Raw genomic sequence first — 56,216 nt, 5'->3', positions numbered from 1 at the left:
GCAGAGCCGACGACGAGGACCTTCCCGTTCCTGTTGAGCAACCGCATCGTCTCCAGGCTCTCACTCCCGAACATGTCGACGTCGTCGAGCAGAACCGCGTCGACTGACAGGTCAATCGCTTCCTCGACGAGCATCTTGCGACCTTCCCCGAAGGATCGGTCCACCCATCCGACGGTTAACCCGGAGCGCACGAGGTCAGCACCGAACTGCATCAGCGTCGTCGTTTTCCCCGATCCCGACCTGCCGAGCAAGAGGACCACTTGACGCTGGCCGGGTTCCACGCTGGCGCGCGCCGCCAGCTGGGCGAGCCTAGATAGCCGGGGCGGCCGCTCAGTCGCGATGTCCTGCCACGACGGATCATGACCGCGGAGGAAATCGCCCGAGGCGACGGTGCGGTCGGTGCCCGCAGCGACCTCGCCCAGCAGTGCAGTGAGCAAGCGCATCCCCTTGGCGCGCTCACCACGAGTCCCAGCTCGCGCTAGCGCGACCCCGCCGATGGCGATCTCCTGACGATTGGGCGCGAGACGCACGGCAACGAACGTTTCGCTGGTCTCCTCGATGAGCGACACACCCATGACGTCCAGCCGCCACCGCGCCTCGGCTCCGACTTGAGGACACACCAGGTACGTTGCCGGCGCCGGTCGCGACGCGTCAGCACCCGCATCACCACGCAGATCTAGGTAGGCCCAGAGGTCGGGATCGTCCGTCGTCGCCGCCAGGACGACGACTGGCCGGGTGACGAAGTCGGCGGACAGACGTCTGTGCCAGGTGTCCCTTGGAGTCTTGCCATGGCCGGCGGACATGCTGAACGTTACGGCCTCAGGCGCGCATTGCCCCTCGCCGTTAAGGGCGATGACTTGCCGGACTCCGGGTCGTGCACTCGTGGACTCGACATGCGCGTCCGTCACGGTCACGGACTTGGCCAGCGCCGAATCCTCGTCGAGAACCCGCCGGTAGGCACTCGAACCCGTCGTGTCGTAAACGCGGGTCCACGGGGCGCTGACGAGCCGCCGCACGAGGGGACTTGACTCCTCGATGTCACTGACCTCTCGGACAGCTGCCCGCGCCCCCTGGGGGTCACGTTGACAAGAAAACCTGAGCAGGTCGCCGAGGCCTGCTCGACGATCGTCGTCGCCCACTCCTAGAAGGCGAAGCAACCTTCCTCGAAGTTCGGCGCGGTCGGACATCGCCGCTCCGCTGGGCTTGCAGAGCTGTGCCAATCCGTCGAAAACGAGCAGCGCGGCCCGGCCCGTGGCTATGTCTCTAGTGAAGCTCCGTGTGGCGTCGTCCCGAGACAGACCCCGCTCGCCGGGCGCCTCATTAGGGTTATCGGCTGCACCGTCCGCTCTTGGCTCACGTTCGAATCCACGCGATGACCGTTGCTCCTCCGATGTTCCACGGGCCGTCACCGCGCGAGCAACGTCCACCAGGCACACGACCGATGAGCCCACGGTGGCCCGCCATGTGAAGGGGTCCTGAGCCGGGACCGCCCCGTCGTCCGCGAAGAGACCGACATGATCGCCGATGGGGACTGTCCCGCTTTCGCCCGCGCCACGGGAGGCCGCCACCAGGACCACCGCGTCACGATCCCGGGCCCAAGTCCCGATGTCGTCGGTGCCTACTGCATCAGCCACCTGAGCGGGTCCGCACGTGGCGATGTCCGGCGAGGCTGGGGAGCTCAGCATCCGGAGCGCAGAGTTGACCGAAATGATCCCGACTCGCGAACCGGCGATATCCAGCGTGCAGCTCCCGTCGCCCGGCACCATGCCGCCGTGCCACCCCGGCAGTGCCGCGTGCTGGTCGGCTGACCACAGCTCGTAGAGGCCGAAGGCCGACTCGATGGCAGCCAACTCCTCCGGCGCGTCCCCTTGGAAAAGTGCACCTTCCGTGGCCGCCCACGAACCCTGCAGTGATCGCAATGCTGCACGCTTGGGGGACAGGGCCTCCCGGTCATCGGGACCAGGAATTGCCAGTGCAGGGCACTCCGGTTCGTCGGCCACGGCCAGGCGCGCCGCCTCATCGCGGATCACCGAGAGCAGGCGGTCTACCGCCTCAAACTCGACCGCTTCGGCATTGCTGGTCAGGGAGCCAACAAGCAGGACCGCTGCCAAGCCTCCTTGGGCCGTGGCAATCGTCTCTAATGCCGTCGAGCAGGCCTTTATCAGCTCGGGTCCGGCGCCCGACTCCGTCAAACCTGGGCGCATGATCACAAGCACGTGAGTGGGTTGGTGTGTCATTCGTCACCTCCGTCGACGAGGAGTGCCGTGACGAGCGTGCGGGTCACGACCAGCTCCTGGGGTTCCGGGCCGCACGTCCCGGGCGCGGTGAGGACGTTGACCGTGCGCAGATCCTCCGGCTCAACTTGGAGTCGCCCCTCCAGCCGGACCAGTGGCCGGCCACAAAGCTCGCTCACTGCCCGCTGCCCTTCAGCGGTGAGGGTGAGCGTCGCCGACTCCCGCTCCAAGGACTGGCCGATGAAGACCGCGACGCTGACTGTCAGCGCCGTTGCGGCGAGCGCCACGATGGCCAGGACACCCGCCCACCGCTGCCGGACGTCGACGAACTTCTTCTCCATAAGGGCGCGCTGCAGCACGATCGAGACGAGCTCGGACCTCGTCCGGGCGCGCGTTGTCTCATGATCGAAGGGCACCGGACTTCCGACGGCTCGGGTGTAGCCGACCGCTGACGCCAGCCACGCGGCGATCGCCAAACACGCCAGGCCCTTCACCGGCCAAGGCTCGTCTTGCAAGGATGTGACGGTCAGAGTGGCCAGTGCCCCCGCCGCGAACAGCGAGACCGCCGACTGCGCCATCTGGGCCCGGGTCCGCGCCACGGATCCGGAGCGGACTGCCTCGGGGTAATAGGCGTCGATGACCGCCGCGGCGACCGATTCGTGCAACTGTTCCATCTCAGCCGAGCGATTCATCTCCTCGCTCGAGGAACCGGTCACCCTGGCCCAGCCAGCCGCGAGTTACCCCGGCACGATCCGCGCATCGACTGCCCCCGTCTGATTCATCACCAGAGTGCACCTTGTCCATGACGAAACCATGGAGACGTCCCTTGAGAGCTTATGTGTCGTCAAAGCGGCGTCCGGGTCACGGGGCATACACGGCGTGGCCGGGCCGGCGCTCGGGGACGCCGACCGGGCGGACGACGGCAGGCCCCATACGTGGATGCACGTTGAGACGGGCACGCTGGTCGTCGTGAACATATCCGTCCCCGGTCCCAACCCAGTGTCCCGCGCGGTTCGATTGGTCACGTTCAACACCCATCACGGCGTCGGCGGCGACGGCCGGCACGACCTGGCCCGCCTCGCCCAGGTGTTGCAGGCCGCGGACGCCGACGTGATCTGCCTGCAGGAGGTCGACCGGCACTTCGGCGACCGCAGCGAGCACGCCGACCAGGCGCTGCTGCTCTCCCGCGCACTGGGGATGGAGCTGGCGTGGGGGCCCTCGATCGACGAGCCGGGCCGGGGCAGCGAGCGCCGGCAGTACGGCAACGCCGTGCTGTCCCGGCTCCCGCTGCTGGGCTCCGACCTGCACCGGCTGCCCGGGCGGGGGGAGCCGCGCACTGCGCTGCGCACCGGGGTCGAGCTGGCCGGCGGGGTGCTCTGGGTGACGACAACGCACCTGTCCAGCCGGTCGGCCGACGACCGGGCCGGGCAGGCCGCGGCGGTCGCCGAGCTGCACGCTGACCCGCGGGCGGCGGCGGTGCTGGTCGGCGACCTCAACGCCGACGCCACCGCCCCGGAGCTGGCCCCGTTGCGCGCCCACCTCCGCGACGCCTGGGAGACGGCGGCCGACCGCAGCGACCAGGCCTGGCGCTTCTCCCTGCACGCCCGCCAGGGGCTCACCCACCCGGCCCGCCGCCCGCGTATGCGGATCGACCAGGTGTGGGTGTCGGCCGGCGTGACGGTCACCGGTGCCCGGGTGCTGGACGGCGCCGGCGCCTCCGACCACCACCCCCTGCTGGTCGACCTGGAGGTGTCCACCGCGCCGGCCGCGTGACCGGGCGCGGCCCGAACCGGGTCAGGCGGGCTCGAGCTCGCGCAGCCGCTGGCTGATCACGCCGGTGATGCCGTCGCCGCGCATGCTCACGCCGTAGAGGGCGTCGGCGATCTCCATCGTCCGCTTCTGGTGGGTGATCACGATCAGCTGCGAGGTGTCGCGGAGCTGCTCGATCAGGGTGAGCAGCCGGCCCAGGTTGACGTCGTCCAGCGCCGCCTCAACCTCGTCCAGGACGTAGAACGGCGAGGGCCGGGCGCGGAAGATGGCGACCAGCAGCGCCACGGCGGTCAGTGACCGCTCGCCACCGGACAGCAGGGACAGCCGCTTGACCTTCTTGCCGGGCGGCCGGGCCTCCACCTCCACACCGGTGGTCAGCAGGTTCTCCGGGTCGGTGAGGAAGATCCGCCCCTCCCCGCCGGGGAAGAGGGTGGCGAAGACCTGCTCGAACTCCCGCTGCGTGTCGGCGAAGGCCTCGGCGAAGACCTGGTGGATGCGCGCGTCCACCTCGCGGACCACGGTGAGCAGGTCGCGGCGGGTGGCCTTGAGGTCCTCCAGCTGGGTGGCCAGGAAGGTGTGCCGCTCCTCCAGGGCCGCGAACTCCTCCAGGGCCAGCGGGTTGACCTTGCCCAGCGCGGCGAGGTCCCGCTCGGCCCGGGCGGCCCGGCGCTCCTGGGTGCTGCGGTCGTAGGGCACCGGCTGGGGCTCCGGCTCCCCCGCCGCCTCCGCCGCGGCCAGCTGCGCCTGGGTGGGGGCGACCGGCGCGGCCGGCCCGTACTCGGCGAGCAGGGTCGGCAGGTCGACGCCGTACTCCTCGGCCGCCCGGGACTCCAGCGCCTCGATCCGCAGCCGCTGCTCGGCGCGGGCCACCTCGTCGCGGTGCACCTCGTCGGTGAGCCGGTCGAGCTCCGCGGTGTGCTCCCGCACGCGGGCCCGGACCACCAGCAGCTCGGCCTCCCGACCGGTGCGCGCCTCGGCCAGGGCGTCCCGCTCGGCGGCCGCGCGGGCCAGGGAGGTCGCCAGGTGGGTCAGCGCCTCCTCCGCACCGGCCCGCACCTCCGCAGCCACCCGCGCGCCCCGCTCCCGGGCGACCCGGGCAGCGGCGGCCCGCTCGCGGGCCGCCCGCTCCTGCCGGGCCTGCCGGCGCAGCGACTCGGCGCGACCGGCCAGCGACCGGGCCCGCTCCTCGGCGGTGCGCACCGCCAGCCGGGCCTCGGTCTCGGCCTGCCGGGCAGTGCTCGCCTCGGCGCGCAGCCGGTCGCGCTCGTCGGTCGCGGGCTCCTCCTCCATCGGCGCGGCCTCGGCTGCCGCCAGCCGCTCCTCCAGCTCGACCAGCCCGGCCTCGGCCTGCTCCCGCGCCTGCTCGGCCCGCACCCGCGCGGCGTCCAGCCGCTCGGCCTCGGCCACGGCAGAGCGTGCCGCGGCACCGAGCTCGGCCAGTTCGGCGGCGGCGGCCGAACGCGCCCGGTCGCCGGCCTGCCGGGCGGTGAGCGCAGCGTCGACGTCGGCCGAGCGTGCCGCGGCGTCCTCGCGGGCCCGGGCCAGCTCCTCGGCCAGGCCGGCGGCGTGCGCGGTCGCCCGGTCCAGCTCGGCGGCGGCCTCGTCGACCCGTGCCCGCACCTCCAGCCCCGACGGCGCGTTCGCCTGGCCCCCCACCGACCAGTCGGCGCCGAGCAGGTCGCCGGTGTCGGTGACCGCCCGGACGCGGGGGTGCGTGCGCACGAGGGAGACGGCGGCCGGCAGGTCGGGGACGACCGCGACCCGCTCCAGCGCCCGGGCCAGCGCAGGGGCGAGCTCGGCGGGGGCCGCCACCAGGTCGAGGGCCCAGCGGGCGCCGTCGGGCAGCTCGGGCCAGCCGTCCCGCGAGACGGCCGGGAGCCCGCCGGTCACCAGCAGGCCCGCCCGGCCACCGTCGGTGCTCGCCAGGTGGGTGAGCACCGCGGCCGCCTGCTCGACCCCGTCGACCACGACGGCGTCGGCCAGCCCACCGAGGGCAGCGGCCAGCGCGACCTCGGCCCCGGGCTGGACGGCCAGCCGGTCGGGCACCGGACCGAGCACCCCGGGCAGCCCCGCGGCGAGCACCGCGGCGGCACCGTCGGCCGGGGCCAGACCCAGGGCCAGGGCGTCGCGGCGGGCCCGCCAGCCGGCCCGGTCCCGTTCCGCGGCCCGTTCGGCCGCGGTGAGCTCGGTGACGGCCCGGGCGGCCGCGGCGTGCGCGGTGACGGCGGCGGCGTGCTCGGCGGCCAGCCCCTCGTCGCCGCCGGCGTCCGCGCTCAGCTCGTCGCGCCGGGCGGCCAGCCGGTCGGCGGCCACCTGGGCACGGTCGGCGGCCTCGGTCGCGGCGGCGGCCAGCCGCTCGATCTCGGCCTCGCCGGCCGCGGCCCGGGACCGGCCCGCGGCCGCCTGCCCGGAGAGCCGGGCCAGCTGCTCACGCCGGTCGGCCAGCGCCCGGGCGGCGGCGACCAGCGCACGCTCGGCCCCGGCCAGCGCCGTCTCGACCTCCCCGCGCACCGCGACGGCGGTCTCCAGCCGGGCTCGTTCGGCCTCCAGGGAGGAGGCCAGCTCGCGCTCGGTGGCGTCGACCCGGTCGGCCTCGGCGTCCAGCTGGTCGGGGTCCCGGCCACCGGGCGCGGCGGCGGGGACGGCAGCTAGGTGGCGGTGCCGCTCGGCGGCGAGCTGGGCGACGCTGCGGAACCGCTCGGCGAGGGTGGACAGCCGGAACCAGCTGTCCTGGGCCGCCGCGAGCACCGGGGCGTCGGCGGCGAGCTGCCGCTCCAGCACCGACTCGCTGCCGGCGGCCTCGCCCAGCGCCGCCTCCACGGTCGCGCGCCGGGCGCGGGCGGCGGTCTCGTCGGCGATGTCGGCGTCCAGTGCGTCGCGCAGGTCGACCAGGTCGTCGGCGAGCAGCCGGAGCCGGGCGTCACGCAGGTCGGCCTGGACCCCGGCAGCGCGGCGGGCGACCTCGGCCTGGCGGCCCAGCGGCTTCAGCTGGCGGCGCAGCTCGGCGGTCAGGTCGCCGAGCCGGTCGAGGTTGGCCTGCATCGCGTCGAGCTTGCGGAGCGCCTTCTCCTTGCGCTTGCGGTGCTTCAGGACGCCCGCTGCCTCCTCGACGAAGGCCCGCCGGTCCTCCGGGCGACCGGACAGCACGGCGTCCAACTGCCCCTGGCCGACGATCACGTGCATCTCCCGGCCGATGCCGGAGTCGCTGAGCAGCTCCTGGACGTCGAGCAGTCGCACCTTGTCGCCGTTGATCTCGTACTCGCTCTCCCCGGAGCGGTACATGCGGCGGGTGATCGAGACCTCGGTGTAGTCGATCGGCAGGGCGCCGTCGGCGTTGTCGATCGTGAGCGTGACCTCGGCCCGGCCCAGCGCCGGGCGGCCGGCGGTGCCGGCGAAGATGACGTCCTCCATCTTGCCGCCGCGCAGGCTCTTGGCGCCCTGCTCGCCGAGCACCCAGGCGATGGCGTCGACGACGTTGGACTTGCCCGAGCCGTTGGGGCCGACGACGGCGGTGATCCCCGGTTCCAGGCGCAGCGTCGTCGGCGACGCGAAGGACTTGAAGCCCTTGAGCGTCAGGCTGGACAGGTGCACGGTGGAGAGACTCCCGGGGAGGTACGACAGTCCTGCTCAGCGCAGGGCAGCCCCATCCTCACCCACGACACGCCGATCGCCCCTCCCGCTGTGCACGGGAGAGGTGGGTGGGACGGAGGTGGTCTAAGCGAGGACGGGGTCGGCCGACTCGTGGGCCATGGTGAGCAGCTCGCGGGCGATCGCCGCGTCGCGCTCCTCGCGGAGGGCGGCGAGCTGCGCCTCGAGCCGGCGCACCTTCGCCCGCAGGGCGGCGTTCTCCTCGGCTGCTCGCAGCTCGTGGGGAGCGACGACGGAACCGAACAGGGCCTTGGCCATGGCTCAGCGGCCTTTCACTGCAGGAAGAGGTCCCGTCGCACCGCCGGAGGGCGGTCTGCGCGGGCTGGTGTCCTCAGGGTGACACCAGCTCCGACCTGGGTCAACGGCAGCGCGGCGACGCCACCGTGTCGGGGGGATGTCGTCTTCGTCACCTCACGGTGAAGTCGGGCACCGCCTGCACGTCCTCGTCCCGGTGTTCCACCGAGGTGACCGAACCCGGGGCCCGCGGCCCGGAGAGCTCGGCGAGCGCGGCGCGCACGTCGTCGTCCGGGCCCTCGAGGACGACCTCCACACGGCCGTCGGGCAGGTTCGTCGCCGACCCGGTCAGGCCACGCCCGGTCGCCGCCTGCCGCACGAACCAGCGGTAGCCGACGCCCTGCACCTGGCCGTCGACCAGGGCGACCACCCGGCGGGGCGCGCTCATCGGGCCGGGCGGATGCGCGGACGGGGCTGGCACTGCGGGCAGCTGTAGCTGGAGCGGTTCATGAAGGACTCCCGGCGGATCGGGGTGCCACAACGGGGGCACGGGCGGTCGAGCTGGCCGTACACGGCCAGGTGCCGGGAGAAGTAGCCGCTCTGCCCGTTGACGTCGACGTAGAGCGAGTCGAAGGAGGTGCCGCCCTGCGCCAGGCTCTCGCCGAGCACGTCCCGGACACCCTCCAGCAGGTCGCTGACCTGGGCGCGGGTGAGCTTGTCGGTCGGCCGGGCCCCGTGCAGCCGGGCCCGCCACAGCGACTCGTCTGCGTAGATGTTGCCGATCCCGCCGATCAGCGTCTGGTCCAGCAGCGCCCGCTTCACCTCGGTGTGCCGGCGACGCAGGGCCGCGCTGAAGGCGTCGACGTCGAACCCGGGGTCCAGCGGGTCGGTGGCGATGTGCGCCAGCCGCGCCGGGAGACCGTCGCCCGGGGCCTCCTCCACCGCGAGCCCCCCGAAGGTCCGCTGGTCGACGAAACGCAGCTCACGGCCGCCGTCGGTGAACCGGAACCGGGCCCGCAGGTGCACCTCGTCGGGCTCGTCGGGCTTCTCGACCAGCAGCTGCCCGCTCATGCCCAGGTGGGCGACGAGGGCGTGCCCGGACGGCGCACCGTCGGGCTCGGCCAGCGGCAGCCAGAGGTACTTGCCGCGGCGGTGGGCTGCGGTGAGCGTCCGGCCGGTGAGCGCGGCGACGAAGTGGTCGGCCCCCTCCAGGTGTCGGCGCACCGCGCGGGGGTGGTGCACCTCGACCTGGCGGATCGTCCGGCCGGCGACCCAGCGCTCCAGACCGCGGCGGACGACCTCGACCTCGGGCAGCTCCGGCACGACTCAGTCCCCGGTCGGTCCGCCGTCGGCCGACAGGGCGTGCCAGGCCGTCTCGGCGGCCTCCTGCTCGGCTGCCTTCTTCGTCCGACCGGCACCCGAACCACGCACCTCGCCGGCCAGCAGGACCGCGGCGGTGAAGGTCTTGGCGTGGTCGGGACCGTCGTCCTCGACCTCGTAGACCGGGGCGCCCAGTCCGCGGGAGGCCCCGAGCTCCTGGAGGCTGGTCTTCCAGTCCAGGCCGGCCCCACGGGTGGCCGACTCCGCCAGCAGGGGGTCGAACAGCCGGTGCACGACCGCCGAGGCGGCCTCCAGCCCCAGCCCGAGGTGGACCGCACCGATCAGCGCCTCGAGCGCGTCGGCGAGGATCGAGTCCTTCTCCCGGCCACCGGTGGCCTGCTCACCCCGGCCCAGCAGCAGGTGCGGGCCGATGCCCCCGTCGCCCAGGGACCGGGAGACGCGGGCCAGCGAGGTCATGTTGACGACCGAGGCGCGCAGCTTCGCCAGCTGGCCCTCGGGCAGGTCGGGGTGGCTGCGGTAGAGCTCGTCGGTGACCACCAGCCCGAGCACCGAGTCGCCGAGGAACTCCAGGCGCTCGTTGGTGGGCAGCCCACCGTTCTCGTAGGCGTAGGACCGGTGGGTCAGCGCCAGCCCGAGCAGGTCGCCGGGCAGCTGGAGGTCGAGCGCCCCGAGCAGCCAGCGGGCCGCCCGCTCGGCGTGTGCGGTGCCCCCTGCGGGCACACGACCACCGGCGTCCTCGGCCCTGGGCTCCCCGGGGAGGGAGCTCAGCACCGAGGACGCCGGTGTGCTGGTCGGCCGCGCCACGCTTGAGCTGCGCAGGTCAGACCGAGAGGACCTGGCGGCCGTCGTGCTGGCCGCAGGTGGGGCACGCCTGGTGCGGCGGCTTGAGCTCACGGCAGGCCGCGTTGGGGCAGGGCGCCAGGGTGGGGGCCGTGGCCTTCCACTGCGACCGGCGGGCGCGGGTGTTGCTCCGGGACATCTTCCGCTTCGGAACGGCCACGGTCAGTTCTCCTCTGGGTTGGTGCGGTTGGTGGACCCCGGCTGGGGTCCGGCCGCGCTGTCGGTCGGGTCGGCACTGTCGGCCGTCTCGGTGAACCGGGCGGCGAGCCCGGCCCATCGGGGGTCGAGCACCTCGTGGGAGTGGTCGGCAGGGAGGTCGTCGAGCCGCTCGCCGCACTCGACGCACAGGCCGGCACAGTCGGGCTGGCAGGTGGGCGACAGCGGGAGGGTCAGGACGACGGTGTCACGGACCAGCGGCGCCAGGTCGAGCCGGTCGCCGTCGATGCGGCGCACCTCGTCCTCGCCGCTGGTCGCCTCGGTGGTGCTGCCCGCGTAGGCGTAGAGCTCCTGGACGTCGAGCTCCACGGTGTCCTCGACCGGGTCGAGGCAGCGGGCGCACTGGCCGGTGACCGGGAGCTCGACCTGACCGGTGACCAGGACGCCCTCCATCACCGACTCCAGGCGGAGGTGGAGCTGGACCGGTGCGCCCTCGGGGACGCCGATCATCTCCACGCCCCAGCCGGACAAGGCCGGGAGGGTCTTCTCCCACTCGCGCATCGAGCCGGCCCGGCGGCCGAGTTCCCGGAGGTCGATCTTCCAGGCCTTCTCGGCGGCCTTCTCGGCCGGCGTGGGGAGCGGCTTGTCGACGGGGTCGCCGGCCGGGCGCCGGGCGTCGGTGGACGCAGCGCCGGAGGACGGCCCCGTGGAGCGCGCGGAGGAAGCAGGCATGTCGGTACTCGTCGTCGTCGAAGGTGGGGGCGCCCGGCGCGAGGCCCGCGCCGGACGGGCACGCGGGACGGCAGCAGCCGGACAGACGTCCAGCCTACCCGATCCCTCCGTCCGCCCCTCCCGGTCAGGGGTGGGGCGTACCGGTCACGGGCTGCGGAGGTTGTCCCGGGCCTTCTCCACCGAACGCGCCATGTGCGCCAGGGTGTTCCCGAAGTCGGCCAGCCGGCTGTCGACGTAGTCGTCCACCTCGGCCCGCATCCGGGCCACGTCGGCGACGGTCTGAGCACCGAGCTCGTCGGCCCGGTCGACGGCGGTCCGGTACACCTCGGTCTCGGTGAGCAACCGCTCGTGCTCGGCCTGACCAGCGGCGATCAGCTCGGCGCGCTGCTCCTGCCCGTCCCGCACCAGCTGGTCGCGCAGCCGGCGGGCCTCGGCGAGCAGCTCCTCGGCCTCCTCCTCCGCGCCGGCGATCAGCTCGTCGGCCTGGGCCTGCGCCTCGGTGAGGATCTCGTCCCGCTGGCGGCGGGCGGTGCCGACGAGCTCCTCCCGCTGCCGGCGGGCGGCGACGACCACCTGTTCGCTCTCGCTGCGGGTGCGGCCGGTGAGCCGCTCGGCCTCGGCCTGCGCCTGCTGCAGGATCTCGGCGCGCTGCTCGACGATCGCCCCGGCCTGCTGGACCTCCTCGGGCAGGTTCTCCCGGAGGTCGTCGAGCAGGTCGAGCAGGTGGTCGCGCGGCACCATGCAGGAGCTGGACATCGGCACGCTGCGGGCGTTCTCGATCACCGTCGTCAGCTCGTCGACGGTCTCGTAGAGCCGGTACACGACCTCGGTCACGACTGCCTCCCCCTCGACTGGGCCACCAGCCGGTCGTTGACCGCCTTGGGCACCAGGGACGACACGTCGCCACCGAAGCGGGCGATCTGCTTGACCAGGCTGGAGGACAGGTGCCCCACCTGGGGTGCGGTGGGCACGAACAGGGTCTCGACGGCGGCGAGCTCCCGGTTCATCTGGGCCATCTGCAGCTCGTACTCGAAGTCGCCGACCGCCCGCAGGCCCTTGACGATGACCGGGATCTGCTGGGCCAGGCAGTAGTCGACGAGCAGCCCCTCGAAGCTGTCGACCGTGACGTTGGGCAGGTCGACGACCGCCTCACGCAGCAGCGACATCCGCTCGTGGACGTCGAACAGGCCGGCCTTGCCGGGGTTGACCAGCACCGCCACGACCAGCTCGTCGTACAGGCCGGCGGCGCGCGCGATCACATCGACATGGCCGTTGGTGACCGGGTCGAACGAACCGGGACAGACCGCTCGCCTCACGACAAGCGACCGTACCGGAGCACCGCCTCTCCGTACCGCCGATCGCGCAGTCCGTCGAAGGGTGTCGGCCACGGGAAGGTCTTCTCCCGGCTGGACCGCTCCACCACCACGACGGCGTCCGGGGCCAGCCAGCCGTTGCCGGCGAGCGCCTCGAGCACGCCGAGCACCTCCTCGACCGGGGCGGCGTAGGGCGGGTCGGCGAACACCAGGTCGAACTCCGCCGGCGCCGGCGCGGCCACCACGGTCTGGACGCTGCCCTGCACCACGCGCGCCCCGCGCAGGCCCACGGTCTCGATGTTGCCGCGCAGCACCGGCAGCACGCCGGCACCGGACTCCACGAAGACCGCCTCGGCCGCCCCGCGGGACAGCGCCTCCAGCCCGAGCGCCCCGGAGCCGGCGTAGAGGTCCAGCACACGGGCGCCGTCGAGGTCCAGCAGCGAGCCCAGGGAGTTGAACAGCCCCTCCCGGGCCCGGTCGCCGGTGGGGCGCACCCCGGCCCGGGGGACCTTGAGCCGACGCCCGCCGGCCACGCCGGCGATCAACCTCGTCATGCCTTCTCCAGGTAGGTGGCGCGCTCGTCCAGCGCCAGGGCGGCGACGGCGGCGGCCAGCTCGGGGTGGTCGGCGAGCCCGCCGCCCTGCTCGACCAGCGCCGTGGCCTCGACCCGGGCCTCGGCGATCAGCGCCTCGTCGTCCAGCAGGGACAGCAGCTTCACGTTCGACCGGCGGCCGGACTGTGCCGCGCCCAGCACGTCACCCTCCCGGCGGGTCTCCAGGTCCAGCCGGGCGAGGGCGAAGCCGTCGGTGGTCGCGGCGACCGCGGCCAGCCGCTGCCCGGTCGGTGAGGTGCTGGGCGCCTCGGTGACCAGCAGGCACAGGCCGGCGTGCCTCCCGCGGGCCACCCGGCCGCGCAGCTGGTGCAGCTGGCTGACGCCGAACCGGTCGGCGTCCATCACCACCATGACCGTGGCATTGGGCACGTCGACCCCCACCTCGACGACGGTGGTGGCGACCAGCACCTCGACCTCCGCGGCGGCGAAGGCACGCATCCGGGCCTCCTTCTCCTCCGGCGGCATCCGGCCGTGCAGCACCTCGACCCGCAGCGACGACAACGGGCCGTTGCGCAGCCCCTCGGCGACGTCGAGCACCGCGAGCGGGGGGCGCTTGTCGCTGGCGCCGCCCTTCTCCTCCGGCGGGGGCGCGCCGTCCGCGTCGTCCGGCCCGCCGTCGCCCGTGCCGCCGTCCTCGAGGTCGCCGATCCGGGGGCAGACGACGTAGACCTGCCGCCCGGCCGCGACCTCCTCGCGCACCCGGGCCCAGGCGCGGTCCAGCCAGGTCGGCTTCTCCCCCACCGGCACGACCGAGCTGGACACCCCGCCGCGGCCGGCCGGCAGCTGGCGCAGCGTGGAGGTCTCCAGGTCGCCGTAGACGGTCATCGCCACGGTGCGCGGGATCGGGGTGGCCGTCATCACCAGCACGTGCGGCGGCCGGGTGCCCTTGGCGCGCAGCGCGTCCCGCTGTTCCACCCCGAACCGGTGCTGCTCATCGACGACGACCAGCCCCAGGTCGGCGAACTCCACACCCTCCTGCAGCAGGGCGTGGGTGCCCACGACGATGCCCGCGCTCCCGTCGGCGACGGCAGCCCGCGCCTCGCGGCGGACGGCGGCCTTCTGCGAGCCGGTGAGCAGCACCACCCGGGTGCCCTCCGGGTCACCGTCGAGCTCGCCCGCGCGCCCCAGCGGGCCCAGGATCGCGCCGAGGCTGCGGGCGTGCTGGGCGGCGAGCACCTCGGTGGGCGCGAGCAGCGCGGCCTGTCCCCCGGCGTCGACGACCTGGGCCATCGCCCGCAGCGCGACGACCGTCTTCCCCGAACCGACCTCGCCCTGCAGCAGCCGGTTCATCGGCTGCTCGCGGGACAGCTCGGCGGCCAGCTCCTCGCCGACCTCGCGCTGGCCGTCGGTCAGCGCGAACGGCAGGGCCGCGTCGACCGCGTCCAGCAGCCCGCCGCTGCGCCCCGGCCGGGCGATGCCGGGCTCCAGCGCGGCGGCCCGGCGGCGGGCGGCGAGCGTCGCCTGCAGGACGAGCGCCTCGTCCCACTTGAGCCGCTCGTCGGCGGAGTCGACCTGCTCCTGGCTCTCCGGCCGGTGCTTCTGCCGGAGTGCGGTGGCCAGGTCGACCAGGCCGTGCCGCTCGCGGACGGGTTCGGGGATCGGGTCCTCGAGCAGCTGCTCCAGGGAGTGGGCGTCGTCCAGCAGCAGCTTGACCGACTTCTGGATGACCCAGCTGGAGACGTCCTTGCTGGCCGGGTACAGGGGCACCAGCGCCCGGGCCCAGTCGTCGTCGTCCCCGGTGATGATGTGGCAGTCGGGGTGGCTGAACTGCTTGTCCCCCCGCCACAGACCCACGGTGCCGGCGAAGAGCCCCCACTCGCCGACGTCGAGGTGCGCGTGCCGGTTGTTGAAGAAGACCAGCCGCATGCTGCCCGCGCCGTCGCCGACGGTCACCTCGGTGAGGGTGCCGCGGCGCTGCTGCATCCGCCGGGTGCTGACGCTCTTCACCTGGGCCAGCACCGTGACCCGGTCGCCGACCTCCAGGCCGTCCAGCCGGCTCATCTCCCCGCGCCGGGCGTAGCGGCGGGGGTAGTGCCGCAGCAGGTCGCGCACCGTGTGCAGCGCCAGCTGCTCGGCCATCACCTTCGCCGTCTTCGGGCCGAGCACCTTCGTCAGCGGCGTGTCCATGGAGATCGCCACTACTCGACCCCGATCAGCAGGGGCACGGCCCCGGCACCGCCGGCGTAGCGGACCACCTCGACCGTCGGGTGCACCGCGGAGAGGTGGGCGCAGACCGCGTCGCCGAGGGCGGGCTCCTCCCCCACCACGACGGTGGCCATCTCCCCGCCCGCCGACAGCAGCCGGTCCAGCAGGTCGCGGGCGACGGCGACCGGGTCGGCGCCGATGACCACGACGTCGCCCTCCGCGCTGCCCAGCACGTCGCCCGGGGCGCAGCGGCCGGCCGAGGTGAGCGCCTCCTGCTCGGCGACGGTCACCTCCGCCCACCGGGTCGCGGCGGCGGCCTCGGCCATCGCGATCACGTCGTCCCCGAAGCGGCGGGCCGGGTCGGCGACGGCGAGCGCCGCCAGGCCCTGCACGGCCGAGCGGGTCGGCACCACGACGACGTCCCGGCCCTCCTCGCGGGCCCGGTCGGCGGCGCGGGCGGTGACCGCGGTGACCTCCCAGTGGTTGGGCAGCACGACGACCTGCTCGGCCCCGGTGTCCAGCACCGCCTGCAGGACGGCGTCCTCGTCGACCGCGTCGACCGGTGCGGTCAGCACGGTGACGCCCTCGGCGCCGAAGAGCTCGGCGAGCCCGGCGGAGCAGGCCAGCGCGAGGACGGCGCGCACCCCCGCCGCGGCGGCCGGCGCCCGCACCGGGGCCAGCGGGGTCACCGAGATCCGGTGCGGCCTCCCCGCCTCGATCCCGGCCTCCACCGCGGCGCCGACGTCGCTCACGTGGACGTGCACGTTCCACTCCCGACCACCCGGGGTGTCGACGCCGACGACGACCAGGCAGTCGCCCAGCTCGGCCAGCCGCGTCTGCAGCCGGGAGACGGCGGCCTCGTCGGTGTCGGCGAGCAGGAACTGCACCTCGCTGCCCGGCCCGGGGGCGGGCGCAACCGGCACCGGCCACGGTGACCGGCGGGGCCGGGCCGGCCGCCCGTCCAGCGGCGCGCGGGCCGGCGTCGTGCCGGTGACCGTGCCGACCAGCGCATCGAGCACCAGACACCAGCCGGCGCCCCCGGCGTCGACCACACCGGCGTCGCGCAGCGCGGCCAGCTGTTCGGTGGTCGCCCGCAGGGCGGTGAGCGCACCCTCGGCGGCTGCCCGCACGACGTCGGCCAGCCCGGCCTGCCCGGCCGCGACGGCGGCCGTGGCCGCGTCGGCACCGGCCCGGGCCACGGTGAGGAAGGTGCCCTCCTCCGGATCGGCGACCGCGGCGTAGGCAGTGCCGGCGGCCGACGCCAGCGCGTCGGCGAACACCGTCCCGTGGACGTGGTCGACGTCGGCCAGCCCGTCGGCGAGGCCGCGCAGCAGCTGCGCCAGGATCGCCCCGGAGTTGCCCCGCGCGCCCAGCACGGCGCCGCGGGCAAGAACGGCCCAGGCGGACTCGGTGCCGTCGGCGCCGGTCAGCGCCTCATGGGCGGCCTGAGCGGTCATCAGCAGGTTGGTGCCGGTGTCGCCGTCGGGCACGGGGAAGACGTTCAGCTCGTCGAGCCGCCCACGCGCCTGCGTCAGCGTGTCGACGACGGCGGAGCTCCATCGGCCGACCGCGGCCTCGTCCAGCGCCTCCAGCACGTGCGGCAGGGTACCGGGGGCCACCGACACGACCGGGTGCCCACGACCCTCCCGCCACCGCCCCGGCCTCGGGGGACGGGGCGGTCCGACACGGCTCGTGCGCACCGGCTACAGTGGTCTCCAGTTGTGCGCGGCAGGACCATGCCCTGGGCTCCCGCCCGGGTCTCCGCCGGGCACTGCGACTGACTTCAGGACCTGACTTCAGCTGGACCAATTCTCTGGGAGTGATCGACCGTGGCTGCCGTGTGCGATGTGTGTGGCAAGGGCCCCGGTTTCGGCATGTCGGTGTCGCACTCGCACCGCCGCACGCCGCGCCGTTGGAACCCGAACATCCAGTCCGTCCGCGCCGCGCTGACCGGCGGCGGCCGCCAGCGCATGAACGTCTGCACCTCGTGCATCCGCGCGGGCAAGGTCGCTCGGGCGTGACGCAGGCCCCCGACAGGGGGCCGTCGAGCTGCGAAGACCCCGGCAGGTCCTGAGGACCCGCCGGGGTCTTCGGCGTTCCTGGCCGGTTCAGTGGCCGATCCCCCGCGCGTGGGCCGCGGTGACCACCAGGTCGACCACGGTGGCGTGCGGCAGCGCCGTGCTGTCCACGACGAGGTGGTAGTGCCGGGCCTCGGCCGGGTCGCAGCGGTAGAAGTGCCGCACGTAGGCCGTCCGCGCGGCGTCGGCGGCCTCCTGCTCCCGGCGCATCTCCTCGACGGGCCGGTCGAGGTGCTCGACCGCGGCCGCCAGCCGGCGCTCCGGCGGCCCGTCCAGCCGCACGTGCAGGACGTCGGGCCGGTCGCGCAGCACCATCGCCCCCGCGCGCCCGAGCACGACGCCCCCGGGCCCGGCCGCGATCTCGGTCACCACCCACTCGGTCTGCTGGCGATAGGCCCGCTCATCGGGCAGCGACCCGGTGGGCAGCACCCCGCCCACCGGGTCGGGCATCGTGCCCAGCGAGCTGACCAGCCGCCACAGCCCACGGGCGATGGTCTCGTCGTTGGCCTCGGCCTCGGCCACCGGGACCCCGAGCCGGCCGGCCACCTGCGCCGGGATGACCCGGTCGTGGAAGGGCAGGCCGAGCCGTTCGGCCACGGCCGGGGCGATCTCCGCGCCGCCGGCGCCGAAGGACGCCGAGAACGTCACGACGCCCATGCGTCCTCCTCCGCCACCGGCCGGCCGGCGATGAGCTCCTTGCCGAGGAAGACCGCCTCCGGCGAGTCCGCGTAGATGCCGTAGCCGGCCACGGTGGAGTAGCCCGCCCGCTCGTAGAGCGCCAGGGCCTCGGGCTGCCGGTCACCGGAGTTCAGCAGCAGCCGCACGTGTCCGGCCGCGGCCGCGGTGCGCTCCAGCTCGGCCAGCACCTGGGCGGCCAGCCCCCGTCGCCGGAAGCCGGGCTCCACGTACATCCGCTTGAGCTCCGCCACCCCGTCCCCGTGCGCGCGCCAGCCACCGCAGCCGGCCGGCACCCCGTCGACCTCGGCGACCAGGAACAGCCCAAGCGGCGGGGAGAACTCGCCCGGGTCGACCACCGCGGCGTCCCGGCCGCCGTACCGGACGACGTACTCCTGCTGCACCCGCTCGATGAGGTGCTGCGCCACCGGGTCGGCGTACCCGACGACGCGCAGCTGTGCCGGGCCGGACGCGGCCCCCGGCGCCTCAGCCGAAGTGGACATGCCCCGCACCCTCCCCCAGTTCCTCGGCCACCCGACTCGCGGGCACCCCGTCCACCTGCACGCCGGGCCCGTCGTCGCCGCTCGCGCGCACCGCGCCGACGACCGTCCAGCCGGCCGGCAGGACCGCGCCGGCCGGGAAGGTCGCCACCAGCGCATGGTCCTCACCACCGGTCAGCACCCAGGCCATCGGGTCCCCACCCAGCGCCGCCGCGACCTGCGGCAGCGGCCCGGCGGGGTCGACGAACGCCTCCTGGAGCGCGGCCCGGTCCAGGTCGATCAGGACCCCGCTGTCGACGGCCAGGTGACCGGCGTCGGCGAGCAGCCCGTCGCTGGTGTCGCACATCGCCGTCGCCCCGGCGTCCGCGGCGTCCGGGCCGGCGGCGTAGGGCGGGGTCGGCCGGCGGTGCGCACGCACGGCGGCGATCGGCGAGGAGAAGCCCCGGCGCAGCACGGCCAGCCCGCACGCCGACCAGCCCAGCCGCCCGGCGACGGCGACGACGTCCCCCGGACGAGCGCCGCTGCGCAGCACCGGCGCCCGACCACCCAGGTCGCCCAGCGCCGTCACCGACAGCACGACCGCCTGGGAGTCCGGCGCGCTGGCCGAGGTGTCCCCGCCGACCACGGCCGCACCGAAGGGGGCGCACTCGGCGGCCATTCCCACGGCGACGTCCTCCAGCCAGGTGGTCGGGGTGCCCGCCGGGCAGGCGAGCCCGACCAGCAGCGCGGTCGGCACGGCGCCCATGGCGGCGATGTCGGCCAGGTTCGCGGCCGCCGCCTTGTGCCCCACGTCCTCGGCGGAGGACCAGTCACGGCGGAAGTGCCGCCCCTCCACCAGGACGTCGGTGCAGGCCACCACCCGGCCGTCGGGGGTGCGCAGCACCGCGGCGTCGTCGCCGGGGCCCACCTGGGCCACCGCGGCAGCGCCGGAGCGGGCCACGACCCGGTGGATGACGGCGAACTCCCCGACCGCGCCGACGCTGTCGTCCGGGTCCGGCTGGAGGCCCAGGGGGCGGGGCCGAGTCATCGGTCACTCCCCCCGGCTGGGGTACGTTGCCGATCGGCCCGCTGCTCGGCAGGCCGGTCGCACCCCCCGCCGCTGCCGACGTGGCAGCCGGCGTCGAGGCACTGCCCGAGGAAGGTCAACCCGTGGTCCACGCCTACATCTTGATCCAGACCGAAGTCGGCAAGGCAGCCGCGGTCGCCGCGAGCATCAGCGAGATCGCCGGCGTGACCAAGGCCGAGGACGTCACCGGCCCCTACGACGTCATCGTGCGGGCCGAGGCGAACACCGTCGACGAGCTCGGTCGGCTGGTGGTCGCCCGGGTGCAGTCCGTCGACGGGATCACCCGCACGCTGACCTGCCCCGTCGTCAACCTCTGAGTCGCTTGAGCACCCCGGCCCCCGACCAGGCCACCCCGCCGCCCCCGGACCCGTTGCGGCGGGCGGCGCTGATCGCCACCGCCGTCCTGGTGCCGCTGGTCGTCGTCCTGCTCGTGCTGGTCAACCTCCTGGGCCGCGGCACCGACTCCGCGGAGGAGCCGGACGCGGTCGCGGAGATCTCCGGCACCACCTCGGCGCCCCGTGCCGAGCTGCCGGCGCTGCCCGTCGACACCCCGGACATCACCCCGGAGGCCGATCTCGCCTGCCCGGCGCTGATGAGCCAGCTGCCGCTGGAGCTGGCCGAGGAGACCTCGCGCCGGGTCGACTCCGACAGCCCGTTCGCCTACGCCTGGGGCGACCCCGCGACCGTGCTGGTCTGCGGCGCGGAACCGCCGGCCGGCTACGTCGTCGGCGGCCCGCAGACGCTGCTGGTCTCCGGTGTGGAGTGGTTCGTCGACACCACCGACCCCGACGTCTACGTGTGGACGACGGTCGACCGCAACGTCCCGGTGCAGGTGCGGGTGCCGGCCAGCTCCGACAGCGCCGCACCCACCGCGTTGAGCCCGCTCATCGCCGGCGCGATCCCCTACGTCGAACCGACCCCTGCCCCGCTGCCCGAGCCGACCGACTGAACGGCCCCCGTGCCGGGTCCCGCCGCGAGCTCGCGAGTGGTGGGAGGCACGGGGATCCGTCGTCACCCGGTCGGGAGCCGGTCGAGCTGAGCGGTCGTGACCGCCTCCAGCTCGCGGCGCGCCGCCTCCGGGGTGTCGGCGACGGCCGCGACCGCGACGGTGAGGACCCCGACCGAGCACCAGGCGAAGACCGCCGGGCCGGACATCCGGGTCTCGGGCGCCGGATCGTCCTGGGCGAGCAGCACGCAGTCGTCCGGCAGCCCGCCGGGCGAGCGGTCCAGGTCACCGCCGTAGTGCTCGGCGTCGTTGCGGGCCAGGTCGTCGGCGTAGGTGACCGCGCCGGCCGGGTCGGCGAACTGGTCGATGAAGACGCTGGTCAGCTCCTCCCCCGAGCGCCAGAAGCGTTCCCAGCCGCGGGTGTAGCCGTAGTCGGCGAGCACCTCCTGCTGGCGCTGCGCGTCCTCCCCGTACCGGGCGACGTCGTCGATCGTCTTCTCCCCCGCCGGCGGGGCCAGCTCGTCGTCGGGCACCCGCGGCAGCCCGGAGGGGACCTCCTCGACCAGCAGCGCCTCCAACTCGGCCGCGCTGGTCGGGGTCGCCATCGACGTCGCCGCCTCGGGTACCGGGTCGGCGTCGGAGGACGCGCAGCCGGTGCACACCGGGGAGAGGAGCAGCGCTGCGGCCGCGGCGCCCCGCCGCAGCCGCGAGGTCATCCGGCGCCCAGCACGGCGCCGTCCCGCGGGGTGCTGTCCAGCTCTCCGGCGTCCGGCCCCCGGCCGGCCAGGGCGCTGGCGACCAGCCGGTCGACCAGCTCGGGGTAGCTGACCCCGGAGGCGGCCCACATCCGCGGGAACATCGAGATCGGGGTGAAGCCGGGCATCGTGTTGACCTCGTTGACGACCCATCGGTCGGCACCGGTCGCCGGGTCGGTGGTCAGGAAGAAGTCGACCCGGGCCAGGCCCGCGCAGTCCAGGGCCAGGTAGGCCCGGCGGGACGTCTCCTGCACCGCACTCACTTGCTCGGGGGTGAGGTCGGCGGGCACGTCGAACTCGACGGCGTCCTCGAGGTACTTGGCGTCGAAGTCGTACCAGTCGGTGCCCGGCCGCAACCGGATCTCCGCCGGCAGGCTGACGTCGGGCAGCCCCGCGCCGGGGGCGGCGAGCACCCCGCACTCGATCTCCCGGCCGGGCACCGCGGCCTCGACCACGACCTTCGGGTCGACCGCAGCCGCCGTCGCGACGGCGGCCGGGAACTGCGCCCAGTCGGTGACCTTGGTGATGCCGATGCTGGAGCCGGCGCGGGAGGGCTTGACGAAGACCGGCAGCCCGAGGCGCGCCCGGGCCGCCTCGTCCAGCAGCGCCGGGTCGGCACGGAGCGCACCGGAGGCGTCGCGCAGCACCACGTGGTCGCCCTGCGGGATCCCGGCCGCGGAGAGCAGCTGCTTGGTGAACTCCTTGTCCATCGACGCAGCGCTGGCGAAGACCCCGGAGCCGACGTAGGGCAGCCCGGACATCTCCAGCAGGCCCTGGATGGTGCCGTCCTCGCCGTAGGCGCCGTGCAGCACCGGGAAGACGACGTCGACCTCGGTGAGCCGGCCGATCGCCTGCCCGGCGTCCAGCACCGCCAGCCCGCGACCGGCCGGGTCGCCCACGAGCGAGACCGCGGTGCCGTCGAGGACCTCGGGCAGCTGCCCGTCGTCGATCGCCAGGTCCTTGCCGTCGTGCAGCAGCCAGCGGCCGTCCCGGGTGATGCCGACGGGCACCACCTCGTACCGCGCCGGGTCCAGCGCGGCCAGCACGCTCCCGGCGGACACGCAGGAGATCGCGTGCTCCGCGCTCCGCCCGCCGAAGACGACAGCGACCCTGGTCTTGCGCGCCTTCCCGGTCATCGCCGCCGACCCTAGCCGAGGGTCCCGAGCGCGGAGGTCAGGTCGGCCACCAGGTCGGCGGTGTCCTCGATGCCGCAGGAGAACCGCACGAACCCGGCCGGGACGGCGTCCCCGCCCCACTGGGCCCGCCGGTCGACGGTGGTGTGGATGCCGCCGAAGCTGGTCGCGGCCGCGACCAGCCGGCTGCCGCGAACCAGGCGGGCCACGGCGTCGGCGTCGGCGAGCTCGGCGGAGACCACGCCGTTGGGGCGCAGCATCTGCCGGGTCGCCAGCGCGTACGACGGGTCCTGCGGCCGCCAGGGCCACCGGACACCGCTGACCGCCGGGTGGTCGGCCAGCAGCTCCGACAGCGCGGCCGCGTTGGCGGCCTGCCGGGCCAGCCGCAGGTCCAGGGTGCCCATCGACCGGTGCGCCAGCCAGGCCTCGAACACCCCGGGGGTGTTGCCGGTGGTCTTGCGCCAGGCGGCGAGCCGGGTGTGCAGCTCCCGGCCGCGCTCGGTGCGGGCGGTGCTCACGTGCCCGAGCAGGACGTCGCTGTGCCCGGTCAGGGCCTTGGTGTCCGAGCCCACGGTGACGTCGGCGCCCAGCGCGAGCGGGCGCTGCCCGATCGGGCTCGCCGTGGTGTTGTCCACCACCAGCACCGCGCCGGAGGCCTGCGTGGCCCGGGCGACGGCGGCGATGTCGCAGACGTCCAGCTGCGGGTTGCTGGGGGTCTCCAGCAGCACCAGTCGGGCGCCGTCGAGGTCCCCGCGGGCGGCGACGTCCTCGATCTCCAGGGTGGGCACGAGCTGCACCTGCACCCCGAAGCGAGCCAGCTCGTCGCGGGCCAGCACCCGGGTGGCGTAGTAGCCGTCCGCGGGCAGCACGACCCGGTCGCCGGGGGCGACGAGCGCCAGGACGGCGGAGCTGATCGCCGCCATCCCGGTGGCGAAGGACAGGCAGTCGCCACCGTCCAGCTCGCCGACCGCGCGTTCGAACACCCGCAGCGTCGGGTTGTCCGGACGGGCGTAGCCGTCGGCGCCCTGCCAGCCGGGCGCCTCGTCGCCGAGGTGGTACGGCGCGGCGAAGACCGGCGACGGGCGGAGCGGGGTGCCCGGCACCGCCGGGTCGTCCCCGGCGTGCACCAGCCGGGTGCCGTCGCCGAGCACAGGGGGCAGTTCAGGGGTGGTCACGGACGGTCCTCCACGGGTGTGCGACGGCGACCCGGGGGGTCTACTCCGGCTTGGCCTCTCGGGACATCATCTCGCGCACCATCTGCGCGGCGGACTCGCCCTCGTGGCAGACCCGGACCACCGCCTCGGTGATCGGCACGTCGACCCCGTGGGCACGGGCCAGGTCCAGCACCGAGCGGCAGCTCTTCACGCCCTCGGCGGTCTGCCGGGTGATCTGCTCCACCTCGGCGACCGACATCCCCTGGCCGAGGTGCTCACCGAAGGTGCGGTTGCGCGACAGCGGCGAGGAGCAGGTGGCCACCAGGTCGCCCAGCCCGGCGAGCCCGGCGAAGGTGGTGACGTCGGCGCCGAGGGCGATGCCCAGCCGGGCGGTCTCGGCCAGGCCGCGGGTGATCAGCGAGGCCCGCGTGTTGTCACCGAAGCCGAGGCCGGCGGCCACCCCGCAGGCCAGCGCGATCACGTTCTTGACCGCACCGCCCAGCTCGCAGCCGACCAGGTCCGGGTTGGTGTACGGCCGGAAGTAACGGGTGTGGCACGCCGCCTGCAGCGCCGCGGCCCGGTCGGCGTCCACACAGGCGATCACCGTGGCCGAGGGCTGCTCCTCGGCGATCTCCCGGGCCAGGTTGGGCCCGGAGAGCGCCGCCACCCGGCCGGCGCCGGCGCCGGTGACCTCGCAGATCACCTCGCTCATCCGCTTGGTCGTGCCGAGCTCCACGCCCTTCATCAGCGACAGCAACGAGGAGTCGGGGGGCAGCAGCGGCGCCCAGCCGGTCAGGTTGGCCCGCAGCGTCTGGCTGGGGACCGCCAGCACGACGACGTCCGCGCCGTCGAGCGCCTCGGCCGCGTCGACGGTGGCCCGCACCGCGTCGGGCAGCCGCACGCCCGGCAGGTAGTCGGCGTTCTCCCGGGTCGCGGTGATCGTCGCGACCAGCTCGGGACGGCGGGCGTGCAGGGTCACCGAGCACCCGGCGTCGGCGAGCACCTTGGCGAAGGTGGTGCCCCACGAGCCGGCGCCCAGCACGGCGGCGCGGGTCATGCGGCCGCTCCGGGCAGGTCGCCGGGGAGCGTGCGGGACGGCCTCGGGTGGAACTGCGCCGGGGGCTGCTCACCCCGCAGCTCACCGAGCTGGTCGCGCACGCGGGCCATCAGCAGGTCCGTCACCTCGCGCAGCAGCTCGGGGGTCAGCGGCGCGCCGGCCCGCACCCGCGCGCGCTGCTCGGAGAGGTCGATCGGCTCGCCCACCAGGTGCTCCACCGGGGTCCGCAGCCGCCGGTGCAGGGTCTTGGTGTGGTAGTCGTGCACCCGCTGCGGACCCCACTGGGCGACCGGCAGCACCATCGCCTCGGTGGTCAGCGCGAGCCGGGCGACCCCGGAGCGCGCCTGCATCGGCCACCAGTCCGGGTCCCGGGTGACCGAGCCCTCCGGATAGACCACCACGACGTCCCCGGCGTCCAGCGCCGCCTTCGCCGCGTGCACCGAGGAGCTGGCCGCGCTGGAGCCACGCGACACCGGGATCTGCCCGGCCCCCCGCAGGATGGCGCCGGCCACGCCGCTGAAGAGGGTGTCCTTGGCCAGGAAGTGCGGGGCCCGGCCGGCGTCCCAGACCAGCCGGGCGCAGGCCAGCGGGTCGAGCACCGAGACGTGGTTGGCGACCAGCAGCACGCCACCGGTGGGCGGGATCCGGTCGGCGTGGTGGTACCTCAGCCGGAAGGCGGCGGAGGCCGACGGGTACACGACCGCGACGCACAGCCGCAGCGCCCAGGGCACCGGGCGACGGGTCCGCCGGCGGGAGGGGCGCCGGTCGCGTGGAGCGGGCACGGTGGCCGCGCTCGGTGACAGGTGCTCGGACACCGGGCCCCCTTCCGTCTCGTGGCCCGCCGGCGCTGCACCGACGACCCAGCCCATGATCGTGCCCCCCGGCCCGGATCGGCCGGCACGCGCCCCCGGGTGTCGGGCGGCGACCTCCCGCGCGCCCGTCAGCCGAGCTCGGGTGCTCGGTGGGTGAACCGGCCGCCGACCAGGGTGGCCAGCACCTGCGTCGCCCGGAGTCCGTCGGCACCGTCCCGGGCCAGGACGGTCGCGGGCGGCTCCGCCAGGACCACCAGGTCGGCCACGTCCCCGACCCGGACGACGCGGCGTCCACCACTGGCCGCGGCCAGTGCGGTGTCCAGGTCCAGGTGCTGCTCGGGGTGCCAGGCCGGGCGGTCGTCCAGGGACCGGTGGACGGCGCTGGCGATGCCGTCCCAGGGGTCCAGCGGGGCCACCGGCGCGTCGGAGCCGAGCACGATCTCGGCGCCGGCGTCGACCAGCGACCGGTAGGGGAAGGCCCGCGCCGTCCCCTCGGCCCAGTGCTGGTCGGCGGCGTCCCGGTCGTCGAGGGCGTGCCGGGGCTGCACGCTGGCGACGACGCCGAGCTGGGCGAAGCGCGGCAGGTCCGCGTCGTGCACCTGCTGGGCGTGCTCGATCCGGCCGGTGCAGCCAGCGGCGGCGAACCCGTCCAGCGCGACCGCGGCGGCCCGGTCGCCGATGGCGTGCACGGCGAGGTCCAGCCCGGCCGCGGCCCCCCGGCGCAGCAGCCGCTCCAGCTCGGCCGGCGGGGTGCGCAGCACCCCGTGCGCGTCCTCCCCCGCCGCCCCCGGGTACGGGTCGTGGCAGAAGGCGGTGCGGGTGCCGAGCGAGCCGTCGACGAACACCTTCAGCGGGCCCATCCGCACCCGGTCGGCGGCGACCGGGTCGCTCACCCCGGGCAGCGGGTCGCCGCTGCGGAGCCCGGCGGCGATCGCCTCCTCCAGCCGGTCGATCCAGACCCCGGCCCGAACGCGCAGCGCGGGACCGCCCTCCCGCAGCCCGGCCCGCCGGGCCCAGGAGCTGACCAGGTCCCCGTACTCGAGGTCGACGACGGAGGTGAGGCCACGCGCCGCCGCCGCGACCATGGCGTCCAGCACCCAGCCGTCCAGGACGGCCGGGTCGACCCGGGCGGCCCGGGCCACGACGTCCATCGCCTCCTGCTCCAGCACCACCCCGGTCGGGTCGCTCAGGCCGAAGCGCCGCGTGGCGGCGGTGTTCGCCCAGGTGGTGTGCAGGTCGCCGCTGACCAGGACGACGCTGGTGTCCGGCGGCGCCACCCCGGCCAGGGCGTCGTCCAGGACGGCGGCGGTGGCCGGCTCGGCCCACAGCGCGTCCCGGAAGCCGTGGCCCAGCACCACCGCTGCCGGTGCGGGCGGCGCGGCAGCCAGCGCGGCGGCCATCAGGGCGGCGGCCTCCTTCGCCGACTGCGCCGCGGAGACGTCGACCCGCCGCTGGGTCGCGGCCCACTGCTCCAGGTGGGTGTGCGCGTCCTGCAGGCCGGGCAGCAGCACGGCCCCGGCCAGGTCCACCACCTCCAGCGGGACGGGGAGCCGGTCGAGCCCCGGGGCACCGGAGGACAGGTCGTCGGCGATCGCCCGCACCCGCCCGTCGGCGACCAGGACGTCGCGGGTCCGGCCGTCCACCCGGGCCGACCGCAGCAGCAGCGCGGTCATCGGCCGGCCCCGCCGGCGCGGACCTGGGCAGCCCGCTGCGCCCGGAAGACCTCGGCCGGCCAGGCCGAGATGCCCCCGAACCGCACCGACGCCGCGGTGCCGTCCTCGGCCCAGGTGTACTGCACCGTCTCCCCGGCCGCCCCGAACCCGGCGACCGCCTCCTGGCGCAGGGTGTCCGGGCCCTCGACGGTGAGCTCGAGGTGCTCCTCGGCCGGCTCGGGCGCGCTGGGGTGCAGCAGCACCAGCCGGCCGCCCAGCAGCGCGACGTCCGTGGCCCCCCAGAGGTTCACGAAGCGCCCGGCGTAGCGGGCCAGCTCCGCCGCCGGGGGCTGCGGCTCCCCGGCGGGGGCGGCCAGCGCCAGGTCGAGGAGGCCGAACAGTCCACGCGCCAGCAGGTCGGCCGGCCCGTCCACCGCGTTGGTCAGCACGGTGACGACGACCTGGGCCTCCGGGTCGATCCAGGTGCGGGTGATGTGCCCCGGGAAGCCGCCGCTGTGCCCGACCAGCCGGCGCTCACCGACCGTCCGCAGGTCCAGCCCCAGGCCGTAGTGCCGCGGCGGGGCGCCGTGCGCGCGGATCTCGGACTCCGGCCGGCGCATGAGCCGCTTGGTGTCCTCCCGCAGCAGCCGGGTGTCGCCGGTCGTCAGGGCCGTGCCGAAGGCGGTGAGGTCGCGGGCGGTCGACCAGAAGCCGGTCGCGGCGGCCATCGCCCGGGTGTCCACGGCCGGGATGGCCAGCCGGGTGTCCTCCCCGTCCAGCAGGCCGGTGTGCCCGGTGGCGTGCTCGCCGGCCCGGGCCGGGTCCCACTCCGGGCCGGTGTCGGCCAGGCCCAGGGGGTCGAGCACCGCGCGCTGCACGTGCTCGGCGTAGGAGGCGCCGGTCACCGCCTCGATCGCCGACCCGAGCAGCGAGTAGCCGATGTTGGAGTACTTGAAGTGCTCGTTGCGCTCGAAGACCGCGCCCTCCTCGACCGCGATGCGCAGCAGCAGCTCCGCGTCCGGGAAGGGCCGGCCCAGCTGCCAGTGGTCGTTGTCCCCGCCGTCCCGGATGACGCCGCCCTGGTGACCGAGCAGTTCCCGCACGGTGACCGCGGCCAGCGCCGACCCCTCGAGCGCCGGCACCCACTGCCCGATCGGGTCGTCCAGCCGCATCCGCCCGGCCTCGACCAGCTGCAGCACCGCGGTGGCGGTGAAGGTCTTGGAGTGCGAGGCGATCCGGAACAGGTGGCCGGGGGTCAGTGGCGCCTCGCTGTCGGTGTCGGCGACCCCCAGCGCGGTGTCCAGCACCAGCTCGCCACCGACCCGGACGGCGGCCTGCACGCCCGGCACCCGCAGCCGGCGGCGCTGGTGCTCCAGCCACGACTCCAGGTGGCCCGCCGCGGCGGCGGCGACCTCGGCGGTGCGGTCGGGGGTGGTGCTCATCGCGGCGGGCTCCTCGGGGCCGGAGGACTGTGGTGGGGGGAGCAGATCACCTCCCGCGGCGACCTGCGCAGTGGCCCCCCGCCACCGGTCGTGCACCCACCCCGGAGCCGGTGTGCTGAGCTTGGCCGGTGCAGCGGTGGTCGGTCGTCGTCCCGGCCAAGCGGCTCGCCGCGGCCAAGACCCGGCTGGCGCCGATGACCGCCGGCACCCCGGCAGTGCACGCGGAGCTGGTGCTGGCCCTGCTGGGCGACACCGTGGCCGCGGCACTGGCCAGCCCCGCCGTCGGCCTGGTGCTCGTGGTCACCGACGACCGACGGGCCGCCGCCGTGGTCACCGGCCTGGGCGCGCGCGCGGTCGACGACCGGCCCGGACGTGGCCTCAACGCCGCAGTGGAGCACGGTGCCCGCATCGCCCGGGCCGCCGGCGCCGGGCCGCTGGCCGCGCTGCACTCCGACCTGCCCGCCCTCCGGACCGACGAGCTGTCCGGCGCGCTGGCCGAGGCAGCTGACCGGCCGCGCAGCTTCGTCGCCGACACCGCGGGCACCGGGACGACGCTCCTGGCCGTGTCCGCCGGGGAGCTCGACCCGCGCTTCGGCCCCGGGTCCGCCGCCGCCCACACCGGGAGCGGGGCGGTCGCCCTGACCGGGGACTGGCCCGGGCTCCGCCGGGACGTCGACACCCCCGCCGACCTGGCGGCCGCCCGGCACCTCGGGGTCGGGCCCCGGACGACGGGGTTCCTCTCCTCCACCGCCAGGTGAGGCAGGATCGACCCGTGCCCGCTGCCTCTCCACCGCTGCCCGCCGACCGCTTCCTCAATCGCGAGCTCTCGTGGCTGGACTTCAACTCGCGGGTCCTCGAGCTGGCCGAGGACGACGGCCTGCCGTTGCTGGAGCGGGTGAAGTTCCTGTCGATCTTCGCCAGCAACCTCGACGAGTTCTTCATGGTCCGCATCGCCGGGATGAAGCGCCGGCAGAGCACCGGGCTGACCGTGCGCTCCCCCGACGGCCTGACCATCCGGGAGCAGCTGGCCCGGGTCACCGAGCGCACCCAGGCCCTGGTCCACCGGCACGCCAGCGTCTTCGACAAGGACGTGGCGCCGCGGCTGGCCGAGCAGGGCATCCGGATCATCCACTGGTCGGACCTGGCCGAGGCCGACGCGATGCGGCTGCGGGAGTACTTCCGGGACCAGGTCTTCCCCGTGCTCACGCCGCTGGCGGTCGACCCCGCGCACCCCTTCCCCTACATCAGCGGGCTCTCGCTGAACCTCGCCGTCTCGGTGCGCGACCCGGACACCGGCGCCCCCCGCTTCGCCCGGATCAAGGTGCCCAACAACGTGCCGCGGTTCATCCCGATCGGGACGAACACGCACAGCACGGACGCCGAGGCGGTGTTCCTCCCGCTGGAGGACCTGATCGCGGCGCACCTGACCGCGCTGTTCCCCGGCCTGGACGTGATCGACCACCACCTGTTCCGGGTCACCCGCAACGCCGACCTGGAGGTCGAGGAGGACCGCGACGAGGACCTGCTCCAGGCGCTGGAGCGCGAGCTGGCCCGGCGCCGGTTCGGCCCGGCCGTGCGGCTGGAGGTCACCGAGACGATGGACCCGCAGATCCTCGACGTCCTGGTGCACGAGCTGGAGATCAGCCCGGCCGACGTCGTCTCGGTGCCCGGGCTGCTCGACCTCGGCTCGCTGATGGCGCTCTACGACCTGGACCGGCCCGAGCTCAAGGACGAGCCGTTCGTGCCGGCCACCCACCCCCGGCTCAGCGAGGGCGAGACCCCCAAGAGCGTGTTCGCCACGCTGCGGGAGGGGGACGTGCTGGTGCACCACCCCTACGACTCCTTCGCCACCAGCGTGCAGCGCTTCATCGAGCAGGCCGCCGCCGACCCGCACGTGCTGGCGATCAAGCAGACGCTGTACCGCACGTCGGGTGACTCCCCGATCGTCTCGGCGCTGATCGAGGCGGCCCAGGCGGGCAAGCAGGTCGTCGTCCTGGTCGAGATCAAGGCCCGGTTCGACGAGGAGGCCAACATCAGCTGGGCCCGCTCGCTGGAGCGGGCCGGCTGCCACGTCGTCTACGGGCTGGTCGGCCTGAAGACCCACTGCAAGACCGCACTGGTCGTCCGGATGGAGCACGGGGTGATCCGCCGGTACTGCCACATCGGCACCGGCAACTACAACCCGAAGACCGCCCGGATCTACGAGGACCTCGGCATCCTCACCGCCGACCCCCGGGTGGGCGCGGACCTCACCGACCTGTTCAACACCCTCACCGGCTACTCCCGGCAGACCACCTACCGGTCGCTGATGGTCGCCCCGCACGGGATCCGCGCCGGTCTGGTCGAGAAGATCCGCCGCGAGGCCCGGCACGCCGCGGAGGGCCGGCCCTCGGGCATCCGGATCAAGGTGAACTCGCTGGTCGACGAGCAGATCATCGACGCGCTCTACGAGGCGTCGTTGGCCGGCGTGCCGGTGGAGCTGGTCATCCGGGGCATCTGCGCACTGCGCCCCGGTGTGCCGGGGCTGAGCGAGAACATCCGGGTCCGCTCGATCGTCGGCCGGTTCCTCGAGCACTCCCGGGTGGTCAACTTCGCCAACGACGGTTCACCGGAGTGGTGGCTGGGCAGCTCGGACCTGATGCACCGGAACCTGGACCGGCGGGTCGAGGTGCTGCTCCGGGTCAACGACCCGGTGGCTGCCCGCCAGCTGAAGCGGGTGTTCGACGAGGCGATGGCCCCCGACGTGCGCAGCTGGCAGCTGGCCGGCGATGCCACCTGGCACCGCACCGGGGAGCGGGACAACCAGAAGGAGCTGCTGGCGATGCGCGGTGAGAGCACTGGCTGAGGACGACCGGTTGATCGCTGCCGCCGGCGGCGTGGTGTGGCGCACCGGGGACGGTGGCGCGGTCGAGACCGCGGTGGTGCACCGGCCGAAGTACGACGACTGGTCGCTGCCCAAGGGCAAGCTGGACGCGGGTGAGCACCCACTGGTCACCGCCGTCCGGGAGGTCGGCGAGGAGACCGGCCTGCAGGTGTCCGTCGGCCGGCGCAGCGTGCAGACCCGCTACGAGACCCGGCATGGCCCCAAGCGGGTGGACTACTGGGTCATGGCGGCCGTCGGCGGCGCGTTCGCCCCCAACGACGAGGTCGACGAGCTGCGCTGGCTGCCCGTCCCGCAGGCCGTCGAGCTGGTCACCCACAGCCACGACCGGGCGGTGCTCGAGGACCTGGCCCGCACCGACGTGCCCCGGGCGCCTCGGGTGCTGCTGGTGCGGCACGCCTCGGCCGGCGACCGGTCGGACTGGGACGGCCCGGACGACCAGCGCCCGCTGGACCGGCGGGGCCGCGCGCAGGCCGCGACGCTGGCCGCCGTCCTGCCGGTCTTCGGGCCGGCCCGGCTGCTGGCCGCCCCACCGGTGCGCTGCGAGCAGACCCTCGACCCGCTGGCCCGCGAGCTGGGGACCACCGTGGGGGCGGTGCCCGAACTGGGCGAGGAGGGGTTCGACGCCGACCCGCAGGCCGGCGTCGAACTGGTGAGCGGCCTGCTGGCCGACGCCGACGCCGACGGCCCGGTGGTCATCTGCAGCCAGGGCGGCGCCATCCCCGCGGTGCTGCTCGCCCTCGGGGTGCGGTGGCACGGCACCGCCGGCGCGCTGTGGCCGCCGTCGGCCAAGGGCAGCGTGTGGGCGCTCGGCGGCCGGCCCGGTGCCCTGGTCGCCGACTACTACCGGGACTTCACCGCCGACCCCGCGGCCCCGGCCGGCACGCTGACGCCGAGCACCGCCGGCCGGAGCTGATCCGAGCCCGCCCGACCGGGCGGGCCTCCCTCAGGAGGGGAGCGCCGGCAGGGAGCGGGGCAGCCAGGCCGGGCGCTGCGCCTCGAACGCGGTGATGTCGTCGAGGTGCCGCTCGGTGAGGCCGACGTCGTCGAGCCCCTCCAGCAGCCGCCACCGGGTGTAGTCGTCGGTCTCGAACGGCACCGTGACCGAGTCGTAGGTGACCCGCTTCGCCCGCAGGTCCACGGTCACCGGAGTGGCCGGGTCCGCCTCGATCGCGGCCCACAGCGCCTCGACCTCCGGCTCGGCCATCAGCACGGTGAGCAGCCCCGACTTGGTCGAGTTGTTCTTGAAGATGTCGGCGAACCGGGAGCTGATCACCACCCGGAAGCCGCCGTCCAGCAGCGCCCAGACCGCGTGCTCCCGCGAGGAACCGGTGCCGAAGTCGGGCCCGGCGACCAGGATCGAGGCGTCGGCGTACTGCGGCTGGTTGAGCACGAAGTCCGGCTCTCCTGTGCGCCAGGCGACGAACAGGCCGTCCTCGAACCCGGTGCGGGTGATCCGCTTGAGGTACTCGGCCGGGATGATCTGGTCGGTGTCGACGTTGCTGCGCCGCAGCGGGGCGGCGGTGCCGGTGTGCGTGGTGAAGGCGTCCATCTCGGTCAGACTCCAGCGGGGATCGGGGCGTCGGGCAGGTCGGCGGGAGCGGTGAGCCGGCCGGTGAGCGCGGTCGCCGCGGCGACGGCCGGGGAGACCAGGTGGGTGCGCCCGCCCTTGCCCTGCCGGCCCTGGAAGTTGCGGTTGCTGGTGGAGGCCGCGCGCTCGCCCGGCTTCAGCTGGTCGGGGTTCATGCCCAGGCACATCGAGCAGCCCGCCCCCCGCCACTCCGCGCCTGCGTCCAGGAACACCTGGTCCAGCCCCTCGGCCTCCGCCTGCAACTTGACCTGCACCGAACCGGGGACGACGAGCATCCGGGTGTCGGCGTCGACGTGCTTGCCCTTCAGCAGGGCGGCGGCGACCCGGAGGTCCTCGATCCGGCCGTTGGTGCACGACCCGAGGAAGACGGTGTCGACGTCGATCTCGCGCAGCGGGGTGCCGGCGGTCAGCCCCATGTAGGCCAGCGCCGACTCGGCGGCCCGGCGCTCGTTCTCGTCGGCGATCGTGGCCGGGTCGGGCACCGACGCGTCGATCGGCAGCCCCTGGCCCGGGTTGGTGCCCCAGGTGACGTAGGGGGTCAGCGCGGCCGCGTCGATGTGCACCTCGTGGTCGAAGACGGCGTCGTCGTCGGTGGTGAGCGTCGACCAGTGCGCGACGGCGGCGTCCCAGTCGGCACCCTGGGGGGCGTGCGGGCGGCCGGCCAGGAAGTCGAACGTCGTCTGGTCGGGGGCGATCAGTCCGGCGCGGGCGCCGGCCTCGATCGACATGTTGCAGATCGTCATCCGGGCCTCCATGGACAGCGCCTGGATCGCGCTGCCCCGGTACTCGATGACGTGCCCCTGGCCGCCGCCGGTGCCGATCTGGGCGATGACGGCGAGGATGACGTCCTTCGCCGAGACGCCCGGCGGCAGCTCGCCGTCGACGGTCACCGCCATCTGCTTGGCCGGCAGCTGCGGCAGCGTCTGGGTGGCCAGCACGTGCTCGACCTCGCTGGTGCCGATGCCGAAGGCCAGCGCACCGAAGGCGCCGTGGGTGGAGGTGTGGCTGTCGCCGCACACGATGGTCATGCCCGGCTGGGTGAGCCCCAGCTGCGGGCCGATGACGTGCACGATCCCCTGGTCCCGGTCGCCCATCGGGGCCAGCCGGATGCCGAACTCGGCGGCGTTGTTCCGCAGCGCCTGGACCTGGGCGCGGGAGACCGGGTCGGCGATCGGGGCGAGGATGTCCAGGGTCGGGACGTTGTGGTCCTCGGTGGCCATGGTCAGGTCCGGCCGGCGCACGGTGCGCCCGGCGGCCCGCAGCCCGTCGAAGGCCTGCGGGCTGGTCACCTCGTGCACGAGGTGGAGGTCGATGTAGAGCAGGTCGGGCTCTCCCGCCGTCCGCCGGACGACGTGCTGCTCGTACACCTTCTGCGCCAGGGTCCTGCCCACGGGGTCCTCCTCGTTGCCATCTCACATGTTGGGATGCGAGTATTGCTGCGTGGGACAGCCTAACCCCGTCGCGGTCCTGGACAAAGCCGTGGCCATCCTCCGCGCGGTCTCGGCCGAGCCGGCCAGCCTCGCCGAGCTGGTGGCGCGCACGGAGCTGCCGCGGGCGACCGCGCACCGGCTCGCCACGGCGCTGGAAGCGCACCGGCTGCTGCGCCGGACCGACACCGGGACCTGGGCCCCCGGCCCGGCGCTGGCCGAGCTCGGCCGGGGCGGCGTCGACCTCGGCGACCTCGCCGGTCGACACCTGGCCGTGCTGCGCGACAGCACGGGCGAGAGCGCCCAGTTCTACGTGCGCGACGGCGGCAGCCGGGTGTGCATCGCCGTCGCCGAGCGCGCCAGCGGGCTCCGCGACACCGTGCCCCTGGGCGCCCGCCTCCCCCTGACCGCCGGCTCGGCCGCGCACGTGCTGCTGGCCTTCTCCCCCGCCGAGGAGGTCACCGCCCTGCTGCCGGCGGCCAGCTTCACCGCTCGCACGCTGCTCGACGTCCGCCGCCGCGGCTGGGCGCACAGCGTCGCCGAGCGCGAGGCCGGCGTCGCCTCGCTGTCCGCCCCGGTGCGGGACGGGACCGGCGGTGTGCTGGGCGCCGTGTCGATCTCCGGACCGGTCGAACGGCTGGGCCGCCGCCCCAGCCCCGAGGTGGTCAGCGCCGTCCTGGACGCCGCCGTGGCGATCTCCCGCGCCGCCCGCTGAGACGCTTGTTCGTCCCTACGTAGTTCCGTACTGTCTGGCGGGTGGACGATGCCCGGTTGACCCGGATCGAGGAACGGCTGGCCGCGCTGGAAGCGCGACTGGAGACCGCACCGGCCGGGGTGCCGACGCCGGAGCGGTTCTGGCTGCTCCAGGCGCTGGCCGCCGAGGCGGCCGAGCTGCCCGGTGGCGCGGTGGCCTACGGCGGGCAGGTGCGCCTGCCCGGCGGCGAGGAGTACGCCTGGCAGCGGACGCACGACGTCGAGGAGCTGCGCACCGCGGACCCGGCGGACGACGACGTGCTGGCCACGAGCCTGTCCGCGCTGGCCCACCCGGTGCGGCTGCGACTGCTGCGCGAGGTGCTCGGCGGGACCACCACGACCGCGGCGCTGGCCGCCCTCCCCGGCCTGGGCACCACCGGGCAGCTGCACCACCACCTGCGCCAGCTCACCAGCGCCGGCTGGCTGCGCACGACGGGCCGGGGCGCCTACGGGGTACCGGCTGAGCGGGTCGTGCCGCTGCTCGTGGTGCTCGCGGCGGTGTCGTCGTGAGCGACGGCGCGACGAGGACGGGCACCGCGACCGGGCCGGGGCTGCGCCGGCTGGCGGCCCGGGTCCGACCACCGCTGCCCGCGCTCGGCGTCCTGCTGATCCTGGTCGACGTGCTCGAGGTGCTCCCCGGGACGGGCGTCCCCGGGATGGTCGTGCTGATCGGCTTCCTCCTGCTGGACCGGGTGGCACCGCCCGCCGCGCCGGTGCGGCTGGTCGCCCCTCCCGTGCAGGGACCGTGGCGGGCGCTGAACTCCCCGGCGTCGAAGGTCCCCTCGCACGGCGTGCACAGCCTGGGCCAGACCCACGCGATCGACCTGGTGCTCGACCCGCCCGACGGGAGCCGCCCGGAGTTCGGCTCGGGCGGCCAGTGGCGCCGGCCCGAGGAGTACCCGGCGTTCGGCCGGCCGCTGCACAGCCCGGTCGACGGGGTCGTGGCGCGCGTGCACCAGCGGCGGCGCGACCACCGGGCCCGCAGCGGCTGGCTGTCGATCCTGTTCTTGCTGGTGGTCGAGGGCTCGGTCCGGCAGCTGGGCGGCGCCCGCTGGCTCGCCGGCAACCACGTCGTCGTCCGGGCCGACGACGGGGCGTGCGCCGCGCTCGTCCACCTCCGCAAGGGCTCGGTCCGGGTCCGGCCGGGCGACCGGGTGGTGGCCGGCCAGCAGCTGGCCGAGTGCGGCAACTCCGGCAACAGCAGCGAGCCCCACCTGCACGTCCAGCTCTGCGACTCACCCCGGCTGGCCGCCTCAGCCGGCCTGCCGATGGCCTTCCGGGGCGGCGCCACCGACGGCACCGACGGGCTGCCGGCCGACGGCGAGCTGCTCGGGGTGGCAGCGGACTGACGCCGGACGCGAGGACGGCCCGCAGCGGGCACCCGCTGCGGGCCGTCCTCGCGTGCTGCCGGGGCTAGCGTCCTGCGCTGTCCGCTCCCCCGGTGGGGTCCTCGACCGCCTCGCCGTCCTCGACGACCACCGGCCGCAGCCGGGTCCAGGCGACGAAGACCAGCGCGAAGACCAGCATGCCGATGCCGGCCCACAGGTTGGCGTTCACGTCGCCGGTCTTGGCGGCCTCCTCCGGGCCGTAGTCGACGATGCCCAGGACGATCAGGACGACGCCGTACAGCCCGATCAAGGCCGCGATGACGACCCGGACGTCATAGGCGCCCGCGGTGTGCCGGCCACCGGTCGCCGGCGCTCCGCCCGCGTCCTGCCCGTTGCGCGACGTGCTCATGGGGTGCTCCTCTCGGGAACGCTGGCGACGATCAACGGAAGACCAGGTTCAGGGCGATGACCATGACCAGGGAGACGCCGGCGAGCTTCGTCGGCGACTGGTACCAGGGCAACCGGTGGGCCTCGGGGTCGGTGCGGTCCTCCTTGGGCGTCTCGGAGTACACCAGCCCGGCCAGCTCGGAGACGGGCTTGGGTGCGGTCACCATGCTCACCGCGACGCTCACGGCGATGTCCACGACGAAGGCCGCACCCGCGGCCACGAAGCTCGCCCCCTGGCCCTCCAGCCCGATCACGCCGACCTCGCTCAGCGACCACACCAGGACGGCGGCACCGGTGCCGGAGACCAGCCCGGCCCAGCCGGCGGTCGGGGTCATCCGCTTCCAGAACATGCCCAGGATGAACGTGGCGAACAGCGGGGCGTTGAAGAAGCCGAAGAGCGTCTGCAGGTAGTCCATCAGGTTGTCGAAGCCCGCGGCGATGAGCGCGGTGAAGATGGCGGTCACCGTCGCCCCGACGGTCGCCAGCCGGCCGACCCTCAGGTAGTACTCGTCCGGGCGGTCCTTCTTCACGTACTGCTGCCAGAGGTCGTAGCTGAAGACCGTGTTGAAGGCCGAGATGTTGGCCGCCATGCCGGCCATGAACGAGGCCAGCAGGCCGGCGATCGCCACGCCCAGCAGGCCGTTGGGGAGCACGTCGCGGATCAGCAGCAGGATCGAGTCGTTGTAGGTGACCCCCGGGTCACCGCCGGCCTTCAGCTCCCGCACCTCGTTGACCAGGACCGCGGCGATCATCCCGGGAACGATCACGATGAACGGGATGAACATCTTCGGGAACGAGCCGATGACCGGGGTGCTCCGCGCGGCCGACATCGACTTCGTCGCCATCGCCCGCTGGACCTCGACGAAGTTCGTCGTCCAGTAGCCGAAGGAGAGCACGAAGCCCAGGCCGAAGACGATCCCGATCACCGACAGCACCGGGTTGTCGATGCTGGTGAGGTCGCTGGCCGGCCACGAGCTGAGGTCGTTCTCGTTGCCGCTGTCGCGGACCGCGTCGACCAGGCCGCCGACGCCGCCCACCCGGTGCAGGCCGATCAGCGTCAGCGGCAGCAGCGCGGCCACGATGACGAAGAACTGGAGCACCTCGTTGTAGATGGCCGCCGAGAGGCCGCCGAGGGTGATGTAGCTCAGCACGACGGCCGCGGCGACGATCAGCGAGATCCACTGCGGCCAGCCCAGCAGCGCGTTCACGACGGTGGCCAGCAGGTAGAGGTTGATGCCGGCGATGAGCACCTGGGCGAGCGCGAAGCTCAGCGCGTTCACCAGGTGGGCCCCGGTGCCGAACCGGCGGCGCATGAACTCCGGGACGGAGCGCACCTTCGACCCGTAGTAGAAGGGCATCATCACCACGCCGAGGAAGAGCATGGCCGGCACGGCGCCGATCCAGAAGTAGTGGAACGTGGCCATGCCGAACTGGGCGCCGTTGGCCGACATGCCGATGATCTCGACGGCTCCGAGGTTGGCCGAGATGAACGCCAGGCCGGTCACCCAGGCCGGGAGCGACCGGCCGGACAGGAAGAAGTCGAGGCTGTCGGACACCCGGCGACGGGCGGCGAAGCCGATGAGCAGGACGACGGCGAAGTAGGCGGCGACGAGCGCGTAGTCGATGACGTTCGCATCGAGCCGCAGCGTCTCGTCCGCTGCGAGGACCACCGGGGTTCCCTCCAGGTTCGGTGAGATCGGGCCCCGACCAGGACCGGCCGGGACCCCTGCCTGCCTCACAGGGCGAGGCACGGTGGCACAGCGCGATGATCAGCTTCGCGAAGCTAACAAAGTTCGACCACCCCGGCACTTCGTTGGTCACCGCAACGGGGGGTTGTGTGACCAGACCCACGGAGGTGCACCCGGAAGACGACGAGAGCCCCCGACCCGGGTGGGTCGGGGGCTCTGTCAGGTGTAGCCCCGAAGGGATTCGAACCCTCGCTACCGCCGTGAGAGGGCGGCGTCCTGGGCCGCTAGACGACGGGGCCAGGTGGTGCGACGTGGATTCTGCCAGACGGCCCAGCCGCCCCTCGCGAGACCCTCCCGCCGGCGCCTCCGGCCGTCGACCCTCGCCCGGAGGGCCCGCAGAGACCACGAGAGCCCCCGACCCGGGTGGGTCGGGGGCTCTGTCAGGTGTAGCCCCGAAGGGATTCGAACCCTCGCTACCGCCGTGAGAGGGCGGCGTCCTGGGCCGCTAGACGACGGGGCCAGGTGGTGCTGTGGTGCGGTCGTACAGAGGAGATGTGCTCCTCGCTGGGGTACCAGGACTCGAACCTAGACTAACGGAACCAGAAACCGTCGGGCTGCCAATTACCCCATACCCCAATGGCCGTGCAGCACCTTGCGGCGCCGGGAAGAAACAATACCCGATCCCGGCGGAGGGGGCGCAGGCACCCCCTCCGCCGGCGGGTCAGCCCCCCGGCGGCCGACCCCACCCGCCCGTCGACGGGCCCGGCGCCCAGGGCCGCGGCGCCCCCGGGCCACCCCACGGGGGCGGGACCGGCGGCCCGCCCCAGGGCGGTGGAGCAGGCGGCCCGCCCCACCGCGGCTGAGCTGGCCCTGCCGGGCCGGGGGCCGTCAGCTGCAGTGCGGGGCTGAGCAGCTCCGGCTGCAGCCGCCGGCTGGTGACGGCGACCCAGACGACGAAGGCGACCATGCCGGACATCCCGAGCACGGTCGTCGCCAGGCTCAGTGCGCCGCCGGGGTCCGCTGTGGCGAGCTCCTCCCCCAGCGCCCCGGCCATGATGAAGATCACCACGTTGTTGACCGTGTGCAGGGCGATGGCGGCCTCCAGCCCCCCGGTCAGCCAGACCACCGCCGACAACACCAGGCCGATGACGAACCGGTAGAGGAACGTCTCGACGTCCGGCGGTGCGTGCGCGGCGGAGAACAGCGCGGCCGTCAGCACCCCCGCGACCACGGCACCGGCCTGCGGGCGGCCGACCCAGCCGGCGATCGCCTGGCTCAGGTACCCGCGGAAGAAGTACTCCTCGGCCGCGCACTGCAGCGGCGTCGTCAGCAGGACGACCAGGAGCAGCCAGCCGAAGGAGGAGGTCGGCCCCGTGATCGACAGGTCGGTGCCCGCGATGGTGAGCAGCAGGCCGATGGCGACCGCGAGCCCGAGCGTCGCCAGGCCACGCCAGGTCCACGGCAGCAGCATCCGCCAGCGCAGCCGGCCCAGCACCGAGGACGACCAGCCGATCTTCAACCCGTGCGGCACCAGCCAGCACACCCACACGATGGGGATGGCCACGATCAGCGAGGCGTTGGTGACCAGCAGCACCCCGATGTCGGTGAGGTCCTGCATGGCGAGGTCCGGCACCACCCCGGTCAGCACGACGACCAGCACCAGGACCACGGCGGCCACCCCGTAGAGCACGGTGAACAGCAGCAGGCCCAGCACCGGACGCCACCACGCCCAGTCCCGCGTCCGCATGAGCAGCGCGTAGGGCTGGGGCGTGTCGTGCGGAGGCGCCCCGGGCGGGGTCACCGGCCGCGCCGGAAGCGGGTGGGGGCGCTGCGGCGGAGGCGGGGACGGCGGCACCCCGGGTGCCATCCACCCGGGGGCGGCCGGCCAACCGGCGGGACCACCCGGCGGCGGACCGAGGGGCACCCGGGGCGGGGCGCCGTACCGGCCGGTCGGCGGCGGGCCGCTGTACGGCGGCTCGGGCTGCGCCCAGGCGCCGTCGCCCCGTCCGGTCATCCGGTCGCGATGCCGCGGCCCGCGGCCAGCCGGGCGAGGGTGCGCTCCCGGCCCAGCAGCTCCATCGACTCGTACAGCGGCGGGGACACCGTCCGGCCGCTGACGGCCACCCGCACCGGACCGAACGCCTGCCGCGGCTTGCGGCCGAGCCCCTCGACGAGGGCCTCCTTGAGCGCCGTCTCGATCGCAGCGGTCGTCCACTCCGGGAGGGCGTGCAGCGCCGCGGTCGCGGCGTCCAGCACCTCACCGGCGCCGGCGCCCAGCTGCTTCTCCGCGGCCGCGGGGTCGATCTCGACGTCCTCGGTGAACAGGAAGCCGAGCAGCCCGACGGCGTCGGAGAGCACGATCATCCGCTCCTGGGCCAACGGGGCGATCGCCTCGAGCGTGGCGGCCTGCTCGGCGGTGGGCGGGTCGGTGACCAGCCCAGCGCTCGCCAGGTACGGCGTCACCGCGGCGAGGAACTCCTCGACCGGCAGCGCCCGCAGGTGGGTGGCGTTGATCGCCTCCGCCTTCTTCACGTCGAACCGCGCCGGGTTGGCGCTGACCCGGGTGACGTCGAACGCCTCGACCAGCTCGGCCGTGGAGAAGACGTCCCGGTCCTCGGCGATCGACCAGCCCAGCAGCGCCAGGTAGTTGACCAGCCCCTCGGGCAGGAAGCCGCGCTCGCGGTAGACGTCGACGTTGGACGTGGGGTCCCGCTTCGAGAGCTTCTTGCTCCCCTCCCCCGTCACGTACGGCAGGTGCCCGAAGCGGGGGGTGCCCTGCGCGACGCCGATGTCGGTCAGCGCGGCGTAGAGGGCCAGCTGCCGCGGGGTGGAGGGCAGCAGGTCCTCGCCCCGGAGCACGTCGGTGATGCCCATGAGGGCGTCGTCGACCGGGTTGACGAAGGGGTACAGCGGCGCCCCGTTGCCGCGGACCAGCACGAAGTCCGGCACCGACCCGGCGGCGAACCGGACCTCCCCGCGCACGAGGTCGTCCCAGACCAGGTCGCTGTCGGGCATCCGCAGCCGCAGCACCGGGTCGCGGCCCTCGGCCCGGAACGCCGCCTTCTGCGCATCGGTGAGGGACCGGTCGTGGTTGTCGTAGCCGAGCTTTGTGTCCTGGCCGGCGGCCCGGCGGCGGGCGTCGACCTCCTCGTTGGTGGAGAAGGACTCGTAGGCGTGCCCGGAGGCGAGCAGCTTCGCCGCCACCTCGCGGTAGACGTCGTACCGCTCGGACTGCCGGTACGGGCCGTGCGGGCCGCCGACCTCCGGGCCCTCGTCCCAGTCCAGGCCGAGCCAGCGCAGGCAGTCCAGCAGGTGGCGGTAGGACTCCTCGGAGTCGCGCGCGGCGTCGGTGTCCTCGATCCGGAAGACGAACGTGCCGCCGGTGTGCCGGGCGTGCGCCCAGTTGAACAGCGCCGTCCGGAGCAGGCCGACGTGCACCAGCCCGGTCGGGGACGGGCAGAACCGGGTGCGGACCGGACCGGCCGGGGCGGTCATCGGACGCCGGCCGTGGAGGTCGGGTCGGCGCCGGCGACGGTGCTGGTCAGCGTGCCCAGCCCCTCGATCGTGCACTCGACGCGCTGCCCCGGGGCGATGGGGCCGACGCCGGCCGGGGTGCCGGTCAGCACCACGTCACCGGGCAGCAGGGTCATCACCTGGGAGATGTGCGAGATCAGCGTCGGGATGCCGAACAGCAGCTGGCTGGTCCGGCCGGACTGGCGCAGCTCGCCGTCCACGCTGCAGGTGATCTCCAGGTCTGCGGGGTCCTTGCCGAGGCCGGCCAGGTCCGTCTCGATCCACGGGCCGAGCGGGCAGAAGGAGTCGAAGCCCTTCGCCCGGGTCCACTGCCCGTCGTTGCGCTGCATGTCGCGCTCGGTCACGTCGTTGCCGATCGTGTACCCGAAGACGCTGGACAGCGCCTGCTCCGGGCTGACCTGGCGGGCGCCGCGCGCCCCGATGACGACGGCGAGCTCGACCTCGTGGTGCACGTTCGTGCTGCCGGCCGGGATGCGGATCGCGTCACCCGGGCCGATCACCGTGGTGGAGGGCTTGAGGAAGACCAGCGGCTCCTCCGGTGCGTCCCCGGTCGCCATCTCCTGCACGTGGTCGGCGTAGTTCTTGCCGATGCCGACCACCTTGCTGGGGAGGATCGGTGAGAGCAGCCGGACATCGGCCGCGGCGTACCGCTGACCGGTGAAGGAGATCTGACCGAACGGGTGGCCTTCGATCTGGGCGACCTGGCCGTCCCCGTCGAGGACCCCGAAGGACATGCCGGCTGGGTGGGCGAAGCGGACGATGCGCACGTCCTCAGGCTAGTCGGGGCTCCGTGCCCGGCCACCGTGCGGCGTCCCTCAGGTCGCTGCCGTGCGTCATCCCCGGGTCGCTACCGTGCGTCATGGCCGCCCGGATCACCGCAGTCGCCGTCGACTCCACCGACCCTGCCGCGCTCGCCCGGTGGTGGGCAGAGGTGCTCGGCTACGAGGTGCAGGACACCGACGAGGACGGCGTGGTGACGATCGGCCCACCGGGGCAGGAGCCCAAGGGCCCACAGCCCGTGCTGGACTTCGTCCCGGTGCCCGACCCGACGCCGGGCAAGCGCCGGCTGCACCTGGACCTCAACGCCACCGACCGGTCGCAGGCCGAGGAGCTGGACCGGCTGCTCGCCCTCGGCGCCACCCCGGTGGACGTCGGCCAGGGCCCGTTCACCGAGGAGATGACCTGGCACGTGCTGGCCGACCCGGAGGGCAACGAGTTCTGCCTGCTGGCCAGCACGGTGGCGCCGCTCAGGGGTTGAAGTCGGCCTCCGGGGCCACGTCGACGTCCAGCAGCAGCGGGGCGTCGAGCTCCCGGAGCCGGGGAAGCACGTCGTCCAGCGCCGCCAGCAGCTCCTCGTGGCTGCTGATCCGGCGGGCGGGGCAGCCGAGCGCGGTGGCCAGGGCGGAGAGCCGCACCTCGGGGAAGCTCGGCCACGGCGCCGTGCCGGCGCCCTGCCGCTCCACCAGCTTGTCCATGATCGCGTAGCCGCCGTTGGCGAAGACGAGGAAGAGGACGCCGACGCCGTAACGGGCCGCTGTCCACAGCGACTGGACGGCGTACATCGAGGAGCCGTCGCCGAGGACCGCGACCACCGGCCGGTCCGGGCGGGCCATCCGGACGCCGATGGCGGCCGGCATGCCGAACCCCAGGCCGCCCATCGCCACGCCCAGGTACCCCAGCGGCTGCCGGGACGGGACCATCTCCTCCAGCAGCTGGCGGGTGGACGGCGACTCCTCCACCACCACGGTGTCCGGGTCGAGCCGCTGGGCGAGCTGGGCGTAGACGTGCGGGGCCCGCAGCGGCTCCCCCGGCGCCGGCGGCGGCACGGTCACCGGTGTCCGCGGCGGGCCGGGCGGCCGGCCGCGGTCGGTCACCCGCTCGGCGAGGGCGGCACAGAAGACGCCGGGGTCGGTGAGCACGGCCAGGTCGGCCGGGCTCCGGTGCACCTCGGCCGGGTCCTGGCTGACCTGCACGATCCGGGTGCCGGGGTCGACGAAGGGGCCGGGCTGGTAGGGGTACTGCCGGAAGGCCGGGGCGCCGACCACCAGCACGAGGTCGTGGCCGGCCAGCACCCCACGCAGCCGCTCCCGGCCGGCGGGCAGCAGCCCCTGGTACTGCGGGTGGTCCTGGGGGAAGCCCGCCCGGGCGCCGAAGGCCTCCTGGCGCACCGGTGCAGCGAGCCGTTCGGCCAGCTGCACCAAGGCCGCCCGGGTGACGGCGGTGTCGGCGCCGGCACCGACCACCAGCACCGGCGCCGTCGCACCGTCGAGCAGCTCGGCGACCTCGGCGACCGTGGCCTCGTCGACCCCGACCGGGCGACGCACCACGGCCGCCGCGGCCGGCGGGCCGGGGTCGGACATCTCCTGCGCCCAGTCGTCCATCGGGACGATGACGATCGCCGGGCCGCGCCCGGTGACCGCCTCGTGGTGGGCGCGCGCGATCGACCCGGGGACGTCCTGGGCGCGCACCGGCTGGTCGACCCAGACCGGGTAGTCACCGGCCAGGCCGGCGAGCCTGCCGGCGAGGAAGGGCTCCAGGGCGAGGTGCCGCCGGTCCTGCTGGCCGACCAGCACCACGAGGGGCGCCCGGTTGACCCGGGCCGTGGCCAGCGCGCCGACGGCGTTGCCCAGCCCCGCCGTGGTGTGCAGGTTCACCAGGGCCGGCCGGTCGCGGGCGATGGCCCAGCCGGTGGCGATGCCGACCACCGACCCCTCGTGCAGCGCGAGCACGAACTCGATGTCGTCGGGGAGCCCGGCGAGGAAGGGCACCTCGGTCGAGCCCGGGTTGGCGAACATCGTGGTCAGGCCGAGCCGGCGCAGCACGTCGAAGGTGACGTCCCGGACCGTCGGCGCCGCAGGAGGGGTCGTGGGGCCGGGCACGGTCAGTCGGTCGCCAGCAGCGCGTCGACGTCGGCGGTCTCCTCGGTGATCCCGTACTCGGCCATCAGCTCGGCGACCGTCTCCATCGACTCGACGTTGATCTCCTCCGGGAAGGACGGGAGGGCGATCTGCTCGGCGACCTCGGGGGTGATGCTGGTGTAGCTCGTGATGATCCGGCGCAGCTCGTCCGGGTTGTCCTGGGCGTACTGCAGCGACTCGGCCATGGCGGCCTGGAAGTCGTCGACCAGCTCCGGGTTCTCGGCGAGCATCTGCTCGGTGGTGAAGTAGGTCGCCACGGTGAGGTCCTCGACCGGCTCGGCGAAGTTGCTCACCACGGCGCGGGCGCCCTGGTCGGTGGCGACGGTGACGAACGGCTCGACCACCCAGGCGGCGTCCACGCTCCCGTTGGCCACCGCGGCCGGCATGTCCGGGAAGCCCAGCTCGACGAACTCGACCGCCGAGGGGTCGCCGCCGGCGTCCTCGACGGCCTTGCGGATCGTGACCTCGCCGATGTTCTTGAGGTTGTTCACCGCCACGGTCCGGCCCGCCAGGTCGGCGGCGGTCTGCACCGGGCTGTCGGCGGGCACGACGACGGCGGAGAAGTCGGTCGCCGGGTCACCGGTGGAGGCTGTCCCGTTGGAGACGACCTGCAGCGGCAGGCCCTGGGTCTGGGCCAGCAGCAGGGACGTCACGTTGCCGAACGCGAAGTCGAAGTCCCCGGCCACCACGCCGGGCACCGCGGCGGCGCCACCGGAGCCGGGGACCAGCTCCAGCTCGATGCCCCGCTCCTCGAAGAAGCCCTGCTCCTGCCCGAGGTAGATCGGGGCGACGTCGATGATCGGGATGATGCCGACGGTGAGCTGGGTGAGCCCGCCCTCGGTGTCGGTGGACGGCTCGTCGGACGAGCCGCCGCAGGCGGTGGCGGTGGTCAGCAGCGCGAGGGCGGCGAGCGGGGCGAGCAGGCGACGCATGGGGGCTCCTTTGCCGGGCGTGCGGGGACGGGGGACGGAACCGTTGGTCAGGAGCCGGGCTCGGCGGCGACCGTGGCGCCGTGGGCGGACCGCGCAGGCGCCACCTCGTCGCGCTGGTGCTGATCGCCCTTGCGGTGCTTGGCCAGCTGGATCTGCTCGTAGACGTGCCCGCGCAGCTCGGCGAACCGCGGCGAGGACCGGGTCTCCAGCTGGGTGCGCTCGTCGGGCAGGTCGATGGCGAGGTCCTCCATGATCACCGTCGGGGAGGAGGACAGCACGAGCACCCGCTGCCCCAGGTAGACCGACTCGTCGATGTCGTGGGTGACGAAGAGGATGGTCACCCCCAGCTTGTGCCACAGCGAGCGGATCAGGTCCTCGAGGTCGGCCCGGGTCTGTGCGTCGACGGCGGCGAACGGCTCGTCCATCAGCAGGACCTTGGGCTCGTAGGCCACCGCCCGGGCGATCGCCACACGCTGCTGCATGCCGCCGGACAGCTGCCACGGGTAGGCGCTGTGCACGTCGGCCAGGCCCACGGCCTCCAGTGCGTCGCGCACCAGCTCCCGTCGGCGGGCCTTGTCCAGCTTCTTCTGCTTCAGCGGCAGCTCGACGTTGCCCTCGACGGTCATCCACGGGAAGAGGCTGCGGCCGTACTCCTGGAAGACCACCGCCATCGCGTCCGGCGGCCCGTCGACGCGGGCGCCGGCGAGGGTGACGGTGCCGGCGGTGGGCTCCAGCAGCCCGGCGATGCACTTGAGCAGCGTCGTCTTGCCCGCCCCCGACGGGCCCACGATGCACACCAGTTCGCCGTCCCCTACGGAGAAGGTCAGGTCGCGGACCGCCTCCACGGTCCGGCCGGAGCCGGTGTAGGTCTTCTGCACGCCGGCGACGTCGAGCAGCGGCTGGGTCATCAGTTCTCTCCTCGCTGAGATCGGCGCAGGCCGTGGTACCAGCGCAGGCTGCGCCGTTCGAAGAGCTGGAACAGCAGGGACAGGACGAACCCGAGCAGGCCGAGCAGCAGGATCCCGCTCCACATCTCCGGGATGGCGAAGCTGCGCTGGAACTGGATGACGCTGAACCCCAGCCCGTTGGTGGAGGCGAACATCTCGCTGATCACCATGAGGATGATCGAGATCGACAGCGCCTGGCGCATGCCGGCGACGATCTGCGGGCTGGCCGCCGGCAGCACCAGGTGGCGGAGCCGGGCCAGGCCGGTGACGCCGTAGGACCGCGAGGTGTCGGACAGGACGTCGTCCACCGCGCGCACGCCCTCGACGGTGTTGAGCAGCACCGGCCAGACGGCACCGGAGACGATCACGATGACCTTGGCGGTGTCCCCGATGCCGGCGAACAGGAACAGGATCGGGATCAGCGCCGGCGGTGGGATGGCCCGGAAGAACTCCAGCACCGGCTCGGTCACCCGCCGCAGCGTGCGGTTGGCCCCCAGGAGCACGCCCAGCCCGACCCCGAGCACGACCGCCCCGGTGTAGCCGATCGCCAGCCGGGTGACGCTGGGCAGCACGTCGGCGCGCAGGCGCTCGGAGAACCAGACGTCACCGAACGTGGTGAGGATGGTCTGCAGCGGCGGTGCGTAGTAGTTCGTGCTGTCGGCCGACCACACCCACCACAGCGTGACCAGGACGACGGGCAGGGTGAGCGCGAAGCCCAGCGTCCTGCCCCAGCGCAGCACCGGGTCCACCACCGGTCCCCGCACGATCAGCCCCCCACGTCCGCGCGCACCGACGAGTGCCAGGCCAGCGTGCGGCGCTCCAGCGCGCGGGCGACCAGGTTGACCACCACGCCCAGCAGGCCGGTGAAGATGACCAGGCCGTACACCAGCGGGACGGCGTTGGACGACTGGGCCAGCGCGATCTCCGCACCGAGCCCGGTGCCGATGCCGACCAGGCCGGCGGTCACGGCCAGGATGAGGGCGACCGCCGCACCCAACCGCACGCCGGTCATCACGTAGGGCAGCGCGGTCGGCCAGATCAGGTACCGCACCCGGGCCCAGCGGCCCAGGTGGTAGGACCGCGCGGTCTCCCGGGCGACCGGGTCGACGTCCTGCACCCCGTAGATCACCTGGATCAGGATCTGCCAGAACGAGGCGTACACGACCAGCAGCAGCGTCGACTGCAGGCCCAGGCCCAGCAGCAGCACCGCCAGCGGGATCAGCGCCACCGACGGCACCGGCCGCAGGAACTCGATCGTCGAGGCGGTGAACCGGCGGAGCAGCTCGACGCTGCCGATCAGCAGGCCCAGGCCGATCCCGGCCACGAGCGCGATCCCCAGACCGATCCCCCACGCCTGGACCGTCTGTGCGGTCGCGGCCCAGAAGCGGTCGGTGCCGGCTGCCTCCACCAGCGCCCGCACCATCTCGCTGAACGGCGGGAAGTAGTCCGCAGACACGAGGCCGGTGCGGGGCAGCAGCTCGAGCAGGGCGGCGAACACGAGCAGCCCGCCCAGGCCGAGGACCGACGACGGGAGTTCGCGACGGCGCCGGCGGACCGGCTCGGCACCCGCCCGGGCGGGGCGCACCTCGGTCGTGGTCATGGCGCTGCCCCGGTGAGCAGGTGCATCAGGTGCCTGTCCTCCACGGTGAGGGCGAGTGGTCGAACCTGTCCGCCGACGGGTGGACGACCACCCGGGTCCCACTACGGTGTGCGGCATCCGAACGTGCGTTCAGGTGAGGAACGTAGGTCGTGAGGCCAGTCACGTCAACGCTCGTGCTGGAACCGTGATCGGGCGTAGAGGACGCCGCCCGGGAGGAGTTCGATGGACGCGATGGCACCCGCCGGCGACGAGGGCGGCCGCGAGCGACCGGAGGCCTTCGTCCAGTCACTGGCGCGCGGGCTCGCCGTCATCCGCGCCTTCGACGCCGAGCACACCCAGCTGACCCTCAGCGAGGTCGCCCGGCAGACCGGGCTCACCCGGGCCGCTGCCCGCCGGTTCCTGCTCACCCTGGTCGAGCTGGGGTACGTCCGCTCCGCCGGCCGGCTGTTCGAGCTGCGTCCGCGGGTGCTGGAGCTGGGCTACGCCTACCTGTCCGGGCTGTCCCTGCCGGAGGTGGCCCGCCCGCACCTGGAGCACCTGGCCGCCGAGGTGCACGAGTCGTGCTCGCTGTCGGTGCTGGACGACGAGGAGATCGTCTACGTCGCCCGGGTGCCGACCAGGCGGATCATGACCGTCGCCATCAACGTCGGGACCCGGTTCCCGGCCCACGCGACGTCGATGGGCCGGGTGCTGCTGGCCGCCCGGCCGGACGCCGACCGGGAGCGCTACCTGCAGACCGCGCAGCTGACGGCGCTGACCCCCTTCACCGTCACCGACCCCGACCGGCTCCGCCGGGCGCTGGCCGAGGCCCGCGACCAGGGCTGGGCGCTGGTGGACCAGGAGCTCGAGGAGGGGCTGCGCTCGATCGCGGTGCCGGTGCGGGACGGCGACGGCGCCGTGCTCGCCGCGATGAACATCTCCGCCTCGGCCCGGCACAGCACCCCGGACGCGGTCCGCGACGACCTGTTGCCCGCGCTGCAGGCTGCTGCCCGGGAGATCGAGCGGGACCTCCGGCGCCGCTGACCGGTTCCCTCAGCGACGCCGCACCGCGTAGGTGAAGGCGTCGACCAGGGCGTGCCAGGACGCCTCGACGATGTTGTCGTGCACCCCCACGGTGGTCCACTCCCCCACCCCGTCGGTGCTGTCGACGAGCACCCGGGTGGTGGCGCTGGTGCCGCCGTTCCAGCCCAGGATGCGCACCTTGTAGTCGGCCAGCGAGACGTCGGCCAGGTGCGGGTACCGGCTGACCAGGGCCTGCCGCAGCGCGTTGTCCAGCGCGTTGACCGGGCCGTTGCCCTCGCCGGTGCTGATCACCCGCTCCGTCGTCCCGTCCTCGTTCGGCACGTGCACCTTGACGGTGGCCTCGCTGACGACCACCCCGTTCCCCCAGTGCTCGACGGAGGTCCGGTAGCTCTCCAGCTCGAACAGCGGCGCGGGGGCCCCCGGCAGCTCGTTGCGCAGCAGCAGTTCGAAGGAGGCGTCGGCGGCCTCGAAGGACCAGCCGTCGGCCTCCAGCACCTTGACCTGGTCCACCACCCGGCCGATGGCGTCGGCCTGCCCGGCCAGGTCCACCCCCAGCTCGCGCCCCTTGAGCTCGATCGAGGCCCGGCCGGCCATCTCGGTGACCAGGATGCGCATGTCGTTGCCGACGACCGCCGGGTCCAGGTGGTTGTACAGCTCCGGGCGCACCTTGATGGCGCTGGCGTGCAGGCCGGCCTTGTGCGCGAAGGCCGAGGCGCCGACGAACGGCTGGTGGTCGTCCGGGGCGATGTTGGCCAGCTCCGCGATCGCGTGGCTGACCCGCTTCAGCTCGGGCAGGCACGCGGCCGGCACCACCGGCAGCCCCATCTTGGTGACCAGGTTGCCGATCAGCGCGAACGTGTCGGCGTTGCCGGCCCGCTCGCCGTAGCCGTTGGCGGTGCCCTGCACGTGGGTCACGCCGGCCTCCACGGCGGCCAGGCTGTTGGCCACCGCACACCCGGTGTCGTCCTGGCAGTGGATGCCGAGCTTCCCGGTGGTCCGCGCGCGGACGTCGGCGACCACCCGGCCCACGCTCATCGGCAGCATCCCGCCGTTGGTGTCGCACAGCACGCCCACCTCGGCGCCGGCGGCGAAGGCGGCCTCCAGCACCGCGACACCGTGGTCGGGGTCGGCGGCGTAGCCGTCGAAGAAGTGCTCGCAGTCGACGAACACCCGCCGTCCGTGCCCGACCAGGAAGGCGACGGTGTCGGCGACCATCGCCAGGTTCTCCTCGGGCGTGGTGCGCAGCGCCTCGCGCACGTGCCGCACGTCGGACTTGGCCACCAGGCACACCACCGGGGTCTGCGCGTCCAGCAGCGCGCGCACCTGGGGGTCGTCCTCGACCCGGACGCCGACCTTGCGGGTGGCGCCGAAGGCCACCAGCTGCGCGTGCTGGAGGTCCAGCTCGGTGCGGGCCCGGGCGAAGAACTCGGTGTCCTTGGGCAGTGCCCCCGGCCAGCCGCCCTCGATGAAGCCGACGCCGATCTCGTCGAGCAACCGGGCGACGGCGAGCTTGTCCGCGACGGACCAGCTCACGCCCTCGCGCTGGGCGCCGTCGCGCAGGGTCGTGTCGAAGACGTGGAAGTCGGTCGGGTCGAGGTCGAGCTCGGTGGCGGGGTGCGTGGCCACGGTGTCTCCCGGGTCGGTTCGGTACTGGGCCCAGACACGAAAAAACCTCCCGGGGTACGGGAGGTTGCGCGCAGTCCGGGGAGGTGACTGCGCGCTAGCTGATGATGATCGTGCGGGTGGCGTCCATCACCACCAGTAGAGCACGCCGAACTCGGTTCTCGGAACGGGTCGTCCACTGTGCGGGACGGCGGCCCGGCGGGGCGCAGCGAGCAGGCCGCGCCCCGCCGGGTCGTCAGCCGGACAGTGCGGCGAGCCGGTCGCCGATCTCGGTGGTGCGGATCGGCGCCCCCGGGTCCCGGGTGGAGAGGTCGAAGGCGACCGCCGCGTTGACCTTCTTGGCCAGCTCCGGCCGGCCGAGGTGCTCCAGCAGCAGCCCGACCGACAGCACGGTCGCCGTCGGGTCGGCGATGCCCTGCCCGGCGATGTCCGGCGCGGAGCCGTGCACCGGCTCGAACATGCTCGGGTTGGTCCCCGACACGTCGAGGTTGCCGCTGGCGGCCAGCCCGATCCCCCCGGTGACGGCGGCGGCCACGTCGGTGACGATGTCGCCGAAGAGGTTGTCGGTGACGATCACGTCGTAGCGGCCCGGGTCGGTGATGAAGAACATCGCCGCGGCGTCGACGTGCTGGTAGGCCACGCTGACCTCGGGGAACTCGGCGGAGAGCTCCTCGACGGTGCGCGACCACAGCGAGCCGGCGTGGGTGAGCACGTTGGTCTTGTGGATCAGCGTGAGGTGCTTGCGCGGCCGGGCGACCGCCCGCTCGAAGGCGTACCGGACGACGCGCTCCACCCCGTAGGCGGTGTTCAGGCTGACCTCGGTGGCGACCTCGTGCGGGGTGTCCCGCCGCAGCACGCCACCGTTGCCGACGTAGGGGCCCTCGGTGCCCTCGCGCACGCAGAGCATGTCGATCTCGCCGGGCTCGGCCAGCGGGCTGCGCACGCCGTCGAACAGCCGGGCCGGGCGGAGGTTGACGTGGTGGTCGAGCTCGAAGCGCAGCTTGAGCAGCAGCCCGCGCTCCAGGATGCCGCTGGGCACGCCCGGGTCACCGACGGCGCCCAGCAGGATCGCGTCGTGCTGGCGCAGCTCCTCCAGGACCGAGTCCGGCAGCAGCTCACCGGTGCGGTGCCAGCGGGCCGCCCCCAGGTCGTAGGGGGTGCTCTCGATGTCCGGGGCGACCGCGCCCAGGACCTTGAGGCCCTCGGCCACCACCTCGGGACCGATGCCGTCTCCAGGTACCACTGCCAGGCGCATGAGGCCAGAGGTTAGTGGGCGCCCGGCCCCGGCCTCACACCCGCCACCTGCGCCCGCCGATCGCCCCCGGGCACGACGAGGCCGCGCCGTCCCGGTGGGACGGCGCGGCCGGTGGTCGCGCTGGGTGCGGGTGGGTCAGCTCGGGTTGAGGTCGGCGGCCCGGACCTGCCGGGCGCCGATCCGCTGGCCGATGTCGGCCAGCAGCTCCCCGCTGACCGGGCTGTCGACGGTCACGGCCATCAGCGCCTCGCCGCCCTGGGTGGTGCGGCTGACCTGGGCACCGGCGATGTTGACCCCGGCCTCCCCGAGGGCGGCTCCCACGGTGCCGACGACACCGGGCCGGTCGGCGTAGATGAAGAACAGCAGGTAGCCGTCGGCGGCCAGGTCGATCTCGAAGCCACCGACCTCGGTCAGCTTGGGCACCTGGTTCTTGCCGTAGAGGGTTCCCGAGACGGTCACCTCGGCGCCGTCGGCCATCGCCCCCCGCACGGTGATCAGGTTGCGGTAGTGCGGGCTCTCCGTGCTGCTGGACAGGGTGACGTCCAGGCCCCGCTGGTCGGCCAGCAGCGGTGCGTTGACGTAGGTGACCGGCTCCTCGACGACGTCGGAGAAGACGCCGCGGAGCACCGCGAGCTGGACGACGGAGACGTCGAACTCGGCGATCTTGCCCTGGACCTCCACCTGCACGGACTGGGCCAGCCCACCGGCGACCGCGGTGAACACCCGGCCGAGCTTCTCGGCCAGCGGCAGGCCGGGGCGGACGTCCTCGGCGACGATGCCGCCGGCCTGGACGTTCACCGCGTCGGGCACGAAGTCGCCCTGCAGCGCCAGGCGCACGCTGCGCGCCACGGCGGTGCCGGCCTTGTCCTGCGCCTCGGTGGTGGAGGCGCCCAGGTGCGGGGTCACGACCACGTTCGGCAGCCCGAAGAGCGGGCTGTCGGTGCAGGGCTCCTTGGCGTACACGTCGATGCCGGCGGCACCCACCTGGCCGGACTGCAGCGCCTCGGCCAGGGCGGCCTCGTCGACCAGCCCGCCACGGGCGGCGTTGACGATGATCACGCCCCGCTTGGTGGCGGCGAGCTGGTCGGCACCGATGAGGCCGAGGGTCTCGGGGGTCTTGGGCAGGTGGACGGTGATGAAGTCCGACTCGCGCAGCAGCTCGTCCAGGGAGACCAGGCGGACGCCGAGCTGGGCGGCCCGGCCGGGCTGGATGTAGGGGTCGTAGGCGATCAGCGTGACGCCGAAGGCGGCCAGCCGCTGGGCGACCAGCACCCCGATCCGGCCCAGCCCGACGACGCCGACGGTCTTCTCGGTGACCTCGACGCCGGTGAACTTCGACCGCGCCCACTTCCCCTCGCGCAGCGAGGCGTCGGCGGCCGGGATGTGCCGGGCGGCGGCCAGCAGCAGGGCGACCGCGTGCTCGGCGGCGCTGACGATGTTGGAGGTCGGCGCGTTGACGACCAGCACACCGCGCTCGGTGGCCGCGGGGACGTCGACGTTGTCCAGGCCGATCCCGGCCCGCGCGACGACCTTGAGCCGCGGCGCCGCCGCGAGCGCCTCGGCGTCGATCTGGGTGGCCGACCGGATCAGCACGGCCGAGGCATCGGCGAGCGCGGGCAGCAGGGCGCCCCGGTCGGCGCCGTCGACGTGCCGGATCTCGACGTCACCGCCGAGCACCTCCAACACGCTGGGCGCGAGCTCTTCGGCGATCAGGACGACGGGCGTGGTCGTGGTCACGGCTCCACAGCGTAGGGACGCCACCGACCCCGCGATGCGCCGGTGTCCGCTGGTCCCACTGGGTGGACACGACGGGTGGCCCCCCGTGCTTGCCCGGCCCTGCCGGCACCGCCAAGCTGACGGCGAAGCGCCGGTGCCACCGGCCTCGTCGGAGGAGATCATGAGCAGCGACCGGGACGACGCCCAGGGCCGTCACGAGACGACCCCGTTCGGCCAGCAGCCGGAGGACGGAGCGCAACCCCCAGCTCCCGGATCCACCGGCTCCACCGCCTTCGGTCAGAGCTCCGAGCCCGGGGAGCAGCCGGGCCAGCCCCCTTACGGCCAGCCCTCGTACGGCCAGGAGCAGTACGGCCAGGAGCAGTACGGCCAGGAGCAGTACGGCCAGGAGCAAGGAGCCACTCAGCCCGCGTACGGGCAGGACCCCTACGGCCAGCCGCAGTACGGACGACCGCAGTACGAGCAGCCTCAGTACGGCCAGCCCCAGTACGGGCAGGGCCAGTACGGGCAGGGCCAGTACGGCCAACCGCAGTACGGGCAGGGCCAGTACGGGCAGGGCCAGTACGGGCAGGGCCAGTACGGCCAACCGCAGTACGGCCAAGGCCAGTACGGCCAGGGCCAGTACGGGCAAGGCCAGTACGGGCAGGGCCAGTACGGCCAAGGCCAGTACGGGCAAGGCCAGTACGGCCAGCCCGAGCCGTACGGCCAGCAGGGACAGTCCTACGGCCAGTACGGCTACGGGGAGTCCCCGGCGACCGCCCGCCCCGGCGCGGTGATCACCGCCGCCGTCCTGGGCTTCGTGCTGGCCGCGTTCGGCGTCCTGGTCGGCTTCTTCCTGATCGTCTTCGGCGCGGCGGCCCTCGCGGGCGCCGAGGGCTTCGAGGGCTTCGAGGAAGAGCTCGTCCCCGGCGTCGGCGGGGGGCTCGGCGCCGTGGGCGGGATCGCGCTGGCCTTCGGGCTGGTCACGGTGCTGTGGACGGTGCTGATGATCTGGGGCTCGGTCTGGGCGCTGACCGGCCGCAGCCGGGTGCTGCTGATCGTCGGCGGGTCGATCGCCATCGCGTTCACCGGCCTGACGCTCCTCGGCAGCCTCGGCGACGGCGCCCCGGGCGGCATCCTGTTCTCCCTGCTGCTGGTCGCCGCCGCCGTGTCCACGGTCCTGCTGGTCTGCCTCAAGCCGGCCAGCCGCTACTTCGCCGCCCGCCGGGCCCAGCGGGCAGCCAACCGCTGACCACTCCCCCGCGACGCGACACGACCCCCGCAGCAGACGCTGCGGGGGTCGTGTCCTGTCGCCCCGCCGAGCGGGGCCCTGCCTCAGCGGGGCCCCTGCCTCAGCGGACGTTGCCTCAGCGGGCGGCGGTGCCGGTGTAGTCGTCGCTGGCGCTGACCCAGCTCATCAGGCCACGGAGCTTGCGGCCGGTCTCCTCGATCGGGTGCGCCTCGGCCGCGGCGCGCTTGGCCGTGAAGTCCGGCGCCCCCGCGTCCTGGTCGGCGATGAAGGCAGCGGCCCACGAGCCGTCCTTGATCGCGGCGAGGACCTCCTTCATCGACTCCTTGACGCGGGCGTCGACCACCTTCGGACCGGAGGTGTAGTCGCCGTACTCGGCGGTGTCGCTGACCGACCAGCGCTGCTTGGCGATGCCGCCCTCGTACATCAGGTCGACGATCAGCTTGAGCTCGTGCAGGCACTCGAAGTAGGCGATCTCGGGCTGGTAGCCGGCCTCGGTGAGGGTCTCGAACCCGGCTGCCACCAGCGCGGACATGCCGCCGCAGAGCACGGCCTGCTCGCCGAACAGGTCGGTCTCGGTCTCCTCGGCGAACGTCGTCTTGATGACGCCGGCGCGGGTGCCGCCGATCCCCTTGGCGTAGGAGAGCGCGAGGGCCTGGGCGCTGCCGCTGGCGTCCTGCTCGACGGCGATGAGGCAGGGCACGCCCTTGCCGTCGCTGAACTCACGGCGGACCAGGTGCCCGGGGCCCTTGGGGGCGACCATGGCGACGTCGACGCCGGCCGGGGGCTTGATGTAGCCGAAGCGGATGTTGAAGCCGTGGCCGAAGAACAGCGCGTCGCCGTCCTGCAGGTTGGGCTCGACCGACTCGGCGTACAGCGTCCGCTGCACGTGGTCCGGGGCGAGGATCATGATCAGGTCGGCCTCGGCGGACGCCTCGGCGGGGGTGACCACGCGCAGGCCCTCGGCCTCGGCCTTGGCCCGGCTCTTGGAGCCCTCGGGCAGGCCGACCC

General features: G+C 74.2%; 53 protein-coding genes and 3 tRNA genes (2 of these 56 running past the window's edge). 13 read left to right on the top strand and 43 right to left on the bottom strand.

Annotated features, from left to right (window positions below; translation table 11 throughout):
* Together O2V61_RS15765 and O2V61_RS15760 are read right to left on the bottom strand one after the other, a co-directional pair.
* Positions 1 to 2,111: the 5' portion of a P-loop NTPase gene (locus O2V61_RS15765; protein ID WP_269184204.1), read on the bottom strand. Its footprint begins 1,177 nt before the window's first position; only the first 2,111 of its 3,288 coding nucleotides appear in the window; it begins with the start codon at positions 2,109 to 2,111; the stop codon falls past the left edge of the window.
* Positions 2,112 to 2,233: 122 nt separating this feature from the next.
* Positions 2,234 to 2,950: a hypothetical protein gene (locus O2V61_RS15760; RefSeq protein ID WP_269184203.1), complete on the bottom strand. Its 717-nt coding sequence runs from the start codon at positions 2,948 to 2,950 to the stop codon at positions 2,234 to 2,236.
* A gap of 223 nt (positions 2,951 to 3,173) precedes the next feature.
* Between O2V61_RS15760 and O2V61_RS15755 the strand changes: the two genes are divergently transcribed.
* On the top strand, positions 3,174 to 4,007 hold the full coding sequence (locus O2V61_RS15755) for an endonuclease/exonuclease/phosphatase family protein (RefSeq protein WP_269184202.1): 834 nt from the start codon (positions 3,174 to 3,176) through the stop codon (positions 4,005 to 4,007).
* 21 nt (positions 4,008 to 4,028) lie between these two features.
* Here O2V61_RS15755 and smc read toward each other — a convergent pair whose 3' ends face one another.
* The 12 genes from smc to O2V61_RS15695 form a co-directional block, all read right to left on the bottom strand.
* Positions 4,029 to 7,595: a chromosome segregation protein SMC gene (smc, locus tag O2V61_RS15750; RefSeq protein ID WP_269184201.1), complete on the bottom strand. Its 3,567-nt coding sequence runs from the start codon at positions 7,593 to 7,595 to the stop codon at positions 4,029 to 4,031.
* Between the two features lie 123 nt (positions 7,596 to 7,718).
* Entirely contained in the window at positions 7,719 to 7,910 is a 192-nt protein-coding gene (locus O2V61_RS15745; RefSeq protein WP_269184200.1) for a hypothetical protein, read from the bottom strand.
* Between the two features lie 148 nt (positions 7,911 to 8,058).
* Positions 8,059 to 8,334 carry an acylphosphatase gene (locus O2V61_RS15740; protein WP_269184199.1) on the bottom strand — a complete coding sequence of 92 codons (276 nt, stop codon included), beginning with the start codon at positions 8,332 to 8,334 and terminating at the stop codon, positions 8,059 to 8,061.
* The gene (gene mutM / locus O2V61_RS15735; RefSeq protein WP_269184198.1) at positions 8,331 to 9,209 is read right to left on the bottom strand and encodes a bifunctional DNA-formamidopyrimidine glycosylase/DNA-(apurinic or apyrimidinic site) lyase; all 879 of its coding nucleotides are present in this window, start codon (positions 9,207 to 9,209) and stop codon (positions 8,331 to 8,333) included. Before mutM ends, O2V61_RS15740 begins: the two co-directional genes overlap by 4 nt.
* A gap of 3 nt (positions 9,210 to 9,212) precedes the next feature.
* A complete protein-coding gene (rnc, locus tag O2V61_RS15730) occupies positions 9,213 to 10,031 on the bottom strand; it encodes a ribonuclease III (RefSeq protein ID WP_269184197.1) in 819 nt (272 codons plus the stop codon).
* A 16-nt stretch (positions 10,032 to 10,047) separates the two neighbouring features.
* The gene (rpmF, locus tag O2V61_RS15725) at positions 10,048 to 10,227 is read right to left on the bottom strand and encodes a 50S ribosomal protein L32 (protein WP_081975594.1); all 180 of its coding nucleotides are present in this window, start codon (positions 10,225 to 10,227) and stop codon (positions 10,048 to 10,050) included.
* A 2-nt stretch (positions 10,228 to 10,229) separates the two neighbouring features.
* Positions 10,230 to 10,955: a YceD family protein gene (locus O2V61_RS15720; RefSeq protein WP_269184196.1), complete on the bottom strand. Its 726-nt coding sequence runs from the start codon at positions 10,953 to 10,955 to the stop codon at positions 10,230 to 10,232.
* Positions 10,956 to 11,099: 144 nt separating this feature from the next.
* Positions 11,100 to 11,789 (bottom strand): hypothetical protein, encoded by a 690-nt coding sequence (locus tag O2V61_RS15715; protein WP_269184195.1) that lies wholly within the window; start codon positions 11,787 to 11,789, stop codon positions 11,100 to 11,102.
* A complete protein-coding gene (coaD, locus tag O2V61_RS15710) occupies positions 11,786 to 12,271 on the bottom strand; it encodes a pantetheine-phosphate adenylyltransferase (RefSeq protein WP_269184194.1) in 486 nt (161 codons plus the stop codon). Before coaD ends, O2V61_RS15715 begins: the two co-directional genes overlap by 4 nt.
* Positions 12,268 to 12,822 (bottom strand): 16S rRNA (guanine(966)-N(2))-methyltransferase RsmD, encoded by a 555-nt coding sequence (gene rsmD / locus O2V61_RS15705; RefSeq protein ID WP_269158900.1) that lies wholly within the window; start codon positions 12,820 to 12,822, stop codon positions 12,268 to 12,270. Before rsmD ends, coaD begins: the two co-directional genes overlap by 4 nt.
* Entirely contained in the window at positions 12,819 to 15,008 is a 2,190-nt protein-coding gene (gene recG, locus O2V61_RS15700) for an ATP-dependent DNA helicase RecG (protein ID WP_269184193.1), read from the bottom strand. The genes rsmD and recG overlap by 4 nt, the downstream gene beginning before the upstream one ends.
* An 11-nt stretch (positions 15,009 to 15,019) precedes the next feature.
* Positions 15,020 to 16,645 carry a DAK2 domain-containing protein gene (locus O2V61_RS15695; protein WP_269184192.1) on the bottom strand — a complete coding sequence of 542 codons (1,626 nt, stop codon included), beginning with the start codon at positions 16,643 to 16,645 and terminating at the stop codon, positions 15,020 to 15,022.
* Between the two features lie 219 nt (positions 16,646 to 16,864).
* Here O2V61_RS15695 and rpmB point away from each other — a divergent pair, with 219 nt between their 5' ends.
* Complete coding sequence (rpmB, locus tag O2V61_RS15690; RefSeq protein ID WP_442928852.1) at positions 16,865 to 17,047, top strand: 50S ribosomal protein L28; 183 nt, start codon at positions 16,865 to 16,867, stop codon at positions 17,045 to 17,047.
* An 87-nt stretch (positions 17,048 to 17,134) separates the two neighbouring features.
* On the opposite strand, the gene O2V61_RS15685 is transcribed toward rpmB, so the two are convergent.
* From O2V61_RS15685 to O2V61_RS15675, 3 genes are read right to left on the bottom strand one after another with little or no spacing between them, the layout of a single operon-like run.
* Positions 17,135 to 17,761 (bottom strand): cytidylate kinase-like family protein, encoded by a 627-nt coding sequence (locus tag O2V61_RS15685; RefSeq protein ID WP_269184191.1) that lies wholly within the window; start codon positions 17,759 to 17,761, stop codon positions 17,135 to 17,137.
* On the bottom strand, positions 17,749 to 18,282 hold the full coding sequence (locus tag O2V61_RS15680; RefSeq protein ID WP_269184190.1) for a GNAT family N-acetyltransferase: 534 nt from the start codon (positions 18,280 to 18,282) through the stop codon (positions 17,749 to 17,751). Before O2V61_RS15680 ends, O2V61_RS15685 begins: the two co-directional genes overlap by 13 nt.
* Entirely contained in the window at positions 18,266 to 19,306 is a 1,041-nt protein-coding gene (locus O2V61_RS15675) for a thiamine-phosphate kinase (protein WP_269184189.1), read from the bottom strand. The genes O2V61_RS15680 and O2V61_RS15675 overlap by 17 nt, the downstream gene beginning before the upstream one ends.
* Positions 19,307 to 19,428: 122 nt before the next feature.
* On the opposite strand from O2V61_RS15675, the gene O2V61_RS15670 reads away from it, so the two are divergent.
* Both O2V61_RS15670 and O2V61_RS15665 read left to right on the top strand, forming a co-directional pair.
* Positions 19,429 to 19,662, top strand: a complete 234-nt coding sequence (locus O2V61_RS15670) for an Lrp/AsnC ligand binding domain-containing protein (RefSeq protein ID WP_014742398.1) — start codon at positions 19,429 to 19,431, stop codon at positions 19,660 to 19,662.
* Positions 19,663 to 19,667: 5 nt separating this feature from the next.
* Positions 19,668 to 20,294 carry a DUF3515 family protein gene (locus tag O2V61_RS15665; protein ID WP_269184188.1) on the top strand — a complete coding sequence of 209 codons (627 nt, stop codon included), beginning with the start codon at positions 19,668 to 19,670 and terminating at the stop codon, positions 20,292 to 20,294.
* Between the two features lie 62 nt (positions 20,295 to 20,356).
* On the opposite strand, the gene O2V61_RS15660 is transcribed toward O2V61_RS15665, so the two are convergent.
* From O2V61_RS15660 to O2V61_RS15630, 7 genes are all read right to left on the bottom strand, one after another.
* Complete coding sequence (locus O2V61_RS15660; protein ID WP_269184187.1) at positions 20,357 to 21,007, bottom strand: hypothetical protein; 651 nt, start codon at positions 21,005 to 21,007, stop codon at positions 20,357 to 20,359.
* A complete protein-coding gene (locus O2V61_RS15655; protein ID WP_269184186.1) occupies positions 21,004 to 22,182 on the bottom strand; it encodes a D-alanine--D-alanine ligase family protein in 1,179 nt (392 codons plus the stop codon). Before O2V61_RS15655 ends, O2V61_RS15660 begins: the two co-directional genes overlap by 4 nt.
* A gap of 11 nt (positions 22,183 to 22,193) precedes the next feature.
* Positions 22,194 to 23,354 carry a cystathionine gamma-lyase gene (locus O2V61_RS15650; protein WP_269184185.1) on the bottom strand — a complete coding sequence of 387 codons (1,161 nt, stop codon included), beginning with the start codon at positions 23,352 to 23,354 and terminating at the stop codon, positions 22,194 to 22,196.
* Positions 23,355 to 23,394: 40 nt separating this feature from the next.
* Complete coding sequence (locus O2V61_RS15645; RefSeq protein ID WP_269184184.1) at positions 23,395 to 24,390, bottom strand: NAD(P)H-dependent glycerol-3-phosphate dehydrogenase; 996 nt, start codon at positions 24,388 to 24,390, stop codon at positions 23,395 to 23,397.
* Positions 24,387 to 25,205: a lysophospholipid acyltransferase family protein gene (locus tag O2V61_RS15640; RefSeq protein WP_269184183.1), complete on the bottom strand. Its 819-nt coding sequence runs from the start codon at positions 25,203 to 25,205 to the stop codon at positions 24,387 to 24,389. Before O2V61_RS15640 ends, O2V61_RS15645 begins: the two co-directional genes overlap by 4 nt.
* A 125-nt stretch (positions 25,206 to 25,330) precedes the next feature.
* Complete coding sequence (locus O2V61_RS15635) at positions 25,331 to 26,875, bottom strand: amidohydrolase (protein ID WP_269184182.1); 1,545 nt, start codon at positions 26,873 to 26,875, stop codon at positions 25,331 to 25,333.
* On the bottom strand, positions 26,872 to 28,296 hold the full coding sequence (locus O2V61_RS15630; protein WP_269184181.1) for a serine hydrolase domain-containing protein: 1,425 nt from the start codon (positions 28,294 to 28,296) through the stop codon (positions 26,872 to 26,874). Before O2V61_RS15630 ends, O2V61_RS15635 begins: the two co-directional genes overlap by 4 nt.
* Before the next feature lie 128 nt (positions 28,297 to 28,424).
* Between O2V61_RS15630 and cofC the strand changes: the two genes are divergently transcribed.
* Genes cofC through O2V61_RS15615 form a run of 3 tightly spaced genes read left to right on the top strand, consistent with a single transcriptional unit; the run spans position 28,425 to position 32,093 of the window.
* Positions 28,425 to 29,054, top strand: a complete 630-nt coding sequence (gene cofC / locus O2V61_RS15625) for a 2-phospho-L-lactate guanylyltransferase (RefSeq protein ID WP_269184180.1) — start codon at positions 28,425 to 28,427, stop codon at positions 29,052 to 29,054.
* 14 nt (positions 29,055 to 29,068) lie between these two features.
* The gene (locus O2V61_RS15620; RefSeq protein ID WP_269184179.1) at positions 29,069 to 31,141 is read left to right on the top strand and encodes an RNA degradosome polyphosphate kinase; all 2,073 of its coding nucleotides are present in this window, start codon (positions 29,069 to 29,071) and stop codon (positions 31,139 to 31,141) included.
* Positions 31,125 to 32,093 (top strand): NUDIX hydrolase, encoded by a 969-nt coding sequence (locus O2V61_RS15615; RefSeq protein ID WP_269184178.1) that lies wholly within the window; start codon positions 31,125 to 31,127, stop codon positions 32,091 to 32,093. The genes O2V61_RS15620 and O2V61_RS15615 overlap by 17 nt, the downstream gene beginning before the upstream one ends.
* Before the next feature lie 30 nt (positions 32,094 to 32,123).
* On the opposite strand, the gene leuD is transcribed toward O2V61_RS15615, so the two are convergent.
* Complete coding sequence (leuD, locus tag O2V61_RS15610; RefSeq protein WP_269184177.1) at positions 32,124 to 32,729, bottom strand: 3-isopropylmalate dehydratase small subunit; 606 nt, start codon at positions 32,727 to 32,729, stop codon at positions 32,124 to 32,126.
* Between the two features lie 5 nt (positions 32,730 to 32,734).
* Positions 32,735 to 34,159, bottom strand: a complete 1,425-nt coding sequence (leuC, locus tag O2V61_RS15605; RefSeq protein ID WP_269184176.1) for a 3-isopropylmalate dehydratase large subunit — start codon at positions 34,157 to 34,159, stop codon at positions 32,735 to 32,737.
* Positions 34,160 to 34,247: 88 nt separating this feature from the next.
* Here leuC and O2V61_RS15600 point away from each other — a divergent pair, with 88 nt between their 5' ends.
* The 3 genes from O2V61_RS15600 to O2V61_RS15590 are packed head-to-tail and all read left to right on the top strand — an operon-like array spanning position 34,248 to position 36,297.
* A complete protein-coding gene (locus O2V61_RS15600; RefSeq protein WP_269184175.1) occupies positions 34,248 to 34,910 on the top strand; it encodes an IclR family transcriptional regulator in 663 nt (220 codons plus the stop codon).
* Between the two features lie 41 nt (positions 34,911 to 34,951).
* Positions 34,952 to 35,458 carry a helix-turn-helix domain-containing protein gene (locus O2V61_RS15595; RefSeq protein ID WP_269184174.1) on the top strand — a complete coding sequence of 169 codons (507 nt, stop codon included), beginning with the start codon at positions 34,952 to 34,954 and terminating at the stop codon, positions 35,456 to 35,458.
* Positions 35,455 to 36,297 carry a M23 family metallopeptidase gene (locus tag O2V61_RS15590; RefSeq protein ID WP_269184173.1) on the top strand — a complete coding sequence of 281 codons (843 nt, stop codon included), beginning with the start codon at positions 35,455 to 35,457 and terminating at the stop codon, positions 36,295 to 36,297. The genes O2V61_RS15595 and O2V61_RS15590 overlap by 4 nt, the downstream gene beginning before the upstream one ends.
* Before the next feature lie 64 nt (positions 36,298 to 36,361).
* Here O2V61_RS15590 and O2V61_RS15585 read toward each other — a convergent pair whose 3' ends face one another.
* The 8 genes from O2V61_RS15585 to O2V61_RS15550 all read right to left on the bottom strand — a co-directional run bounded on the left by O2V61_RS15585 (position 36,362) and on the right by O2V61_RS15550 (position 42,712).
* Positions 36,362 to 36,685, bottom strand: coding sequence for a hypothetical protein (locus O2V61_RS15585; protein ID WP_269184172.1), 324 nt, complete (start codon positions 36,683 to 36,685; stop codon positions 36,362 to 36,364).
* Positions 36,686 to 36,716: 31 nt separating this feature from the next.
* Positions 36,717 to 38,393: a sodium:solute symporter family protein gene (locus O2V61_RS15580; RefSeq protein WP_269184171.1), complete on the bottom strand. Its 1,677-nt coding sequence runs from the start codon at positions 38,391 to 38,393 to the stop codon at positions 36,717 to 36,719.
* Positions 38,394 to 38,637: 244 nt separating this feature from the next.
* Positions 38,638 to 38,710 (bottom strand) — tRNA-Glu (locus tag O2V61_RS15575).
* Positions 38,711 to 38,858: 148 nt separating this feature from the next.
* Positions 38,859 to 38,931, bottom strand: a tRNA-Glu gene (locus tag O2V61_RS15570).
* 44 nt (positions 38,932 to 38,975) lie between these two features.
* A tRNA-Gln gene (locus tag O2V61_RS15565) sits at positions 38,976 to 39,047 on the bottom strand.
* 85 nt (positions 39,048 to 39,132) lie between these two features.
* Positions 39,133 to 40,158 (bottom strand): CPBP family intramembrane glutamic endopeptidase, encoded by a 1,026-nt coding sequence (locus O2V61_RS15560; RefSeq protein WP_269184170.1) that lies wholly within the window; start codon positions 40,156 to 40,158, stop codon positions 39,133 to 39,135.
* Between the two features lie 263 nt (positions 40,159 to 40,421).
* Positions 40,422 to 41,906 carry a glutamate--tRNA ligase gene (gltX, locus tag O2V61_RS15555; protein ID WP_269184169.1) on the bottom strand — a complete coding sequence of 495 codons (1,485 nt, stop codon included), beginning with the start codon at positions 41,904 to 41,906 and terminating at the stop codon, positions 40,422 to 40,424.
* Positions 41,903 to 42,712 (bottom strand): fumarylacetoacetate hydrolase family protein, encoded by an 810-nt coding sequence (locus tag O2V61_RS15550; protein ID WP_269184168.1) that lies wholly within the window; start codon positions 42,710 to 42,712, stop codon positions 41,903 to 41,905. The genes gltX and O2V61_RS15550 overlap by 4 nt, the downstream gene beginning before the upstream one ends.
* Positions 42,713 to 42,804: 92 nt before the next feature.
* Here O2V61_RS15550 and O2V61_RS15545 point away from each other — a divergent pair, with 92 nt between their 5' ends.
* Positions 42,805 to 43,203, top strand: a complete 399-nt coding sequence (locus O2V61_RS15545; RefSeq protein ID WP_269184167.1) for a VOC family protein — start codon at positions 42,805 to 42,807, stop codon at positions 43,201 to 43,203.
* Here the strand turns inward: O2V61_RS15545 and mdlC are convergent.
* From mdlC to O2V61_RS15520, 5 genes are read right to left on the bottom strand one after another with little or no spacing between them, the layout of a single operon-like run.
* The gene (mdlC, locus tag O2V61_RS15540) at positions 43,193 to 44,824 is read right to left on the bottom strand and encodes a benzoylformate decarboxylase (protein WP_269184166.1); all 1,632 of its coding nucleotides are present in this window, start codon (positions 44,822 to 44,824) and stop codon (positions 43,193 to 43,195) included. The two genes, O2V61_RS15545 and mdlC, sit on opposite strands and share 11 nt — an antisense overlap.
* A gap of 2 nt (positions 44,825 to 44,826) precedes the next feature.
* The gene (locus O2V61_RS15535; RefSeq protein ID WP_269184165.1) at positions 44,827 to 45,795 is read right to left on the bottom strand and encodes an ABC transporter substrate-binding protein; all 969 of its coding nucleotides are present in this window, start codon (positions 45,793 to 45,795) and stop codon (positions 44,827 to 44,829) included.
* 47 nt (positions 45,796 to 45,842) lie between these two features.
* Entirely contained in the window at positions 45,843 to 46,703 is an 861-nt protein-coding gene (locus O2V61_RS15530; RefSeq protein ID WP_269184164.1) for an ABC transporter ATP-binding protein, read from the bottom strand.
* Positions 46,703 to 47,506, bottom strand: a complete 804-nt coding sequence (locus tag O2V61_RS15525; protein ID WP_269184163.1) for an ABC transporter permease — start codon at positions 47,504 to 47,506, stop codon at positions 46,703 to 46,705. Before O2V61_RS15525 ends, O2V61_RS15530 begins: the two co-directional genes overlap by 1 nt.
* A gap of 2 nt (positions 47,507 to 47,508) precedes the next feature.
* Complete coding sequence (locus tag O2V61_RS15520; protein WP_269184162.1) at positions 47,509 to 48,342, bottom strand: ABC transporter permease; 834 nt, start codon at positions 48,340 to 48,342, stop codon at positions 47,509 to 47,511.
* Between the two features lie 222 nt (positions 48,343 to 48,564).
* On the opposite strand from O2V61_RS15520, the gene O2V61_RS15515 reads away from it, so the two are divergent.
* Entirely contained in the window at positions 48,565 to 49,365 is an 801-nt protein-coding gene (locus tag O2V61_RS15515; RefSeq protein ID WP_269184161.1) for an IclR family transcriptional regulator domain-containing protein, read from the top strand.
* A gap of 9 nt (positions 49,366 to 49,374) precedes the next feature.
* Here O2V61_RS15515 and cimA read toward each other — a convergent pair whose 3' ends face one another.
* The 3 genes from cimA to serA all read right to left on the bottom strand — a co-directional run bounded on the left by cimA (position 49,375) and on the right by serA (position 53,980).
* Positions 49,375 to 50,991, bottom strand: a complete 1,617-nt coding sequence (gene cimA / locus O2V61_RS15510; protein WP_269184160.1) for a citramalate synthase — start codon at positions 50,989 to 50,991, stop codon at positions 49,375 to 49,377.
* 232 nt (positions 50,992 to 51,223) lie between these two features.
* Positions 51,224 to 52,243: a 3-isopropylmalate dehydrogenase gene (locus tag O2V61_RS15505; RefSeq protein WP_269184159.1), complete on the bottom strand. Its 1,020-nt coding sequence runs from the start codon at positions 52,241 to 52,243 to the stop codon at positions 51,224 to 51,226.
* Positions 52,244 to 52,378: 135 nt separating this feature from the next.
* Positions 52,379 to 53,980 carry a phosphoglycerate dehydrogenase gene (gene serA, locus O2V61_RS15500; RefSeq protein WP_269184158.1) on the bottom strand — a complete coding sequence of 534 codons (1,602 nt, stop codon included), beginning with the start codon at positions 53,978 to 53,980 and terminating at the stop codon, positions 52,379 to 52,381.
* A 160-nt stretch (positions 53,981 to 54,140) separates the two neighbouring features.
* Between serA and O2V61_RS15495 the strand changes: the two genes are divergently transcribed.
* Positions 54,141 to 55,208 (top strand): hypothetical protein, encoded by a 1,068-nt coding sequence (locus O2V61_RS15495; protein WP_269184157.1) that lies wholly within the window; start codon positions 54,141 to 54,143, stop codon positions 55,206 to 55,208.
* Between the two features lie 115 nt (positions 55,209 to 55,323).
* Here the strand turns inward: O2V61_RS15495 and ilvC are convergent, their stop codons facing one another.
* Positions 55,324 to 56,216: the 3' portion of a ketol-acid reductoisomerase gene (ilvC, locus tag O2V61_RS15490; protein ID WP_269165330.1), read on the bottom strand. Its footprint extends 133 nt past the window's final position; the window shows 893 of its 1,026 coding nt (coding positions 134–1,026); its start codon lies off the right edge, out of view; its stop codon occupies positions 55,324 to 55,326.

The sequence above is a fragment of the Modestobacter sp. VKM Ac-2985 genome (assembly GCF_026967925.1).
Taxonomy (GTDB): Bacteria; Actinomycetota; Actinomycetes; order Mycobacteriales; family Geodermatophilaceae; genus Modestobacter.
The sequence above is the reverse complement of the archived record's forward strand: the minus strand, read 5'-3'. Positions and strand labels throughout refer to the sequence as shown.

Excerpts from the sequence above, each read along its gene's own strand:
- O2V61_RS15755 (WP_269184202.1), top strand. The coding sequence starts at position 3,174 with ATGCACGTTGAGACGGGCACGCTGGTCGTCGTGAACATATCCGTCCCC.
- O2V61_RS15745 (WP_269184200.1), bottom strand. The coding sequence starts at position 7,910 with ATGGCCAAGGCCCTGTTCGGTTCCGTCGTCGCTCCCCACGAGCTGCGA.
- O2V61_RS15740 (WP_269184199.1), bottom strand. The coding sequence starts at position 8,334 with ATGAGCGCGCCCCGCCGGGTGGTCGCCCTGGTCGACGGCCAGGTGCAG.
- O2V61_RS15720 (WP_269184196.1), bottom strand. The coding sequence starts at position 10,955 with ATGCCTGCTTCCTCCGCGCGCTCCACGGGGCCGTCCTCCGGCGCTGCG.
- rsmD (WP_269158900.1), bottom strand. The coding sequence starts at position 12,822 with ATGACGAGGTTGATCGCCGGCGTGGCCGGCGGGCGTCGGCTCAAGGTC.
- recG (WP_269184193.1), bottom strand. The coding sequence starts at position 15,008 with ATGGACACGCCGCTGACGAAGGTGCTCGGCCCGAAGACGGCGAAGGTG.
- O2V61_RS15685 (WP_269184191.1), bottom strand. The coding sequence starts at position 17,761 with ATGGGCGTCGTGACGTTCTCGGCGTCCTTCGGCGCCGGCGGCGCGGAG.
- O2V61_RS15680 (WP_269184190.1), bottom strand. The coding sequence starts at position 18,282 with ATGTCCACTTCGGCTGAGGCGCCGGGGGCCGCGTCCGGCCCGGCACAG.
- O2V61_RS15675 (WP_269184189.1), bottom strand. The coding sequence starts at position 19,306 with ATGACTCGGCCCCGCCCCCTGGGCCTCCAGCCGGACCCGGACGACAGC.
- O2V61_RS15660 (WP_269184187.1), bottom strand. The coding sequence starts at position 21,007 with ATGACCTCGCGGCTGCGGCGGGGCGCCGCGGCCGCAGCGCTGCTCCTC.
- O2V61_RS15655 (WP_269184186.1), bottom strand. The coding sequence starts at position 22,182 with ATGACCGGGAAGGCGCGCAAGACCAGGGTCGCTGTCGTCTTCGGCGGG.
- O2V61_RS15645 (WP_269184184.1), bottom strand. The coding sequence starts at position 24,390 with ATGACCCGCGCCGCCGTGCTGGGCGCCGGCTCGTGGGGCACCACCTTC.
- O2V61_RS15635 (WP_269184182.1), bottom strand. The coding sequence starts at position 26,875 with ATGACCGCGCTGCTGCTGCGGTCGGCCCGGGTGGACGGCCGGACCCGC.
- O2V61_RS15630 (WP_269184181.1), bottom strand. The coding sequence starts at position 28,296 with ATGAGCACCACCCCCGACCGCACCGCCGAGGTCGCCGCCGCCGCGGCG.
- leuD (WP_269184177.1), bottom strand. The coding sequence starts at position 32,729 with ATGGACGCCTTCACCACGCACACCGGCACCGCCGCCCCGCTGCGGCGC.
- O2V61_RS15585 (WP_269184172.1), bottom strand. The coding sequence starts at position 36,685 with ATGAGCACGTCGCGCAACGGGCAGGACGCGGGCGGAGCGCCGGCGACC.
- O2V61_RS15560 (WP_269184170.1), bottom strand. The coding sequence starts at position 40,158 with ATGCGGACGCGGGACTGGGCGTGGTGGCGTCCGGTGCTGGGCCTGCTG.
- gltX (WP_269184169.1), bottom strand. The coding sequence starts at position 41,906 with ATGACCGCCCCGGCCGGTCCGGTCCGCACCCGGTTCTGCCCGTCCCCG.
- O2V61_RS15545 (WP_269184167.1), top strand. The coding sequence starts at position 42,805 with ATGGCCGCCCGGATCACCGCAGTCGCCGTCGACTCCACCGACCCTGCC.
- O2V61_RS15535 (WP_269184165.1), bottom strand. The coding sequence starts at position 45,795 with ATGCGTCGCCTGCTCGCCCCGCTCGCCGCCCTCGCGCTGCTGACCACC.
- O2V61_RS15530 (WP_269184164.1), bottom strand. The coding sequence starts at position 46,703 with ATGACCCAGCCGCTGCTCGACGTCGCCGGCGTGCAGAAGACCTACACC.
- O2V61_RS15520 (WP_269184162.1), bottom strand. The coding sequence starts at position 48,342 with ATGACCACGACCGAGGTGCGCCCCGCCCGGGCGGGTGCCGAGCCGGTC.
- O2V61_RS15515 (WP_269184161.1), top strand. The coding sequence starts at position 48,565 with ATGGACGCGATGGCACCCGCCGGCGACGAGGGCGGCCGCGAGCGACCG.
- O2V61_RS15505 (WP_269184159.1), bottom strand. The coding sequence starts at position 52,243 with ATGCGCCTGGCAGTGGTACCTGGAGACGGCATCGGTCCCGAGGTGGTG.
- O2V61_RS15495 (WP_269184157.1), top strand. The coding sequence starts at position 54,141 with ATGAGCAGCGACCGGGACGACGCCCAGGGCCGTCACGAGACGACCCCG.